Source organism: Candidatus Oscillochloris fontis, from assembly GCF_004138135.1.
Taxonomy (GTDB): domain Bacteria; phylum Chloroflexota; class Chloroflexia; order Chloroflexales; family Chloroflexaceae; genus Oscillochloris; species Oscillochloris fontis.
The window spans coordinates 1-57,671 of record NZ_RYFD01000003.1; the positions used below are offsets into that span (position 1 = coordinate 1).

47 protein-coding genes and 3 tRNA genes (1 of these 50 running past the window's edge) are annotated in these 57,671 nt (G+C 58.2%); 31 read left to right on the forward strand and 19 right to left on the reverse strand.

What is annotated here, in order from left to right; all coding sequences use genetic code 11:
- Positions 1–166 precede the first annotated feature (166 nt).
- Together EKD03_RS02060 and EKD03_RS02065 are read left to right on the forward strand one after the other, a co-directional pair.
- On the forward strand, positions 167–1,579 hold the full coding sequence (locus EKD03_RS02060; RefSeq protein WP_238613334.1) for a PPC domain-containing protein: 1,413 nt from the start codon (positions 167–169) through the stop codon (positions 1,577–1,579).
- Positions 1,580–1,597: 18 nt separating this feature from the next.
- Positions 1,598–2,776 (forward strand): hypothetical protein, encoded by a 1,179-nt coding sequence (locus tag EKD03_RS02065; protein ID WP_129626805.1) that lies wholly within the window; start codon positions 1,598–1,600, stop codon positions 2,774–2,776.
- On the opposite strand, the gene EKD03_RS02070 is transcribed toward EKD03_RS02065, so the two are convergent.
- On the reverse strand, positions 2,676–4,196 hold the full coding sequence (locus tag EKD03_RS02070) for a YifB family Mg chelatase-like AAA ATPase (RefSeq protein ID WP_129626807.1): 1,521 nt from the start codon (positions 4,194–4,196) through the stop codon (positions 2,676–2,678). The genes EKD03_RS02065 and EKD03_RS02070 overlap by 101 nt on opposite strands.
- A gap of 219 nt (positions 4,197–4,415) precedes the next feature.
- On the opposite strand from EKD03_RS02070, the gene EKD03_RS02075 reads away from it, so the two are divergent.
- Entirely contained in the window at positions 4,416–4,646 is a 231-nt protein-coding gene (locus tag EKD03_RS02075) for an NAD(P)H-dependent oxidoreductase subunit E (protein WP_129626809.1), read from the forward strand.
- On the opposite strand, the gene EKD03_RS02080 is transcribed toward EKD03_RS02075, so the two are convergent.
- On the reverse strand, positions 4,647–5,495 hold the full coding sequence (locus EKD03_RS02080) for a hypothetical protein (RefSeq protein ID WP_238613336.1): 849 nt from the start codon (positions 5,493–5,495) through the stop codon (positions 4,647–4,649).
- Positions 5,496–5,730: 235 nt separating this feature from the next.
- On the opposite strand from EKD03_RS02080, the gene EKD03_RS02085 reads away from it, so the two are divergent.
- Genes EKD03_RS02085 through EKD03_RS02095 form a run of 3 tightly spaced genes read left to right on the forward strand, consistent with a single transcriptional unit; the run spans position 5,731 to position 9,299 of the window.
- On the forward strand, positions 5,731–7,005 hold the full coding sequence (locus EKD03_RS02085) for a glycosyl hydrolase family 18 protein (protein WP_129626811.1): 1,275 nt from the start codon (positions 5,731–5,733) through the stop codon (positions 7,003–7,005).
- Between the two features lie 4 nt (positions 7,006–7,009).
- The gene (locus tag EKD03_RS02090; protein ID WP_129626813.1) at positions 7,010–8,026 is read left to right on the forward strand and encodes a hypothetical protein; all 1,017 of its coding nucleotides are present in this window, start codon (positions 7,010–7,012) and stop codon (positions 8,024–8,026) included.
- A gap of 28 nt (positions 8,027–8,054) precedes the next feature.
- Positions 8,055–9,299 (forward strand): hypothetical protein, encoded by a 1,245-nt coding sequence (locus EKD03_RS02095; RefSeq protein WP_129626815.1) that lies wholly within the window; start codon positions 8,055–8,057, stop codon positions 9,297–9,299.
- A gap of 45 nt (positions 9,300–9,344) precedes the next feature.
- Here EKD03_RS02095 and EKD03_RS02100 read toward each other — a convergent pair.
- A tRNA-Gln gene (locus EKD03_RS02100) sits at positions 9,345–9,418 on the reverse strand.
- A gap of 26 nt (positions 9,419–9,444) precedes the next feature.
- Positions 9,445–9,531 (reverse strand) — tRNA-Leu (locus EKD03_RS02105).
- Between the two features lie 254 nt (positions 9,532–9,785).
- Between EKD03_RS02105 and EKD03_RS02110 the strand changes: the two genes are divergently transcribed.
- The 10 genes from EKD03_RS02110 (at position 9,786) to EKD03_RS02155 (ending at position 23,145) form a co-directional block, all read left to right on the forward strand.
- Positions 9,786–9,862 (forward strand) — tRNA-Pro (locus EKD03_RS02110).
- Between the two features lie 124 nt (positions 9,863–9,986).
- Positions 9,987–10,682: a response regulator transcription factor gene (locus EKD03_RS02115; RefSeq protein ID WP_129626817.1), complete on the forward strand. Its 696-nt coding sequence runs from the start codon at positions 9,987–9,989 to the stop codon at positions 10,680–10,682.
- A 4-nt stretch (positions 10,683–10,686) separates the two neighbouring features.
- Complete coding sequence (locus tag EKD03_RS02120; protein ID WP_129626819.1) at positions 10,687–11,844, forward strand: sensor histidine kinase; 1,158 nt, start codon at positions 10,687–10,689, stop codon at positions 11,842–11,844.
- Positions 11,845–11,985: 141 nt separating this feature from the next.
- Entirely contained in the window at positions 11,986–13,176 is a 1,191-nt protein-coding gene (locus tag EKD03_RS02125) for a M28 family peptidase (protein WP_129626821.1), read from the forward strand.
- A 60-nt stretch (positions 13,177–13,236) separates the two neighbouring features.
- A complete protein-coding gene (locus EKD03_RS02130) occupies positions 13,237–15,375 on the forward strand; it encodes a CHAT domain-containing protein (protein ID WP_129626823.1) in 2,139 nt (712 codons plus the stop codon).
- Positions 15,372–19,163, forward strand: a complete 3,792-nt coding sequence (locus tag EKD03_RS02135; RefSeq protein WP_129626825.1) for an nSTAND1 domain-containing NTPase — start codon at positions 15,372–15,374, stop codon at positions 19,161–19,163. The genes EKD03_RS02130 and EKD03_RS02135 overlap by 4 nt, the downstream gene beginning before the upstream one ends.
- A 195-nt stretch (positions 19,164–19,358) precedes the next feature.
- Positions 19,359–20,543 (forward strand): M20 metallopeptidase family protein, encoded by a 1,185-nt coding sequence (locus EKD03_RS02140; protein WP_129626827.1) that lies wholly within the window; start codon positions 19,359–19,361, stop codon positions 20,541–20,543.
- A 21-nt stretch (positions 20,544–20,564) separates the two neighbouring features.
- Entirely contained in the window at positions 20,565–21,044 is a 480-nt protein-coding gene (locus tag EKD03_RS02145) for a low molecular weight protein-tyrosine-phosphatase (protein ID WP_129626829.1), read from the forward strand.
- Positions 21,044–21,925 (forward strand): fructosamine kinase family protein, encoded by an 882-nt coding sequence (locus EKD03_RS02150; RefSeq protein ID WP_129626831.1) that lies wholly within the window; start codon positions 21,044–21,046, stop codon positions 21,923–21,925. The genes EKD03_RS02145 and EKD03_RS02150 overlap by 1 nt, the downstream gene beginning before the upstream one ends.
- Before the next feature lie 50 nt (positions 21,926–21,975).
- Positions 21,976–23,145 carry a methyltransferase gene (locus EKD03_RS02155; protein ID WP_161569160.1) on the forward strand — a complete coding sequence of 390 codons (1,170 nt, stop codon included), beginning with the start codon at positions 21,976–21,978 and terminating at the stop codon, positions 23,143–23,145.
- Positions 23,146–23,223: 78 nt separating this feature from the next.
- Here the strand turns inward: EKD03_RS02155 and EKD03_RS02160 are convergent, their stop codons facing one another.
- Entirely contained in the window at positions 23,224–23,664 is a 441-nt protein-coding gene (locus tag EKD03_RS02160; protein WP_129626835.1) for a GNAT family N-acetyltransferase, read from the reverse strand.
- Between the two features lie 64 nt (positions 23,665–23,728).
- Between EKD03_RS02160 and EKD03_RS02165 the strand changes: the two genes are divergently transcribed.
- Entirely contained in the window at positions 23,729–25,294 is a 1,566-nt protein-coding gene (locus EKD03_RS02165; RefSeq protein WP_129626837.1) for a CCA tRNA nucleotidyltransferase, read from the forward strand.
- Between the two features lie 45 nt (positions 25,295–25,339).
- On the opposite strand, the gene EKD03_RS02170 is transcribed toward EKD03_RS02165, so the two are convergent.
- The 8 genes from EKD03_RS02170 to EKD03_RS02205 form a co-directional block, all read right to left on the reverse strand.
- On the reverse strand, positions 25,340–25,723 hold the full coding sequence (locus EKD03_RS02170) for a response regulator (RefSeq protein ID WP_006560973.1): 384 nt from the start codon (positions 25,721–25,723) through the stop codon (positions 25,340–25,342).
- A 367-nt stretch (positions 25,724–26,090) separates the two neighbouring features.
- Entirely contained in the window at positions 26,091–26,696 is a 606-nt protein-coding gene (locus EKD03_RS02175; protein WP_129626838.1) for a hypothetical protein, read from the reverse strand.
- 56 nt (positions 26,697–26,752) lie between these two features.
- The gene (locus tag EKD03_RS02180) at positions 26,753–27,712 is read right to left on the reverse strand and encodes an ABC transporter ATP-binding protein (RefSeq protein ID WP_129626841.1); all 960 of its coding nucleotides are present in this window, start codon (positions 27,710–27,712) and stop codon (positions 26,753–26,755) included.
- A 10-nt stretch (positions 27,713–27,722) separates the two neighbouring features.
- Positions 27,723–29,639, reverse strand: a complete 1,917-nt coding sequence (locus EKD03_RS02185; protein ID WP_129626843.1) for a COG1361 family protein — start codon at positions 29,637–29,639, stop codon at positions 27,723–27,725.
- 9 nt (positions 29,640–29,648) lie between these two features.
- Complete coding sequence (locus tag EKD03_RS02190; RefSeq protein WP_129626845.1) at positions 29,649–31,169, reverse strand: PH domain-containing protein; 1,521 nt, start codon at positions 31,167–31,169, stop codon at positions 29,649–29,651.
- 48 nt (positions 31,170–31,217) lie between these two features.
- Complete coding sequence (gene cmk, locus EKD03_RS02195) at positions 31,218–31,886, reverse strand: (d)CMP kinase (protein ID WP_129626848.1); 669 nt, start codon at positions 31,884–31,886, stop codon at positions 31,218–31,220.
- Between the two features lie 313 nt (positions 31,887–32,199).
- The gene (locus tag EKD03_RS02200; protein ID WP_129626851.1) at positions 32,200–32,871 is read right to left on the reverse strand and encodes a DUF4388 domain-containing protein; all 672 of its coding nucleotides are present in this window, start codon (positions 32,869–32,871) and stop codon (positions 32,200–32,202) included.
- Between the two features lie 183 nt (positions 32,872–33,054).
- Positions 33,055–33,786, reverse strand: a complete 732-nt coding sequence (locus EKD03_RS02205) for a metalloregulator ArsR/SmtB family transcription factor (protein WP_129626854.1) — start codon at positions 33,784–33,786, stop codon at positions 33,055–33,057.
- Between the two features lie 167 nt (positions 33,787–33,953).
- Here EKD03_RS02205 and EKD03_RS02210 point away from each other — a divergent pair, with 167 nt between their 5' ends.
- Both EKD03_RS02210 and arsJ read left to right on the forward strand, forming a co-directional pair.
- Positions 33,954–34,961, forward strand: a complete 1,008-nt coding sequence (locus EKD03_RS02210; RefSeq protein ID WP_129626857.1) for an ArsJ-associated glyceraldehyde-3-phosphate dehydrogenase — start codon at positions 33,954–33,956, stop codon at positions 34,959–34,961.
- Entirely contained in the window at positions 34,958–36,223 is a 1,266-nt protein-coding gene (arsJ, locus tag EKD03_RS02215) for an organoarsenical effux MFS transporter ArsJ (protein ID WP_129626859.1), read from the forward strand. Before EKD03_RS02210 ends, arsJ begins: the two co-directional genes overlap by 4 nt.
- Before the next feature lie 123 nt (positions 36,224–36,346).
- Here the strand turns inward: arsJ and EKD03_RS02220 are convergent, their stop codons facing one another.
- The 4 genes from EKD03_RS02220 to greA form a co-directional block, all read right to left on the reverse strand.
- The gene (locus EKD03_RS02220; RefSeq protein WP_129626861.1) at positions 36,347–37,642 is read right to left on the reverse strand and encodes a lysophospholipid acyltransferase family protein; all 1,296 of its coding nucleotides are present in this window, start codon (positions 37,640–37,642) and stop codon (positions 36,347–36,349) included.
- Between the two features lie 3 nt (positions 37,643–37,645).
- Positions 37,646–38,635 (reverse strand): NAD-dependent epimerase/dehydratase family protein, encoded by a 990-nt coding sequence (locus EKD03_RS02225; protein ID WP_129626863.1) that lies wholly within the window; start codon positions 38,633–38,635, stop codon positions 37,646–37,648.
- Positions 38,636–38,693: 58 nt separating this feature from the next.
- Entirely contained in the window at positions 38,694–40,163 is a 1,470-nt protein-coding gene (gene lysS / locus EKD03_RS02230) for a lysine--tRNA ligase (protein ID WP_129626865.1), read from the reverse strand.
- Positions 40,164–40,415: 252 nt separating this feature from the next.
- Entirely contained in the window at positions 40,416–40,889 is a 474-nt protein-coding gene (gene greA / locus EKD03_RS02235) for a transcription elongation factor GreA (RefSeq protein WP_129626867.1), read from the reverse strand.
- 315 nt (positions 40,890–41,204) lie between these two features.
- Here greA and EKD03_RS02245 point away from each other — a divergent pair, with 315 nt between their 5' ends.
- The 3 genes from EKD03_RS02245 to EKD03_RS02255 all read left to right on the forward strand — a co-directional run bounded on the left by EKD03_RS02245 (position 41,205) and on the right by EKD03_RS02255 (position 46,354).
- Positions 41,205–43,109 (forward strand): VanW family protein, encoded by a 1,905-nt coding sequence (locus EKD03_RS02245; protein ID WP_174842794.1) that lies wholly within the window; start codon positions 41,205–41,207, stop codon positions 43,107–43,109.
- 8 nt (positions 43,110–43,117) lie between these two features.
- Positions 43,118–45,631, forward strand: coding sequence for a WD40 repeat domain-containing serine/threonine-protein kinase (locus EKD03_RS02250; RefSeq protein ID WP_129626869.1), 2,514 nt, complete (start codon positions 43,118–43,120; stop codon positions 45,629–45,631).
- Positions 45,632–45,859: 228 nt separating this feature from the next.
- Positions 45,860–46,354: a hypothetical protein gene (locus EKD03_RS02255; protein ID WP_129626871.1), complete on the forward strand. Its 495-nt coding sequence runs from the start codon at positions 45,860–45,862 to the stop codon at positions 46,352–46,354.
- On the opposite strand, the gene EKD03_RS02260 is transcribed toward EKD03_RS02255, so the two are convergent.
- A complete protein-coding gene (locus EKD03_RS02260) occupies positions 46,351–46,845 on the reverse strand; it encodes a MarR family winged helix-turn-helix transcriptional regulator (protein WP_129626873.1) in 495 nt (164 codons plus the stop codon). The two genes, EKD03_RS02255 and EKD03_RS02260, sit on opposite strands and share 4 nt — an antisense overlap.
- A 159-nt stretch (positions 46,846–47,004) precedes the next feature.
- Here EKD03_RS02260 and EKD03_RS02265 point away from each other — a divergent pair, with 159 nt between their 5' ends.
- The 9 genes from EKD03_RS02265 to EKD03_RS02305 all read left to right on the forward strand — a co-directional run bounded on the left by EKD03_RS02265 (position 47,005) and on the right by EKD03_RS02305 (position 56,931).
- On the forward strand, positions 47,005–47,862 hold the full coding sequence (locus EKD03_RS02265) for a DUF5656 family protein (protein ID WP_129626875.1): 858 nt from the start codon (positions 47,005–47,007) through the stop codon (positions 47,860–47,862).
- 89 nt (positions 47,863–47,951) lie between these two features.
- On the forward strand, positions 47,952–49,073 hold the full coding sequence (locus EKD03_RS02270; protein WP_129626877.1) for a sensor histidine kinase: 1,122 nt from the start codon (positions 47,952–47,954) through the stop codon (positions 49,071–49,073).
- 50 nt (positions 49,074–49,123) lie between these two features.
- Positions 49,124–49,390 carry a hypothetical protein gene (locus tag EKD03_RS02275; protein WP_129626879.1) on the forward strand — a complete coding sequence of 89 codons (267 nt, stop codon included), beginning with the start codon at positions 49,124–49,126 and terminating at the stop codon, positions 49,388–49,390.
- On the forward strand, positions 49,377–50,030 hold the full coding sequence (locus tag EKD03_RS02280) for a hypothetical protein (RefSeq protein WP_129626881.1): 654 nt from the start codon (positions 49,377–49,379) through the stop codon (positions 50,028–50,030). Before EKD03_RS02275 ends, EKD03_RS02280 begins: the two co-directional genes overlap by 14 nt.
- A 123-nt stretch (positions 50,031–50,153) precedes the next feature.
- A complete protein-coding gene (gene ettA, locus EKD03_RS02285; protein WP_174842795.1) occupies positions 50,154–51,845 on the forward strand; it encodes an energy-dependent translational throttle protein EttA in 1,692 nt (563 codons plus the stop codon).
- 197 nt (positions 51,846–52,042) lie between these two features.
- Positions 52,043–52,978: a TIGR01777 family oxidoreductase gene (locus tag EKD03_RS02290; protein ID WP_129626883.1), complete on the forward strand. Its 936-nt coding sequence runs from the start codon at positions 52,043–52,045 to the stop codon at positions 52,976–52,978.
- Between the two features lie 76 nt (positions 52,979–53,054).
- A complete protein-coding gene (locus EKD03_RS02295) occupies positions 53,055–53,411 on the forward strand; it encodes an ArsR/SmtB family transcription factor (protein WP_129626885.1) in 357 nt (118 codons plus the stop codon).
- 210 nt (positions 53,412–53,621) lie between these two features.
- Positions 53,622–55,766, forward strand: coding sequence for an EAL domain-containing response regulator (locus EKD03_RS02300; RefSeq protein ID WP_129626887.1), 2,145 nt, complete (start codon positions 53,622–53,624; stop codon positions 55,764–55,766).
- 100 nt (positions 55,767–55,866) lie between these two features.
- On the forward strand, positions 55,867–56,931 hold the full coding sequence (locus tag EKD03_RS02305; protein WP_129626889.1) for a 3-deoxy-7-phosphoheptulonate synthase: 1,065 nt from the start codon (positions 55,867–55,869) through the stop codon (positions 56,929–56,931).
- A gap of 28 nt (positions 56,932–56,959) precedes the next feature.
- Here EKD03_RS02305 and EKD03_RS02310 read toward each other — a convergent pair whose 3' ends face one another.
- Positions 56,960–57,671 carry the 3' portion of a sulfite exporter TauE/SafE family protein gene (locus tag EKD03_RS02310; RefSeq protein ID WP_129626891.1) on the reverse strand. The gene runs 14 nt beyond the window's last position, so only the last 712 of its 726 coding nucleotides appear in the window; its start codon lies beyond the right edge, outside the window; it ends in the stop codon at positions 56,960–56,962.

A 57,671-nucleotide genomic window follows, 5' to 3' on the forward strand; every position in this document is an offset into this window, starting at 1 on the left:
CGCTACGGGCGACGCAAGGAGCATGATCTGGCACGAAAGACCGTCTTTATCCGTACATACGTACTGCGTAAGGTGAGTTAGTAGCTCTATTCTTGACCTGAGCCTAGCCCAAAGCTATAATGCGGCTAAACCCTGTTTACAGTCCTATGAGGAGCATGGTATCGCCATGAAACAATCATTGCATATTCGTAATGTGAGCATCGCAGCCTTGCTCACACTCGTGCTCTTCATCGGCGCACAGTTCTGGAGTGCGACCCCAGTTCAGGCGCAGACGGCCAACCTCCAAGTGCTCAACTCGCCCCAAATAGTTATGCCAGGAACCACCGGACGTTTCAACTTCAACCTCAACAATACGGGTGTACAACAGACCTTTACGCTCACCACAGCCACCTCCGGCGGAGTGATTGCGACCTTTCCCACCGGGAACCAGGTTGTGGTTGGTGTCCCAATCACGGATGTCGCATTTAATGTTGATGTCTTCGTGCCTGCGACAGCGGTTCCTGGAACCCAACTCGTTCAGACAATCAATGCCGCTTCGGGAACCCTCATCGTCTCCACCTTCTTCACGGTTACGGTTGGTGGTGCGACCCCAACCCCTAGCGCCACACTGACACCGACGGCGGTTAGTTCGACCACCCCGACCAAGGGGGTGGTGTGTGTGGATGGTTTCGAACCCGACAACAATCCGGCATCTTCCAAGGTCATTGATGTTAATACGGTTCAGCAACATACGATCTGCCCCGTTGATGACGAGGACTGGCTGATCTTCGGCGGTGTGGCGGGTAAGGTCTATACAATTGATGTCTCGCGCCAAGATCCGGGGATCGATCTGACCCTCGAACTCTTTGATGCCAACCTGACGAGCATCGCCTTCAACGATGACTTCTATAATCGTGTGCCGACAAACCCCAATCCGGGCGATACCAAACCGCGTATCACCATCCGCATCCCTGCCGATGGGGTCTACTACGTTAAGGTGCGCGACGCGGCTGGACGGGGTGGGGTCAACTATATTTACGATATTGCCCTGATTGATGAGAGTTATGGCCCGACACCGACCATGGTGCGTGCGATCTGCCAGGATCTCTTCGAGCCAGATGGCTTGCCTGAACAAGCGCGCCTGATCACCTCCAATGAGATGCACGAGTCGCACCGGCTCTGCCCCGAAGGCGATGCGGATTGGGTGATGTTCTTCGCCAAGGCGAGTAAGCGCTATATCATCTTCACCGATACGCGGCGCTATGCGTCGCCCTCAGTCAATGGCGAGACCCAAGCCGGGGCCGATACGGTGATGATCCTCACCGACCGCGATGGGGTCAGTGTGATTGACATGAATGACGACATCGCCGGTGGCAGTTCGCTCGACTCCCAGATCGAGTTTGTGCCTGAGGTGGATGGATTCTACTTTGTACAGGTAAAGAATGTGGGCGATATTGGCAACCAGTTCATTCGCTACGATCTGACCCTTGTCCTCTGTACCCCTGGGCAGACGAACTGTGGACGGGGGAATGTGAACACGACGCAGCCGGTCAATCCGATCACACCTTTGCCAACCGGAACCCCCGATGATGGGGTGTAGTAGCGAGTCTCATGGATCGTGAGTAATCATCTCCGCACCGAGGCTCGATTAATCATCCGCCATCTGAGTGAGATTGGCCCTCGCTTGGCTGGTTCGCCCCAAGAGGCGACGGTGGCGGCGTTCGTCAATGCGCGTCTGCGCCATACTGGTATGGGGGTGAGCACCAACCCGCTCCGGCTCACGCCCCGCCACCAGCGGACGTATGCACTGGCGGCGGCGGCGGGGTTGGTGGCGGCACTGACTGCGCTGGTGCTACCCATACCCGCGCTCATATTGGCATTGCTGGGCCTCCTCCTCTTGATCGTTAATCAGATCGTTGGCCCCCTTGTCCATATGGGCAAGCAACTTCTCAGCCAGACGATTGTCGGTAACCGGGCGATCTTCTGCGCTCATAGTTCTGCGCTTGGCCCCCCACCTCCACGCTGGCGAGTGGTACTCCTCGCCCCACTCGATACCACCATGGCCCCACCATCCCGTTGGGATCTCGTTGGCCGCGTGGTGGCCCTGTTCGTCGTGGTGCTGGCCGCCCTGCTCGATCTGCTCCTGCCTGCACGCGGCTGGGTGTTGCTCAGTATCCCCGCCAGCCTGCTACTGGTCATCCAGATCCTCGCTTTACTGCGCGAACCCCAACCCGCCCCCGGTGATGCCGATACCGGCGCCCTCGCCACCCTGCTTCTCAGCACCCAACACCTACGCGATATGCAACGGGTTGAGGTGTGGGCAATTGCCGTCGGAGCTAGTGCGCTCGATCCCGCCGGGATCGAAGAGGTGCTGCGTATCTATCCCTTTGATCCCAACCATACCCTGCTGATCAGCCTTGAACATGTGGGAAGTGGCACCCTGCACTACGCGCTCAGTCAGTCCGCCACCAGCCACCCCCTACTCACCCGTGCCACCACGTTTCTCCACCACCATTCCCAACTAGCTCCGTTGCCCCAAAGTGTATTTCGTCACCATCTCGACAAGCAACGTCTGCCCCATCTCACCCTCTTCAGTACCATCCCCGACCGCCCCGATCCCGATCTGTCTCTCCATGTCGCCGAGATGGTAGCGGGGATCATCGCGCAGATCGAGCAGGAAGAACTGCCCTCATCCGCTACTCGACCCGTCGTGGACGGTACTGCACCGCCTCCGCCAGATGGGCTGCACCGATCTGTTCCACCCCGGCCAGATCGGCAATCGAACGGGCCAGTTTGAGTACCCGGTGGTAGCCACGTGCCGAGAGGTTGAGTTGGCGCACCGCCGCCTTCATCAGGCTCTGACCGGCCCCATCAAGGCGACAATACTCGCGGATCTCGCCCGCCCCCATGTCGGCATTGGTCAGGCAGCGCGAATGGCTGCGAAAGCGCTGGGTTTGGCGTTCGCGGGCGGCCAGCACGCGGCTACGAATGTGGCTACTTGGTTCACCCAAACGCTCACTACTCAGCTTCTCGTAGTTCACCCGTGGCACATCAACATGAATATCAATCCGGTCGAGTAGCGGGCCACTGATGCGCTTCTGGTAGCGGTTGACGAGCGCCGGAGAACACGTACATGCCCGTTCAGCATCGCCATGCCAACCGCACGGACAGGGATTCATCGCCCCGATCAGCATAAAATTGGCCGGGAAGGTGACACTACCCACCGCCCGGCTCAGCGTCACCACGCGATCCTCGATGGGCTGGCGGAGTACCTCCAACTTCGATCCAAACTCCGGCAACTCGTCGAGGAAGAGCACCCCCCGATGCGCCATCGAGACCATCCCCGGCTTGACCCGACCACCCCCACCGCCGACCAAGCCCGGCTGTGAGGTGGTGTGGTGGGGCGCGCAGAAGGGTCGCTGGCGCACGAGTGGCGTATCGCGGGGGAGTTGGCCACTCACACTATAGATTTTGGTCACCTCCAGCGCCTCTTCAAGGCCCAGTGGAGGCAGAATAGAGAGCAACGCCCGTGCCATCATTGTCTTGCCCGAACCGGGTGTGCCATTCATCAGGAGATTATGACCACCGGCAGCAGCAACCTCTAAGGAGCGCTTGACATGCTCTTGGCCGCGCACATCCTGAAAATCTATCGGGAAGCGGATCTCGCCATCTTCAAAGCGAGTTTGGGCTAGGTAGGGCGGAATCGGCGTCTGAGCGCTCAGATGATCAATCAGTTCGCTCAAGGTATGCACCGGAATAATCGTTGGCCCAGCGATCAGCGCCGCCTCGGCGGCATCTTCAGCCGGAAGAAAGATCGTCTTTATCCCGTGGCTACGCGCCACAGCGGCCATCGAGAGCACCCCATCCGTATGGCGTAGGCGTCCATCAAGGCCGAGTTCGCCCAAAAAGACCGCCGCATCTACCGGAGCCTCGATCTGCTGATCTGCCAGGAGCAACCCAACTGCCATCGGGAGATCGTAGGATGGCCCCGCCTTACGCAGATCAGCGGGAGCCAGATTGACCGTGAGCCGCTTGAGCGGAAAGCGCAGCCCTGAATTACGGATGGCCGAACGAACCCGTTCGCGGCTCTCTTGGACGGCGGCATCACCTAGGCCAACTACCGTAAAGGCGGGCATCCCGCCCGCAATATCTACTTCAACTTCGACTAAGACCCCCTCAAGACCAACTAACGCACAACTATAGACCCGTGCGAGCATGATCGCCCCCAGTTCTAGGTGGTGAAGAGTGCAACGTACCTATGTACCGTAAGAACAGGGCAGAAAGATGCGTTGGATTAAAGCTGTGCAAAATATTTGCAAAACCATTGCAAACTTGTGAAGAAAGGTGTATAATACCCGCATCGTCTTATGGGAGCCGACGCAGGCCCCACAAACAAGCAACAGAATGACATTACAGCACCTGGAAAGGGGCCACCAATGCCACTCCAGCTCACCTTATGCCGTCTATGCGCACGCAGCCGCCCCGATTTCTTGCAGATGGTCAATCAACTCGCCGCCGAGTACCCTGGCAAGATCGAGATCATCGAACTCGACTGTATGGCCGCCTGCGACGACGCCCCATCGGTGATGGTAGCGACCAAATATTATGCCCATGTGGCACCGCAACAACTCTCTGCTATGGTGCATGAGAAGATGGAGGAGGAGTAACTAGATCGGCTGTAAGGCTAAGGCATGGATGGATTTCTGCCGCAAAAATGCCTGGGCGGATGGCAAATAGGCTGCTGCTCGGCGCAAATAGTCAGACGAGGTTGGATTGGCCCGCGCCGCCTGCGGGCAGACGATCCCCTGATTGTGCCACGCAGCCAAGGTGCGCCAACTTACCGGCGCACCTTCTGCCGCCGCCCGATAGAGACCGCGTTCCAGATTGGCAGCCAGATACTCAATCGCCAGATCATCACGGCTAATCTCGTTGGTGATCGCCGCCAAAAGCGCCTCTGGGGTCGCATAGTCCGCCAGATCGATCTGACTACCCACCACATGTATCGGCACATAGGCGACCTGTCCATCGGCAAGTGGAAGTTCGCCGCGCAAGATCTCTATGGCCACCGAGGGGCGCAGGTTGGTCGGCCAGACACTAAAGTCGCCCCCAACCCCACTGGCATTCACCCGTCGTTGGAGATCCTGATAGAGTGGCGTCACCACCCGCAAAGGCGCAAGATCCTCCTCAAACCAGCCAAAATGTTCGTTATAGAGGATCGTCACCATCACCAGCGCAAACTGCCGGTCGCTCATCCCCGATAGCTCTTGGCGGTTATGCCGACTCGCCGCCGCCAGAATGGTCGGGCGAAGGTGAACCATACGTTGGGCCATCTCTGGGCGAATATATGGCTCGATACTCAGCCCCGGTGTGCGTGCCAAATTGGGGCGACTCCCATGATTCCGGCTTGAAACGGGAGTGAGTTCGGTCTCAATCGCAAACGCAACCCGCTGCCCAAAGAGATAGATGATTGCTAACGCGAGTGCAACGACCCAGCGTTGAGATATACCAATGCGCATAACTGCCCCTCATAGAACCTGTGCGTGGGTTGGTGGTGCAGCATCGCACAATGCACAACGCCGTCGTTTGTGCCTAACAAACGTAGAATCTACCATAAGCTAGGACTGCTGTACATCCGCCGCTTGATGGAATGATTCTTCCACCCTTGACACCCTAAAGCGCCCACCCGTATAATGAAGACGCTCATCTAAGGCGTTTGGTTGCGTGCGCCAAAGGGCCAGAAGACGTGTATTGATGAAACTAGGTCGCTCACTCTCCTTTAGTACGATCCTCCTCAGTGTGATCTATATCGTCGCCATCCTGGTTGCCGGTGCCCTGATCGCGCAGACCTTGATCATGGCACGATCTATTCCACTGGTGCAGGCAGCCAGTACCCCTGAGGTATTGGTGGCCACCCCAACCCCGTTAACCACGGCTGCGCCACTGATTATTCTCCCTACCCCGGTTCCGCCCACGCCGCTGCCCACCATCACCGACCTTGAAACGGCTCCGGTTAACTACCATCCCAAGAGTGGGCGCTATATTGTGGTCTGGTTACCTTACAACATGAGCGAGGGTGCCCGCGCTTCTTTCGAGGCCAATAAGGATATTATTGATGATATTAGTCCCTTCTGGTACTCGACCGATTCGAGCGGACGGATCTATGGAACCCGGAATGATGAACTTGTTCAGTTGGCCCACGCCAATAATGTGCGGATCATTCCCTCGGTACATAATGTAACTGCAAACCCCGATGCGGTTGTGCCGGTGTTGCGCGATCCGCAACGCCGTGCGCTCCATATCCAGAATATTGTGGATGAGGTGCTGGCGCGAAACTATGATGGAATTGATATTGATTATGAAGCGTTGAGTAGTTCGCTCCGTGACGACTTCTCGATTTTTATCCGCGATCTCGGTGCCGCGCTCCACGCCCATGGCAAGTTGCTCACAATTGCCGTTCATGCCAAAGATAGTGACTACGGTGGTATGGGTGGCTTTCAAGATTGGGCCGAGATTGGGCAGCATGTTGATCAGTTGCGCATTATGACCTACGACTACCACTGGCGAGGTGGTTCGCCGGGGCCGGTCGCGCCCGCCTACTGGATCGAGTCGGTCACGGCCTATGCACGTAGTGTGGTTGATCCATCGAAAGTGTTGTTGGGGGTGCATTTCTATGGCTACGACTGGCCACCCGATGGGCCAGCAACCCCCCGTAGTTGGAGTATCATTCAGGATATCATTAACGAGCAGGGTGCAACCGTCAATTTTATGGAGAGCAATGCCAATGGCCGGGTTGAGGAGAGTTATTTCTCCTACCGCAGTGCTCAGGGTACTCGCCAAGTCTGGTTTATGACGCAGACCGGCTTGGCCTCAAAGATCCAGACGGTGCAGGATCTCGATCTGGCTGGAATTGCGATCTGGCAGTTGGGCTATGAGAAGCCGGAATATTGGGAGACGGTGCGCCAAAATATGGTCGAAGATCCGACCTTGATTCAACGTTCGCTCAATCCGTTGATTCCAGATCACTAGAACTATGACCTCAGAACCCGCAATCAAGGCGAATAGTAGCGAGGCGCATCAGTTCTATCAGCGCGGGCTTGCGGCTGCCCGGGGTGGCCAGAAGCGGGTTGCCGAGGGGTTGCTCATCCGTGCGGTTCGGCTCGATCCGCAGCATGAGCGCGCCTGGCTCTGGTTAAGTGCAGTTGTGGAAGATCCACAGCAGCAAGCCTTCTGCCTTGAAGCGGTGTTGGGTATTAATCCTAACAACGAACCGGCGCAACGTGGACTGCGCACGTTGAAGGAACAGAAGTTGCTTGTCGGTGCTGCTAAACCTATCACTGGCCTCAGCCAACCGCCTGCGGATGGTGCGAAACCTCTGCATAATGATCATCAGGAGTCTTGGTGGATCACTTGGCGCCGCCGCCGCCGTGACATCAGCCGCGCACGATTGTTGATCTGGCTCTTCCCACTGATGCTGGTGGGCCTGGCGATGGGCCTGAACAGCATGGTGGCGATTGCGATCACCCCCACTGCGGCACCTGCTACGGTCATCGCGGAACCAGTGGCCGCGCTGAGTGCCCCGCCAACGCCCACAATGGTCTCGATTCTGGAAGCCGAACCGATCTCGGTCATTGAGGGCTTGACGATCTCGTACCTAGAGGCCATCGCTCCGCTCCGTACAACCCTGCGCGATGCAACACTGGCCTATCGCAATGCCACCAGCCAACCGGGAGGATCGGTGGGCTATGTGGTCTCGACTCAGCACCTCTATGCGGTAGTACAACGTGCGATCAGCGACCTCGATAAGCTACGGCCACCGCGTACGCTCCAACAGGCCCACAACGATTACCGGCGCGGCCTTGAATTGGAACTTGAGGGGCTTGGTGCGGTGCTGGAGTTCTACAGCGGCTATGATGTGGCGAATGCGAACCATGCTGCGCAGCGCTTCCAAGAAGCGCGGGCCTATATTGAGCGTGCGACAATCACCTTCAATGCCCATAGCCAGCACATGGCTCAGTTGAGTAGTATTGGCCCCAATACTGCACGCTAGATCGTCAATAATTCCAAGGGGGTATCGTATGACCCGTGTTCTCTTCATCCACGGCACGATGACCCGTTACGATGCTGATTATCTGCGCGGGTTTGCCACGATCCGTGATCGCCTTCAGTCCTGGAATCCGAGGGTTCAAGTAGATAAGTTCCCATGGGGTGAATACTGGGGCGCGGAGATGAATCCGCGCTTTCTCAGTATCCCCGGTGTAGAAGAGCGTGCGGCCCCGCTGGTGTTGGGGGCGACCTCCGATGCGTTGGACGATGCACCCGACCCGACGGTGGCGGTGTGGGGGATGCTCTATGCCGAGCCATATGCTGAATTGGTTTTACTAAATGCCTCTCCGCCACCGGAATCCAGATCGGGAAGCAACCTGCTGCCTGCTATCCAGCAGCTTGCTGCAGATCCAGTGCCTGAGGATCTGGCCGATCTGCTACACCAAGGTGGGATCGCAGCGACCTTCCCGCGCGCACTCCAGCGTATGCTGTCAGCTACAGAGTTCTACTCCCTCCTTAGCAATGTTCCACCCGCCCACACCGATGACTACCGCAGTGCGCTGGTGCGGGCGCTGCTCGCCGATGCGATGCGCCTCGCGCTTGATGATGGAGCCTACCCGCTGCTCTTCAGCGCTGCACGGCTGCGCGACTCCATCGCTGAACGGCTGGCCCAGATCCTTGATCCTGGGGTGCCGGTGCTGGGTGGTATGCGCGATTGGCTCACCTTCCTGCCCGCCACCGCGCTGACGGAGATGCTTTTGCAGCCCTTCCGCGTTGAGTTGACCAAGGCGATCCTGGCGTTCCTCGGCGATATTCTGACCTATCAACTCCGCCGCCAAGCTATTCAACAGGCGATTGCGGCCCAGATTGGCACAACGCCAACGGTGTTGCTCGCGCATAGTCTGGGTGGGATTGCCTGTATTGATCTGCTGCTGAGCCACCCGACAATACGCCGATATGTCCCGCTGATGATTACTGCCGGTTCGCAGGTGGGGGTCATGCACGAGATTGGTGCGCTTGGCAGTTTGGGGGTGGCGCGAGCCGAACCGACCCACCTGCCCACCGGGTTCCCACCCTGGCTCAATTTCTACGACCGCAGCGATATGCTGGGCTTCCAGGCCACCACTGTCTTTGGCGGGACGATCCGCGATGTGGCGTTGAAGAGTGGCCAACCCTTCCCGCATGCCCATAACGCCTATTGGTCGAATGACCAACTCTGGGAGCATGTCGGCAGCGCCATTGAGCGCCCTGATCATATCACCATCCAGTGGCGCTAAAAAACAACGGCTCGGTGCTTTAAACAAGCACCGAGCCGTATTGTTTGGCTGGGGGACAGGGATTCGAACCCCAACTACCTGAGCCAGAATCAGGTGTTCTACCCTTAAACTATCCCCCACCGATGGGCAGATAGTTCGTGCCCAATGGTGCCGAAAGCGGGACTCGAACCCGCACGGGGTCACCCCCACTACGCCCTGAACGTAGCGCGTCTGCCAATTCCGCCACTTCGGCAAGTGGTTTGTTCAACGTTCGGTATGATACTATGGGACGCAGGTTTTGTCAAACTCGCTGAGCTTCGTAACTATTCACACTTGGGGTAAAAGAAATCTCGTATTGACGCAAAGGCGCAAGGACGCAAAGGTTTTGTTGCAGGCTTTGCGCCTCTGCGTCTTTGCCTCAAAAACTGGAAGCTAGGAGAAGTGTGAACAGTTACACCGTTCTAGCCGTTTGACATTCGGGCCGGTTGCTGCTACCCTATAGAGCAACGGGGCGTGGCTCAGTCTGGTAGAGCACCGCGTTTGGGACGCGGGGGCCGGGGGTTCGAATCCCTCCGCCCCGACCATACATCAGCGAGATCTTCGCGGGCGATTGACGCCGGTCATCTGCGCATGGGCGCCGGTGGCCGGCGTTTATCATTCAGATAGCCAAGGAGTGTGCGCGGTGGCCCAGCCCGCACAGCCATATGTATGCCCACTATCTTGATTGTTGAGGATGAACGCACCCTCGCCGAGACCCTGCGCTATAACCTGGAGCGTGAGGGCTATACGGTTGTGCTGGCGAGTGATGGGGTGCAGGGTTTAGAGTATGCCCGTCGTACACCGCCCGATCTGATTGTGTTGGATATTATGCTCCCGCGCCTAGATGGTTTTTCGGTTTGCCGCATCTTGCGCCAAGAGAGCGATGTGCCGATCATTATGCTTACGGCGCGTCAGGACGAGGTAGATCGCATCGCGGGGCTTGAACTCGGGGCCGATGATTACATTAGCAAGCCGTTCAGCCTGGGTGAGTTCCTGGCCCGTATCCGCGCCATCATGCGCCGCTCCGAACGGCAACCGCGTGCCAGTGAGCGCGAGGTGCTCTCGGCTGGGGCACTGCGCGTGGATACCGGTAGTCGTCGGGCGTGGCGTGAACAACAGGAGTTGACGCTACCCCAAAAGGAGTTCGATCTGCTCACCTGCTTGGTGCGCAACCGGGGCATCGCACTCTCTCGCGATCTGCTGCTCGAACGGGTCTGGGGGCCAGATTTTATTGGCGATAGCCGCACCGTGGATGTGCATATCCGCTGGCTGCGCGAGAAGATTGAACCCAACCCGGCGCAACCCTGCTACATACAGACCGTGCGCGGGGTGGGGTATCGCTTTGAGCCGCCGAGTGATGCATGATGCGATGATAAGCCTACTCGACATCATCCTGACTCTTGCTCTACTGGCTAGTCTCGGCGGGCTCTTCTGGTGTCTGCGCCGTCCTCTATCCCGCCCCGCCCCCCAGTTGCTGCAACCGACCGATAGCCTCGATCCCGCTGAACAGCCGCTCTTCTTCGCCGTCGCGGCAGCAGTTGATGTGGGGATGATTGTCGTGGATCAACACCGGCAACTGCGCTTTGTGAGCCAAGCGGCTATGCAGATGCTGGGGGTTCATGAGCCGATCCTCTATCTGGGCCTGATTACGATTCTGCGCGATCACCAAGCGGATGCGCTGGTGGGGGACGTGCTGACTGATGGTGAACCGCGTGAGATGACGATGCGCCCGATTTCGAGTGGGCGCACCTTGCGGCTGAACGCCTCGGCCCTCAATGGCGCGGGGGCGTTGCTGATTATCCGCGATGTCACCCAATTGAGTATGCTCGAACGCTCACGTCGCGATCTGGTGGCCAATGTAAGCCACGAGTTGCGCACGCCGCTGGCTTCGCTCAAACTGCTCGTGGAGACGGTGCAATCTGACCCACCGCCCGACGTGGCGCACCGCATGCTCGAACAGATGGCCCAGGAGATCGATTCGGTCACGCAGTTGGTGGATGAACTACATGATCTGGCCCAGATCGAGTCGGGGCGGGTCTCACTCAAACTAGCGCCGCTCCCGATTGGCCCGGTGATCGAGCGCGCCCTGGAGCGCATCCGCCCCCAAGCCGACCGCAAGGGGCTGACGTTGGGGGCCGAGATACCTCATATCGAGCAAGCGGTATTGATGGACCCCAACCGGGTGGGTCAGGTCTTGCTCAACCTGTTACATAACGCGGTCAAGTTTACTGCTGAGGGTGGAAATGTTCAGATTCGGGTGCGCCTCATCGGTGAAGATGCCGGTCAGGTCGGACCATGGTTATTAGTAAGTGTCTGTGATAGCGGCGTGGGCATCCCGGCATCGGATCTGCCGCGCATCTTTGAGCGCTTCTACAAGGTAGATCGCGCCCGTACCCGCCATGCTGGCGGAACCGGGCTAGGTCTGGCTATTGCCAAGCATCTGATCGAGGGCCACGGCGGGCGGCTCTGGGCCGAGAGTGTGGAAGGGCGTGGCAGTACCTTCTCGTTTACTCTGCCGGTGGCATAGAGGAACATTCCACTTGACCCATTGGAAATTTGATCAATACTAAGGCTATCCATCATTCCCTTCATTGTATTTGCCAAATTGTACAGAATCCCGATAATGATTGGGCACTCGTGCCACAACCCAGACTGAGGAGGCTCCGAAATGATCGACGTCCGTGACAATGCTGTGCCGATGGTTGATCCGCTTACTGGCACGGCCCTACTCGAATATGCTTCTGCGCTCGCCTACAACATCGGCCCGCGCCCAGCAGGCCACGAGCCGGAGAACCGTGCTCGTACCTACATCCGTAAGACCCTACAGGCCATGGGGATCGAGGAGATAAAAGCGCAGCCCTTCCAGACCCCTGACACCTGGGGCTATGCGATGAGCACTCCCTTGGCCCTCTCGTTGGGGGGGTTGCTGATCAGCCGCCTGGGTTGGCCGGGGCGTTTCGTGGCCAGTTTGCTCGGTGGTACGGCGGCCTACCTCACCTGGCGCGCCGCAAGTGGCCTACGCCAACCGCTCGCCCAGTATGCACCCCAGAAGACTTCGGCCAACCTGATTGTGCGCATCCCTAGTGCAGGTCGCCCCAAGCATAAGGTGGTGTTGCTGGGCCATACCGATACGAACCGCCACCGTGATAGCTTCAGCACCGAGCGCAAGGGGATGTTGCCCCAGATGACGACCGCGCTGATGGGCTTCCAGGCCGCTGGGGCGGTGGCCCAAGTGATCGGCAACCCCTGGCTGACGCGCGCGATTGGTGTGGCACAACTTGCGGGTCTGGGGGCTATTCTGGCCGATGAGCGCGGGCCATATGTTGATGGTGCCAACGATAACGCCAGCGCGGTCGCATGTCTGCTTGGTCTGGCCAACCTCCTCAACGCCAAGCCACTTGAGCACACCGATGTCTGGATCGTCTTCACGGGCGCCGAAGAGCCGGGCTTGGTGGGTGTCCATACGTTACTTGATGAGTATGGCGACCAGTTGATGGGCGCATACTTTGTTGACCTAGAGATGGTTGGGCGCGGTCAACTAGTCTATGTGGCCGAACACAGCGGCTTCTCGACCCTGAGCAGCTACACGCCCGACCCCGAGTCGGTGGCACTGGTGGAGCGCACCGCGATTGCGCATCCGTCGTCGCGGGTCAGTGGTAAGAAACTGATGATACTTGAAGAGATCGCCGCCGTGCGTCGCCGGGGCTACAAGGGTATCTGCCTCGTGGGCCTCGATTCGGATGGCTGGCCGGCTAACTGGCACCGTGACACCGATGCGATTGGCAACATCCATCCCGAAGCGCTGGAGCGCGCCGCACGCTTCACGTTCTCCATGCTTCAGACCCTGGACGCCGATTAGGACGTGTGAGGGTAACGCTGTTGAAGAGACGGCCCATCGGGCCGTCTCTTGGTATTGCCTTTGTTCTTCTTCTCGGCTATCATTCTTTCTGAAAACTTACATAGTACCTACAGATTACCACCCCATACTATGAAATATGCCGAGCTAGAATTAACTCTGCGCAGCGTAGGCGAAAGTTATACAGCCAACCTACGTTTCTTTGCATCTGAGAATACTTCCGGTACAGATATTGCCAAAGATGTGCAGATCAAATTTGATACGTCGACTCTGCTTGGATTGCATAATAACTGGGTTGGTTATGGACGCGAACTGACTGGACAACTCTTCGCCAACGCAAAGATGCGGGAGGCATGGGCTGAAATTCGGGGTTTTATCGCACACGATGACACACTACTGCGTCTGCGTTTACATATTGAACCGAGTGCTGATGCGTTGCATTCACTCTACTGGGAGTTGCTTCAGGATCCCAAAACATACAAGTCTCTCTGCCGCAGTGAACGCGTACTCTTGACACGCTACTTGGCGTCACACGAATTATTAGCGCCAATCACACCTCCGGATCGTAATACTCTTCGTGCTTTGGTGCTCGTCGCTAATCCCAGTGATCCAGAGCGCTATAACTTAACCCCGCTAGATGTGGATGGCGAGATCAGCCGTGTCCGCACAGCCTTAGACCCCATCCCCACAACGGTATTGGCGCGTGTACCGCATGGTCAGGGAGCTACACTTGAGGCACTGATTCGTACCCTGCGCATAGGTTACCCGCTCCTAAGCCTAACCTGCCATGGAAGAATGGTTGATGGCGAACCGCTTCTCTATTTCGAACATGCCGCTGGCCATACTGACACGATCTCAGGCACAAAGCTGGTTCAACGTATCGCCGATCTTCCATCTGCGCAGCGTCCATTGTTGATCATCTTGGCCGCATGTCAGACCGCCGGAAGAGGGCAACAGTATGAGACAGAATTTCTGGCTGCGCTTGCTCCGCAGTTGGCCCGTGCTGGAGTAGGCGCGGTGATCGGGATGCAAGGCAACGCTCCGGTAACATTGGTTGAGGCTCTTCTTCCGCAACTCCTAAGCGAACTACGCGAGAATAGCCAGATTGACCGTGCATTAGCACTGGCCCGCACCACGCTTGCCGATGATCAACCCTGGTGGATGCCGGTGCTCTTTATGCACATGCGCGATGGGCGTTTGTGGACTGAGAGTCCAACCGTTCCGCCTAATCCCGTACCGCAGGTCGCTGCGGGTCTCAATGCTCTCGTGGATCTGATCCAGAATCCAAACATTCGCACCGCCTCGACCGAATTCCGCAAGGACTTTGCTACCTCTCGTGCCCAAGTCGCTAAGGTGATCGCATTTAAGGATATTCACGATCTACTACACATCATCCAATTTCAGTGTTATATCCCATTGGAACATGAAGCGCACCATTTTCCCGATGAGGATGTAGCATGTGATAGTATCGCTGAGTATGCCTTGTCTCTTCGCCAAAAAATAAATGATATTCAAGAAGCCTTCACCCGTGCACCAGAGATTCTGGGCAAGGGGACATGGATTGCCGAATTGCGTAGTGCCGATGCGAATATACACCAAGCCTTAGCACAGCGCGATCCGGACATGTTGAAAAAAGCAATCCAGCAGATTGATCGTGTTCTAGGTCGACATGCCTCCTTCATCAATACCAACCTAACCGCCAATGCCCGTAATCTACGGTTGCAAGACCTAGTTAAGGTTATGAACCAGATCCAGGCACATCTGCACCTTGCCAGCACTGACCATCAACGTCTGGCGCGTTTTATGGCCGGGGTTGACGCACTAAGCATACTACATCAGCAGATCGAACAAATGATTGATGATCACGATGACTGGCAGGAAATTGACCGCCAGGTGCGCCAGATCAGCGCAATCCTGCCCCATAATACTGATGAACTGAAATTCTCCTGGCCCTATCTGCGCGAATGCCTTAGCCGTCTGTTATTGATTGAGGCAACCTGGGTTCAGCCGTTCCAACAAGTAATGTCAGAACTCGATATGGCTCTAGAGAATCTTAGCGAGCGTTCAAAAGCGATATTTCATAGATGTAGCCGACTCATCAACGAGCGTTTCTTCAAAGTAGATGTCGATCTCAAACGACTCTGTAACCAATTACGTGAACTCGATGATCCACTCGCCGAATTGGAGAGGATGCTCACATGAGTGCCAAACCAAGCACCACCGAGCCTTTCACCTCACTAACGGCACTGCGCACCGCCCATGTCGATCTGCTCAAACGCCATCGGGCCAACGGAGAGACACCTGAACTGCTAACAGCAGTTGGGGAGTTCTTGGAACGCAGTCGTTCGACCGGGGCCATCTTGGCCGAGGATGAGGAACGTTGGACGGCTCAGAGTCTGATTGATTACTGGACCACGAGCCTCTATCGCGCTGGTAACCCAACCCCAAATTATGTTCTGGTCGAGTTCGATCCCGACCAAGCACCGGCGCTTCCCGACTCGGTGTGTCCCTACATGGGCTTAGATGCCTTCGAAAAAGATCATGCCCCCCTCTTCTTTGGGCGACATCGGGTTATAGCTGATCTGGTCGAAAAGTTGCGTGAACAGCGGCTGGTCGCGATTGTTGGGCCTTCGGGTAGTGGGAAATCATCGCTGGTACGCGCAGGGTTACTGCCGAAGCTCCTTGAAGATGCCATACCAGGGAGTGCCAATTGGCAGATTCTGCCGCCGATGGTACCTGGCTCCGATCCCAAGGCTGCGCTTGATCGCACATTGGCGCTCTCTGTGGATGCCGATACGCCATTACTCCTAGTGATCGATCAGTTTGAGGAGATCTTTACCCTCTGCACCAATGAGGATGACCGACAGATATTTCTGAATCATTTGCTGACACTGTCTACCCAGACAACTCCCCCACACCGAGTTGTGCTGACCATGCGCAGCGATTTTGAGAACTCAATTACCCGCGCCGCAACACTTGAAGCCCTCTACCAGGATGGCAAGGTGGTACTCCCACCCATGACCGCCAGTGATCTACGCGAGGCGATTGAGCGACCAGCCGAGCAGGTGGGCTTGAAGTTTGAGGCGGGACTCGTGGATGCCCTGCTCGGTGATATCCTTGGTGAACCCGCTGCACTGCCCTTGCTTCAATACAGCCTACTCAAACTCTGGGAAGCACGTGAACGCAATCGAGTCACACTGAATGCCTACAAACATGTGGGCGGCGGACGACTGGCTTTGGCGCGAGGTGCCGATGCGGTCTACAATAGTCTCATCCCTGAAGATCAAGTAGCAGCCAAGCGGATTCTGCTACGCCTAGTGCGCCTCGGAGAGGGCTTAGAGGTAACTAGTAATCGTATCCAGCGCACAGATCTTGATCGTGGTGGTGAAGATCCTGGGCGTATTGAACGGGTTGTGCAGAAGTTGGTCGCCGCCCGCCTATTGCGCCTAAGCGCTGGTGAAAACCCCGAAGATACGCAGATCGAGATCGCCCATGAAGCGTTAGTGCGCAACTGGGCAACCTTCATCGAGTGGCTGGAGGATGAACGCCACGATCTCCGCCAGCGCCAGCGTTTGCGAAGTGCGGCTGAACAGTGGCACCACATGGGCCAAGATGCAAGTGCCCTGCTGTCTGGTCGGCTATTGGAGCAAGCCCAGCACTATACCGATCTCAACCCACAGGAATGCGCATTTGTGGATGCAGGCGTTGCCGCCGAGGAGGCCAAAGTACGCCGCGAGGCCCGCACAAACCGGTTGATTCGCATCTTGTTAGTGGTAACCAGCATAGCCAGCGTGATAGCAATCATGTTTGCGGTGCAAGTAAACTTGGCACGTGCAGATGTCGAGCAGCAGCGCAAAATTGTAGATATCCAGCGCCTCGCCTTTGCTGCCCAGATCCAATCCCGCGAGAACCCGGAGGTTGGTGTCCTGCTCGCTTATGAGGCAAATGTCGGTAATGATAATCCCATCACGAACCAGGCTCTCCGTGAGGCTATCAGTGCGATATCCTGGCAACCCACACCCCTTTTGGGCCACACAAATTGGGTCAATAGCGCGGTCTTCAGCCCCGATGGAAGTCGTATCCTCACCACTTCTTGGGATAACACCGCACGGCTCTGGGATCATAGCGGACAACTCCTTGTTACCTTCTCCGGCCATACAGAGGGAGTGAATTATGCCGTCTTTAGCCCTGACGGAAAACATATTCTCACTGCCTCGGTGGATGGGACTGCGCGCTTGTGGGATGTTAGCGGTCAACACCTAGTCACCCTTTCTGGACATACAGATAGTGTCACGCACGCCATCTTCAGCCCTGACGGGACACGCATTCTGACCGCTTCTTTGGATACTACCGCCCGTCTATGGGATCTTAATGGCGAACTTCTGGCCACCCTCTCCGAACATACAGAACTTGTCAGCAGCATCGCTTTCAGCCCCGATGGTACTCGCATCCTCACCGCTTCGTGGGACGATACTGCGCGGTTGTGGGATACTAATGGGCAACACCTCGCCACCCTCTCTGGGCATCGCATTGGGGTTATGAGTGCAGTCTTCAGCCCCGATGGTACTCGCATCCTCACCGCTTCTTGGGACGGTACTGCACGGTTATGGGATACCAATGGGCAACATCTTGTCACCCTCTCTGGGCATACCAATCCACTTAGCAGCGCAGTCTTCAGCCCTGATGGCACCCGCATCCTCACTGCCTCGGAGGATGGCACCGCCCGGCTTTGGGATACAGATGGTCAACTCATCACTATCCTCTCAGGCCATACTGATAGCGTTACAAGCACCACCTTTAGCCCTGACGGTAGGCATATTCTGACCGCATCTAGGGACACTACCGCTCGACTCTGGAATGAGACGGATCAGCCTCTTGCTACCCTCACAGGCCATACCGGAGCCGTCAATGACGCCATATATAGCCCAGATGGCCAGTCCATATTCACGGTCTCAAATGATACAACTGCCCGGTTGTGGGATGCTCATGGGATCCCTCTTGTTCTACTCAAGCATGAAGGTGCAGTATATAAACCAATCTTCAACGCGGATGGTACCCGTATCCTCACCGCCTCGTTTGACAAAACCGCCCGCCTGTGGGATACCAACGGACAACTTCTCGCCACGCTCTCTGGCCATACCGATATTGTCAAACAGGCGGTCTTTAGTCCAGATGAGACGAGAATTCTCACCGCTTCGGAGGATGGAACCGCACGGCTGTGGGATATTGATGGCCAACTCCTCATTACTCTTGCAGAACACACTGCTACTGTCACCAGCGCCGTCTTTAGCCCCGATGGGACACGTATTCTGACAGCATCAAGAGATCAGACAGCTCGCCTGTGGGACGCCAACGGGCAAACCATCGCCACTCTCGCTGATCATACAGACGATGTTACTAGCGCAGTGTTTAGTCCTAATGGCAGCCGCATTCTCACCGCCTCGTTTGATAACACTGCCCGCCTGTGGGACGCCAACGGAAAACTAATTGCCATCCTCGCTGATCATACGGGTTGGGTCACCAGCGCAATCTTCAGCCCCGATGGGACGCATATCCTCACTGCCTCAGATGATAACACCGCCCGCCTCTGGGATAGTAATGGAGAGTTAATCACCATCCTCTCTGGACATACAAGCGATGTTACCAGCGCAGTCTTCAGCCCCGATGGGACGCATATCCTGACGGCATCAAGAGATCTGACAGCACGCCTGTGGGATGCCAACGGGCAACCGCTTACCACGTTCACTGGCCATACAGGCCCTATCTGGAGCGCAGTCTTTAGTCCCGATGGTTCACGCATCCTCACCGCCTCAGCGGACGGGACGGCACGGCAATACCTAGTAACAAGTGAAGATCTGCGGCGTGCCGCAGCGTGTCGGGTGGGTCGCGGGTTGACCGAGGAGGAGATCGTGCTCTTCCAAGTGCCTACGCCACTGGCTTTCGACTTTGCGCAGCGCGAGTGCCCACCAGTCTACTCGTGGCAGCGGTAGTGGCATCTTTCTGGATACTGCTATCGCATTGTGTAGCGGCAGATGGCCTTACCCCTTAGACAATTCGTATGGTATTATCTCTGCACATATCACCAACGTAGGGGCGAAGCAGCGCCCTCCAACCTAGTTTGTGTTCCCCTGCTATGATAGAGGGCGCTACTTCGCCCCTACAGGGTTCCGTAGAAGGATCTTCCTATGCTCCAAGCTGCTCACCTCCTCCAGCATGAACTGATCCGCCTACGGCGCGATATTCATGCCCACCCCGAACTGAGTTTTACTGAGACCCGTACTGCGGCACTCGTCGCCGAGACGCTGTTGGAGATCGGAGGCTTACGGGTGCGCACGGGTGTCGGGCGCACCGGGGTGGTGGCGGATCTGGGTGATGATGCGGGGCCAACGATTGCCATCCGCGCCGATATGGACGCGCTGCCGATCCTGGAGGCGGTGGAGCAGCCCTATGCCTCGACCATCCCTGGGGTGATGCACGCCTGCGGCCATGACGCGCATACCGCCATCCTGCTCGGTACCGCCCACCTGCTGCGTGAACGCTTTGCCGTGGAGGGGCTGCGCGGGCGGGTGCGCTTCCTCTTTCAGCCCTCCGAGGAGGCGTGGGATGCCGAAGGGAAGAGCGGTGCCCCGCGTATGATTGACGATGGCGCACTCGAAGGGGTTGATGCGGTCATTGCGCTGCATGTGGATTCGATGCTCCCACTGGGCCAGGTGACGATCCGTTCGGGTTGGAATACCGCCGCCGTGGATGACTTTGCGGGAGTGTTGGTAGGAACGGGTGGCCATGGTGCCGCCCCCCACGAGGGTAACGATACGGTACAGATGTTGGCGGCGGTGATCAATGCGCTCTACTGTATCAAGTCACGTCGCATTGACCCGGTACAGCCAGGGGTCTTGAGTATCGGAATGGTTCACGGCGGCAATGCCACCAACGTCATCCCGGCGGAGATGGCGCTTGCCGGGACGTTGCGTAGCTACAGTGAGGATGTGCGCAACCGGCTGGCAGCCGAGGTGGAACGCGCCTTCGGGGTTGCCCGCGCTTTGGGCGGCGAGTATCGCCTGACGATTACCCGTGGTTATCCGGCAGGTTGGAACGACCCCAAGGTCGCCGGGTGGATCGAAGCGGTCTGCCGTGATATGCTGGGCGAAGCGGCGTTTGATCGCTCACCCGCCGGGCTAGGTGCCGAGGACTTCGCCTATATGTGCCAGCAAGCCCCTGGTGCGATGTTCATGCTGGGGGCCGCGATCAATGATGGGGTGGCACGTGCCCATCATACCCCGATCTTTGATGTTGATGAGCGTTGCTTGCCGCTAGGTGCCGCGCTGCTTGCTGAGACTGCGTTGCGTTTTCTGCGTGGCGATCTGAAGTAGACATGACACACGGGAGGATGAATGTCTGCGCCTACTCCTATTACGGTGCTCTTTGTCTGTATGGGCAATATTTGTCGCTCCCCCATGGCCGAGGCGGTCTTTCGGCATCTGGTGCAGGAAGCGGGCTTAACCGAACAGATCGTGATCGATTCGGCGGGGACGGGTGGCTGGCACGCGGGCGAACCTCCCCACCAGGGCACACTGGCGGTTCTGCAACGCCATGGGATTAGTGCCGATGGTCAGGTGGCGCGCCAGATCACCAAGGCCGATTTTGGCAACTTCACCTATATTGTGGCCATGGATGCCGATAATCTGCGCGACCTGCGGATGCATGATCCCAGAGGCTGTCGGACGCGCCTGTTGCTCGATTATGCGCCGACGACTCGTACCCGCGAAGTTCCCGACCCCTACTACAATGGGCGTTTCGATGAGGTGTATGCGCTGGTCACTGCGGGGTGCCAGGGATTGTTGGCCGAAATACGCCGGGAGCATGGACTCTGATGGGGCTGCCAGTTACCCTGCGCAGCCAGATCGAGGCCATCCTGGCGTGTCCAATAAGCGAGATTGAACCCCTTGGCCAGAGTTTCGGCTCGCGCTTGATGCGCCTGAGCACCCCCCAGGGTCGCTTTGCGCTCAAGTGGGCCAGCCACCCGCTGCCCAATGCGATGTCCGCCGAAGCTCAAGGGCTGCGCACGTTGGCTCAAGCGGCGGCACTGGCCATTCCTGACGTGATCTGTGTGGTTGATCCGGCCCCACCCGATGGCTATGCCTTCCTGCTCACACGTTGGCTTGATAGCGCTGGTGCGCGTGTGGACATGGCCGCGTTGGGTGAGCAGTTGGCGCTGCTTCATCGCACCAGTGCCCGCGCCTATGGCCTTGATCACGATAACTATATTGGTGGTAATCCCCAATATAACGCTTGGATGGATGCATGGCCGCGTTTTTTTGTTGAACGCCGACTCCAGCCCCAAATCGAACTCGCTGCTCAACAGGGCTACCTCCCCATGAGCCGCCACCACAAGCTGGATCGTCTTCTGGCTCGGATTGAGGATCTGCTCACCGATGTTGACCGTCAACCCGCGCTCCTGCACGGCGATCTGTGGGGTGGCAATGTCATCCCGGCAGATCCGCAGGGCCGCCCCGGCCTCATCGATCCGGCGGTTTATTATGGCGACCGCGAAGCCGAATTGGCCTTCACCGAACTCTTTGGTGGCTTTGGCCCTGTCTTCTACCAAGCCTACCAGCGCACATGGCCTTTGCCATCTGGCTATGCTGAACGCCGTGACCTCTACAACCTCTACCACCTTCTCAATCACCTCAACCTCTTTGGCACTGGCTATGCCTTTCAGGTCGATCAGATTATCCAGCGCTATGCCGGGTAGTACCAGGAGATAGGATGCTACCATCGGACTTCGCGACTGAAAGAGCACCCATGAGACTATCGGATAACCATGAGCGCATGACCCGGCTGCGGATGGGGCGTACCGACCTGCTCTTTGCAAGCCCACCCGGTCTACCCGAACTCCCGGCGGGAAATGAGGTGATGGCGCTGTGTGCAGGGTTACTTGCCCCCGCTGCCGATGAGCGAATCCTGCTGCTCGGCTGTAACCACGGTGCGTTGGGGGTTGTATTGGCTCGATCTGCCTGTCATGGCCAGGTCATTCTGAGTGACCCCAACCTGATCGCGCTTCAGGCGGCCCAACGCACGCTTGAGATCAACCACATCCCCAATGCGGCGGTCAATGTGGAAACCAGCCTGTTGCCGAGCTTGGCTGGGCAGTTAGATCGGGTGATTATTCTGGCTCCACAGAGCCGCGCCCTTGCCCGCCGCTGGTTGGTTGAGACGTTGGCTCTTTTACGCCCCGGCGGAACCCTGAATATTGCCGGAGCCAACCGGGGCGGTATCCAGAGCCAAATGAATGATGCGAGTAGCCTGTTTGGCCCGCTTATTCCCTTGGGGATCGGTAAAGGTTGTCGGGTATGTCAGGCGCAACGCCCCGCCCAACCGCCGCCGCCTCCCGACTGGGCGCACCAGGAGGGTATTGCGGTGGGAACCTGGCATACCTTCGTGGCGAACCTTCCTACTGGTCTACGAACACTCCATAGCCTGCCTGGGGTCTTTAGTTACGAACACCTTGATCCCGGCACCGATCTCCTCTTGCGTAGCCTACCGCTGCCACCCGGAGGCCGCGTGCTGGATGTCGGCTGTGGCTATGGGCCAATCGGGTTAGCCGCCGCTGCGGCCGGGGCCGCATGGGTGGATATGATTGATGTCAATATGCTCGCCGTCGCTGCGGCGCGCTTCAATGCCCAACGCTACAAGCTCAAAGGGGCGGTCTTCGCTGCTGATGGTCTGGATGTTGTGGCTGAACGTACCTACGATTTAATCCTCAGCAATCCCCCCTTCCATAGCGGAAGTAAGATTGATACTAGCGCCACTGCGGCGATGATGGCGCATAGCCGGAGCCTCTTACAGCCCAATAGACGTTTGGCGCTGGTAGCGAATCGCTTTCTGCCCTATGAGCATATGCTGGAAAACTCCTTCTCACGGGTGACGCGGCTGGCAGAGGATCGCAGCTATCAGGTATTTGTCTGTCAGTAGGGGCAAAGCATCGCCTCGCAGTCCAGCTAGATGCTTCGCCCCTACAAGATGAATGGATCGTTGTCACCCAAGACCCATTCATGCCTCACGCCAAAAAATATAGTGCGGCCCGGTGCCGGGAGACATAAACTCTTCCCCATAGACCGCAAAGCCCTGAGCGGTGTAAAATGACATGGCGGAACTGCGCCCATTGCACCAAATCACCTCACCACCATGCTGGTGTACGTGGGCCACACAGGCCGCAACTAAGGCCGCTCCATACCCTTGGCGCTGTACTTCGCGCAGCGTGGCCATACCCCGTAAACGCCATCCAGGCCGTTGCGGAGCTGCTGGACATGCCTCCGGGCTGATGCTGGCAATCCCTACTAGCCGATCATCCTGAAAGGCTCCCACATGCAACGCCAGCGGATGATCGTCACCCGGATAGACCAACTCCGCAAGGCGCATAAAGGGTCGCAAGACCCGCTGACGCAACGGGCGTGTCTGGGCCGCACTGATCGGGCGAATGTCGTGCTGCATACTCCTCCGGGTGGTGCTACCGCTTCGCTCTCTCACTATTATTATAGATCATTGAGATATACATATGATACCTCCAACCCTATTGCCCGTCCTCACCTATCTGGCCGATTTCTTTGCCCATCACCACGTACCGGTCTGGATGATTGGGGGCACGAGCCGTGATCTGATACGCGGCGTGGTTCCTACCGACGTCGATCTGGTGGTTGATGGGGATGGTATGGCACTTGCACGCACCCTCGCCGACCGGCTCGATGGCAGTTTTGTGCCCCTCGATGGCGAACACTGCACCGGGCGCACGGTCTTGCCCGCTCGTGCGAACACGCCGACTCTCTACCTCGACATTGCCCGTCTGCGTGCCCCTAGTATTGATGGTGATCTGCGGCTGCGTGACTTCAGCATCAATGCGATGGCGCTGCCACTCACCCCACACCTACTTGCTCTGTGGGCCGAACCTGACGGAGCCAACCAACTCCATACGGCCTTGCTCGATCCAACTGGTGGTTTGGCCGATCTGTATGCTGGGACCCTGCGCGCTACTGGCCCGGCCAGCATGGCCGATGACCCGTTGCGCACGCTGCGTGCCCCGCGCTTTGCCGCGACGCTCAACCTTAGCCCCGCCCCAGAATTGGCCGCGCAGATCCGCGCTGCTGCGCCGGGGTTGGCGCGCATAGCTGGCGAACGCCTGCGCGATGAACTGTTCAAGCTGCTTGAGACACCGAGTAGCGCAGTCTGGATCGAGTACCTTGATGCATGTGGTGCGCTCACCATCCTCTTTCCCGAACTTGAAGCCGCTCGCACCTGTACGCAGCCCCGCATTCACTTCTTGCCTGTGCTGGCCCATATGCTCGAAACAGTTACCAGTTTGGAGTGGATCATCCAGGGCTTACCGCTCGCCTCCAACCTGCGCCCTCCCTTTGCCCCACGCCTGCCGGTGGCCGTGCAGACCTACCCGCACCTCAGCCGCGCCATGCCCTACGCCGATGAGTATGCGCGCCTGCTCGGTGAGATGCGCAGCAATGGGCGGCGGCGTCTGGCCCTGCTCAAACTCGCCACCCTCATCCACGATAACGCCAAACCGCAGACCAAGCAGGTCAACCCCGACGGCAAGGTGAGTTTCTACGGGCATCAGGAGCTTGGGGCTGAGGTTGCCACCCAGATCGCCAAACGGCTGCGCATGAGCCGCCAGGATAGTGCCTACATCAGTCTGATCGTGCGCGAACACATGCGTCCCGGCCAGTTACGCGCCGGTGAGGTTTTGACCCCACGCGCCGTGGTGCGTTTCTTCCGCGACACCGGCGATGCGGGGCCGGATGTTCTATTGCACGAACTTGCTGACCATATGGCGACGCGGGGGCCAAACCTGCAACCGGAGCATTGGGAGATCCATCGCACGTGGATCAGGGAGCTTTTGGATGTCCACTGGGGTGTTCCTGTGGAGCACCGCCAACCACTAGTGCGTGGGGACGATCTGATCCGCGAGTTGAAGATTGCCCCTGGCCCAGAGATTGGGCGGTTGCTACGGGGTATTGGGGAGGCGCAGGCCAGTGGAGAGATCAGCAGCTATGCCGAGGCGATTGCACTTGCCCAGCGTATGCTGAATGAACCAGAAGAATCGACAAAGCCCGCCTAGGCGGGCTTTGTACCATCGAGGCAGGTGCTTCAGCCCTACGGCGTGCTACCGCAATACATCACGCACAATCTGTTCGAGGCGATCTAGGGGAAAGGGCTTGGGGAGGTAGTAATCAACGCGCTGCTCACGCGCCCGCTTCTCAAGCTCCGGCGTTGCATAGGCGGTAATCATCACCACACGGGTATCAGGTGACGTCTCTTTAATTGCCGCTGCGAGTTGAAGGCCATTCATGCCCGGCATATTATAGTCCGTGATCACCAGTGGAACCGGGCGCAGGGCGATTTGGGCAAGTGCCTCGGCACCACCATTCACCGTGACAATATCGTAACCGCCCGTCAGATCACGCATCAGACGATGCAGGATTATCAGGATGTCCGGCTCGTCTTCCACCAGAACAATGGCCGGATTGCGTCCAGAAACATCGGGCATAGGATTGCTCCTCGATCCCCTTTACCAAAATGGGTAACGGAACAACTGGCGGAAACACCATCCCCTTAAAAAGGGGTAGTTCTATAAACGTCAGATTGTTATCCGATTGACACATAGTAGGAAGACTACTTGCCGTGTCGCGGAATACCCGTGACGGCAATTGTAACATACAGCGATGTGAGGAGCAAGAAGATCTTTTTTGGTGCCAGGGCATGTGCAAAGTCACCTCCGGTGGGGGTGCAGGGGCGGCTGTGCAGCCCCAAGGACTTTGCACATGCCCTGTTTTTGGTGCTGTTTGGCGGCTGCGCCGCCAAACAGCACCAAAAACAGGGGTTTGGGGCGCGGACGATACTTCACCCCTACGTTCCTACCGAAACCAGCCTAGATAGAGCCCGGCACCAATCAGCAGCAGCGGCCCCCAGATCATGCCAGCACCAAGCAGCGCCGGGAGGTTCGCGATAGCCACCAGCACGCCCACGGCAAAGAGCGGCACGGCTGGATAGATCGGCCATTGGCTGCGCTTGCCAAAGAGCGACCGCCCCAGGGCGAAGATGCCTAAGAAGCCCAACGCTAACCCCCACAGCACCGAGACACCGTCGGTCAAGTCAGCAAAGGTGACGCCAACACTCAGGCCACTCAGAATACAGGCCGGGATGATCAGTCCATAGCTGCGCTTCCATAAGCCGAAGAAGAAGAAACATGAGGCAATGGTCAGCAACACCATGCCACCGCTCAGATCAAGCGGCAGGGTCGCCCCGCGTGCGAAGAGCAGCACAATCCCCAGGCCAATCAGGGCAACGGCAAGCGGATGCTTGCGCTGATCGGGCAACGCAAGACTGCCCTGGCCCGCCGGTGTGGGCGAATAGCTCATGTCGGGTGGGAGTTGGAGTTGCTGGGTCGGCAAGCCCGCCGAAGAACGCTCGGCCTGACGTACACGCGCACTGTCTTGTTCGGTATATTCGGTCTGCATCATCTTCCTCCTTCATTATTGCCGCTGTTAAGACGACACCTTGAGGAGGAAGGTTGCAGCTAATTAGTCCCGCCGTAGGCACTGCCTTCGGTGACACGCATAAAGATGTCTTCCAGATTGCTCACTTGGCCAGCAAAGTGGCTTACCTGGGCACCGGACTGAACGAGATGGGTGAGCAGTGCGCTGACCATCTGGTCATCACCTTCCACATCAATCTCGATCTGGGGTGGGGTAGCATCGGGCAAGGCGCGTACCTCCAACACATGCGACAATCCGCGTACCATCTCCGCCGCCACTGTCGGGTCACTGAGGAGGTGTACGGTATAGGTACGGTGGGGCTGGAGCGAGCGCATGATCGTCTCGACATCGCCCGATGCGAGCAACTTACCGCGCTCAATGATCCCGATATGGGTACACATCTCGGCCAACTCGGTGAGGATGTGCGAGCTGATCATGATCGTCTTGCCCATGCTGCGTAGCTCCTTGAGCAGCTCGCGCAGTTCCACCCGCGCACGCGGATCGAGGCCACTGGCTGGCTCATCCAGAATGAGCAAAGCTGGATCGTGCAGCATGGTGCGAGCTAGGCTGAGCCGCTGCTTCATACCACGTGACAGCCCCATCACATCGGCATCGCGCTTGTGGCTGAGATCGACCAGCGCCAGCAGATCGTCAATCAGTTTGGGGCGGCGGGCGGCGGGGATCTCATACGCAGCGGCAAAAAAATCCAGGTATTCCCACGACTTCATCGCGTCGTAGACCCCAAAGAAGTCGGGCATGAAGCCTACCGAACGCCGCACCGCCAAGCGATCCTTGACCACCGCGTGGCCGGCGACCCACGCCTCACCCGCGCTCGGCAGGAGCAGGGTAGTCAGAATCCGCATCGTGGTGGTCTTGCCAGCGCCATTCGGCCCAATAAAGCCATACACCGCCCCCTGTGGGATCTGAAGATTCAGATGATCCAGGGCGATGTTATTGCCGTAGCGCCGGGTGAGATCTTTGGTCTCAACAATGATGGTCATAGTATAGTGTTCACCCACCAAGCCGAATCAGATGCAGGGTCATCCCCTGTTGAATATTCGGGTCGCCATCAACCGCCACCTCTAGGGCCGGAGCCATACTCCACGCCAAGAGATAGACCGCATCTGGATCGGGGATACCCTGCGCCCCGCTCCAACTTGGCCCACCGAGCGCAAAGCGATCATAGTTGAACATGGTGTACAAGACCAGATCGCGATTAAAGAGTCCTTCAGAATCATTGGTGTCATAGTTATAATCGGGGAAGTTCTGCATATTCAGTGGCAATGTCACCTCGGCCATTTGCCCAGGTGCGAGATCGCCTAGTTCTTCCGCCATTGTTCCGCGCACAATCTGGGCATCATAGAGCGTCTCATCACTTAGATTGGTGATGGTTCCGCGCACTTGGCTGGCAACACGTTCGATCTGACTGGCAACAGCGGGAGTCTGCGCTACATGCTGTTCAACCAACAGGGTGCGTAACGAAGAGACATCCACGAGCAAATCGGGGACATACACCCCTTCTTCGCCCACCGTCACCGGCACGTGCTTGAAGGTGTAGTTCTCGAAGCTTCCTGGCGAGACAAGCGCTTCGGCGGCAACATTGATGTTGTAGCTCCGGCGTTGGGGCGAAAAAACACCGACGAAGGCCGTCGCTTGCCCGCCGGGTATTCCCTCTTGACTCTGCACCAGCGCCAACTGGACGACTTGGGGCTGGATACCGCGCAGTACAAAACTGATCGCATACGAGCCAACCAGGAAGAGCGCCACCAAGGCTGGCGTCGTAATCCATGCCAGATCAATCCGCCGCATCCGCCGCAACACCAAGAAGTTGATCGGCCCGATCACCAGAATATAGCCAGTAATCAGCAAGAAGAGAATCAGTGGTGAGGGCAGGTTGAGGGCTTCGAGTTGTAGCGACTGGCGTAGCAGATTTTCACTTTGCGAACGGAACATATAGCCGATCTGCATGCGCTGATTGGGGGCCAGAATACGCTCCCAGAGTTGCACTTCACCCGACCATACCCGCAACACACTCAGGTCGAAGGCGCAGAAGATCACCCGGCCAGTGCCGCGTTCAATACTGGTTATCAGGTTTTGCGCATCCAGATTGACCGCCTGGGGGCGCAATGTCACCTGATGCGCGGTAAGCCCGGCCAGCGCCGAACTCAGGCCACGCATCCCGGCGAGGCGTTCGAGACCATCAACCGGAACCGCACTCTGTATATCATTACTCAGCGTAACTGGTAGTAGCGGATCGAACGCATCGTTGATCGGGCGCGCATCGGTACCACCACTCACCAGCAGCGTGCCACCAAGCTGCACCCAATGCTCCAAGGCAGCCCGTTGGCGCTCATTCAACGTGGCAACCAGATCATGGATGACGATCACATCCAAACCACCGAGCACCATCGGATCATCCGGCATAAGTTCGGGCGACAAGTGGCTCAAATAGGTCGGGTATCCGGGTACGAACTCGGCACTACTCAGGCTATTGAGCAGCGTCAGATCGCTACTCAACACACCCACCAGCACCGCACTGGTATCAATCGGGGTGAGGCGCACCGTCTGACTGAGCCGGGATTGCCCATCCACCATCAGATGCACCTCGGCCACTCGTTGGTGGTTGTTGGTGACAACCGGGAGCAACACCTCCTTGCGTGCCCCGCGTGGCAGATCGATCAGATAGCGGAAAGATGGCTCTTGCTCACCAGTAAACGTCCACTCCAAACTCCCGCGCAGATCGCCGCCATCATTGGCAACCACCATCCGTACCGGGAACCAGTGGCTCACATGGTACTGGCCCAATCCATCATACCCAACCTGAATAGCGAGGGTAAGGGCCGGATTCGTCTGCGCCGCCAGTGACCCGACGGGCAGCAGGACGAAGAGCGTGAGCAAAAAGAGTAGGATACGCGGCAGTCTGAGCACAAGATCCCCTTACGACGCCGCAGGCGGCACATTCAGTTCTTGATGGCGCTGCTGTGCGTCATGGTAATATTTCAGTAGCGTGAGCGTATCATTGAACGCCCGCTCCTTCTCATTCCGCTTAAAAGCCACCTGATAGTCATTGATCTTCTGTACCACATCACGTGGGCGCGGCACACGGTCAAAGGTAAACTTGCCACCACCACCAGCCGTCTCAAGCACCACATTCCCATAGCCGAGCAGGTTACTAATGAAGGAGGTCTCGAACGAGACATTCGTCACCGCGCCCAAACTCGCCTGCCGCCGATCTTCCGGGCCAAAGGGCTTCTTCTCAATATCAATCACATTGGTCTGGTTAAGAATGTAGAGATCATTGCGATAATCTTCGATCTCCCACGCGCCCCAGGCGACAAAGAAGATGATCAAGACGACCGAGAGCACCGTCGAGAGCAGCGCACTCATCAGCAAGAAATTGGCCGCAATGGCAATACTCAACATCCCACCAAAAAGCAACAGCACCGGGCCGATCTGTGCTTTGAGGCCAAAGATCCAGTGGGCGCGCCACGTAATCGTGCCGTTATCTTCGTTGATCTCCGGGTTTTCGGGGAAGAACCATTGCAGAAAGCGTACCCCGTTCGAGATCTTAATGTCCTTCTTGAAGACCCGCTTTTCAGGCTTAGCATTATAGACCCGCGTCTCGATCATGCGGTTGAAGTCCTCTTCGCTGCGTTGTTTGCGATAGGAATTCACCTCATCCATGATCTTTTTCTGCATAGTCCGGGGATTGGAAGCCGAATCAAAGGCGATCTGGCCACCAATACGCGCCGATTTGACAATGATCGTCCCAAATCCGAGCCAATGCTGGCTGTAGCTCTTGGTGGCTGCAACCACATCCTGAATATCCTCAATGAAGATCTGTTCTTGGGAGCGACGCTCAATCAGCTTAGGGATAAAAACCTGATCGTTATCATAGACCACACGCTTATTGGTCAGAATAAGTTCATCATTGAGCCAGTCATAGGTGGTGAAGAAGGTGAACAAGAGGCTCAGACCGGTGAAAATATAGAGAACAATATTGATGAAATCAAACGTTTGGCGCACAAACATGGCCGAATCGACATAGAAGAGGCGTCCGCCATTATAGCGATAATAGATCAAGAGCAGTAAAACGCCTCCCGCACCAAGAATGATATTCCGGGTACGCAGATCCTCTTTTTTAGCCTTAGCATTACCCGAAGTCCGCACCCAGAGTGTCGTCCAGAGCAACAGGAGCAGGGCTTCAATGCTAATCAGGAGCCAATTAAAGAAATCGAGGCCGACCGGCTCACCGGCATCAGTGACGAGAAAGCCCCCGCCGATACTACGATAGAAGGCGAGGCCCGCAAAAAATGCAATTCCAAGCACAGGGCCAATCAAACGGCTCAGCAGAACAATCCAGTGGCGTCCGGTGACATGGAGGATATGTTCACCCTCGCCCAGATCGAGTGCTTCGGAGGCATCCTCAAGCAGCAGATCCTTCAGGAAGTGCAGCATACATCGGCTCCTCAACTAGCTCTTCGCCTAGCTTCCCGGAAGATCAGATCAGCCATGGCGGGTGATATAGTCCATGATCCACGCCACCTCAGCCTCAGGCGAAAGGCCATCATTCTGCAACAGAACCGCATCAGCAGCGGGGCGCAGGACGTGGGCATCAAGGTCATCACGACGGGCGATAGCGGAGCGTACAAGATCGAGGGGCTGAGCAGCACCCCCGGAGTGTTCCTGGGTACGACGGCGGGCGCGCTCATCAAGCGAGGCTTCCAGGTAGATCTTGAGTGGCGCATCGGGCATCACCACCGTACCAGCATCGCGCCCGACCATCACCACATGGCCGCGCTGGCCGATCTGCTGTTGCTGGCGGATCAGTTCGCGGCGCACGCCTGGGTAGCGTGCCACCAGCGAGACACCACGTTCCACCTCTGGGCTACGGATGTCCCACGTCACATCCTGGCCATCGGTGAGCACCGTATACTGGCGCCCATCGGCCTGAGTTGGTGGCACGACCTCGATCTCCACCTGCTGGGCCAGCGCCTCAACAGGTTCAGCCTGGGCCAGATCGAGGCCGACGCGCAACGCCACCAGAGTGAGTGCCCGATACATGACACCGGTATCAAAGTAGAGATAGCCGAGGCGCTCGGCCAAGAGCGCACCCAGGGTACTCTTTCCGGCTCCAGCCGGGCCATCAATGGTGATTACCAGCGGTTGCGACATAGGGGTTCAATGGAGTTCACAGAGCATACGACGATAACACGCCGTATTGTAGCATGCGGCGCGTATAGGTGACAAGATCCGCGATCATCTCGTTAGGTAGGGCATGTGCCGGTGGGGGTCGGGGGTGGCTGCGCCACCCCCGCAGAATTTTTTTATGGTGTTTTGGCGGCTTCGCCGCCAAAACACCATAAAAAATGGGGCTTGGGGTGCAGCCCCAAGGACTCTGCACATGCCCGATCATTCCGCAGGGACAAAGTATCGCCCTCCAAGGAGCAGGGGAACCCGAACGCGGTTGGCGGGCGATGCTTCGCCCCTACCCCCCCACCGCGTGCATGATCAACTCCTCGGTTGAAACCCGCCCCGGCTGGGTCGTGTCACCGGAACGAGGCAACAAGCGACCAAAGAGGCTCCCGCGTGGCCCGGAGGTGGAAGGATGGGTCTCAGTGGCCGGTTCGGTACGTAGCTCCACCAACCGATCCTGGATCATCTGGGCCACCACCTCCGCCACGTCAATCTCAGTCCACCCCAGATCCGCAATGATCTCGGCCAGTGTATGCAGACCATTAATGCGATCCAGTACTTGGTGGTGGAACGGCCCCACCCGCCGCAATGCTGCCTCGAATGAGACCACCAAGACCGGGATCAGTGCTAATGAGGGCACACGCGGGCGAATGTCGTGCCAACGCTGCGCAAGGCTTTGGGCGATACGAATATGCTCATCAACATCCCCCCAGATCGACTCGCTGTTGGAGGTGATATCACTGACAAAACTGAACGTAGCCTGATTGACTTCAAAGAGCTTGATAAGCGCGGGATGACCGATGTTCTCGGCAATATCACAGTGATAGAGGGTTCCATCACGGAAGTAGAGGTGCCCATCCACTGGAGTGGCATAGATGTTGAGTGCCCCAGTGACTGAACTGTACGAGATCATCTCGATCAGTTCATGCAGCGGGATCGTCTCAAGTGTGCCTTCAAGTTTCACGGCTGCGTACTCCCTAACAGTAACAGTACGATCCAGGATCGCAGAGTATTGGAGGATACGGAGACCACGTCAACCTCCTGAGTTACGTAGGAAGTATAACATGCCTTTTAGGCAGAACGAAACAGTACTTTTGGTGTTTTCTACTATGACTATGCGTACAAATTAGTGATAATTGTATAACATTTAACTCTGCGCTATCAGCAGCACGAGGCTTGCGATCCGCTGCCGCAGATCATCGCGGGCGTGGCGGAAGGCCGCAAGCTGCGCCGCACCCGGCGGGGCGACGACGGGATCGGGGATGCTCCAATGCAAGATTCGCACGGCCTCTGGCCAGAACGGGCACTCCTCGCGGGCAATATCACACACCGTTACCACCACATGGGGCTGGAGGTCGGCCACCTGATCGAGTGCCTTGGGTTGCTGGTAGCCAATATCAATCCCGACCTCGGCCATGACCTGAATGGCGAGGGGTTGGATGGGGGCGGGATGGGTTCCGGCACTGCGCACGATCACGCGCCCCGCGCTGAGATGACGCAACCAGCCTTCGGCCATCTGCGAACGGGCGCTGTTGGCACGGCAGAGGAAGAGAACGGTCATGACTGGCAGTTCCAATGGGCTACAGGGTTGCGGCAGCAGCAGATCGGCCCCGATCTGCTGGTAGATGGCCTCTAACTGGCTCAGGTGCAGGCTGTAGTAACTGGCCCGCGCATCGGCGTCGCTGCGATGTTGTTGCACCAACCCTGCCTGACGCATGATCCCCAGGTGGTACGAGACCAGATTCTGGGGTAGCCCGGTCGCGGCGATAATCTCACTCACTTGGCGATCACTCGCTCGTAGGGTCTGTATGATGCGCCAGCGGGTCTCGTCGGCAATCAGTTTGAGGGCGCTCAGGAGTAGTAATTCATCAGTCGCCATTATTGGGTTCCTTCGTTGTTGTGAGGATTGAATATGGTAGCCGGTTGTGGGAGTGATGTCAATATATCAAATTATATTGCTTCAATCAACCAATACAGATGCTTGACAAACCGATAAGTACCGTATAGTATCAACTTAGACTGTTATAATTCAATCAAGGGGAGAATATGAGTATTCGCGTCGGCATCAACGGCTTTGGACGGATCGGGCGTTTGGCGCTGCGGGCCGCCTGGGGATGGCCGGAATTCACCTTCGCCCATATTAACGAGATCGGTGGAGATGCGGCGGTGAGTGCGCATCTGCTCAATTTTGACTCGGTACATGGGCGTTGGCACACGCAAGCCCAGGGTGAAGGGGCACAGTTGGAGATCGCCGGACACACGATTAGCCACAGCAGCATCAAGGATGCCGGGGCTGTCCCCTGGGCGGATGCGGGGGTGGATATGGTGTTGGAGGCAAGTGGTAAGCTGCGCACGCCGGAGCAGTTGGCCGCCTACTTTCAGGCCGGGGTCAAGAAGGTGATTGTCGCGGCTCCGGTGAAGGGCGAGGCACTTAATGTGGTGATGGGAGTCAATGATGATTGGTACGACCCAGAACGGCACCATATCGTCACTGCTGCTTCGTGTACCACCAACTGTCTGGCTCCGGTGGTCAAGGTGATCCACGCGGGGATCGGGATCAAGCACGGGATGATCACGACGATCCACAGTTCGACCAACACCCAGAGTGTGCATGATCAGGCCCACAAGGATCTGCGCCGTGCCCGTGCCTCCTCACTCTCGCTCGTGCCCACGACTACCGGCTCGGCCACCGCGATTGGCATGATCTTCCCCGAACTCCAGGGTAAACTCAATGGCCAAGCGGTGCGCGTGCCGCTGCTGAATGCCTCGCTCACCGATTGTGTCTTTGAGGTCAACCGCCCAACCTCGGTCGAGGAGGTCAATACGCTGCTCCAAAGCGCCGCCGCTGGCCCGCTGCACGGCATTCTGGCCTACGAGACGCTCCCGCTGGTCTCGATGGATTTTCTGACCAACCCGCATTCAGCAATTGTCGACTCGCTCTGCACAATGGTCACCAATGCGACCCAAGTGAAGATCTATGCCTGGTACGACAATGAGTGGGGCTATGCGAACCGCTATGTGGAGTTAGCCCGTAAGGTAGCTGCATCACTATGAGCCAGACTAACCGCCGCAACTATGCGCTCGTCACACTGGCCTATTGGGCCGATACGCTCACTGACGGGGCAATTCGGATGCTGGTACTCTTCTTCTTTTCGCAGTTGGGCTACTCGCCCTTTGCGGTGGCTTCGCTCTTTCTCTTCTATGAGATTTTTGGCATTGTCACCAACCTGTTTGGGGGCTACCTGGGGGCGCGCTTTGGCCTCAAGATGACCCTCTTTCTGGGGCTGGGCACCCAACTGATCGCGCTGGCGTTGTTGGCTTTTGCACCACCCACATGGCTGGTGGTGCCGTATGTGATGCTGGCGCAGGCATTCTCTGGGATCGCCAAAGACTTGACCAAGATGTCCTCGAAGAGTGCGGTGAAGTTGGTGGCCGGGGAGGGCCAGGGCCAGCTCTACCGCTGGGTGAGCCTGCTCACCGGCTCGAAGAATGCGATCAAGGGCGTGGGCTTCTTTGTGGGGGCACTGCTGCTCACCCTGGTCGGCTTCCAGATCGCTCTGCGTATCCTGGCTGGGTTAGTGTTGGTGGCGCTGCTCGTGGCGCTGCTGGGTATGCGCGGCGACCTGGGCACGCCGGATAAGCAGGCCAAGTTCCGCCAGATCTTCTCGCCCAACCGGGCGGTGAATATGTTGGCGGCGGCACGCATCTTCCTCTTTGCGGCGCGTGATGTCTGGTTCGTGGTCGGCTTGCCGGTCTTTTTTGTGAGTGTGCTGGGCTGGGATTTTTGGTTGGCGGGCGGTTTTATGGCGCTCTGGACGATTGGGTATGGGGTGGTGCAGGCAGCCACACCGGCGCTGTTGCGGCGCGGGGTAGCAGGCCAGGGCGAACCGGACGGGCGCACTGCTACCCGGCTGGCCTTTGGCTTGGCGATCTTCCCCTTGGGGATCGCGGTGGCGCTCCAGGCAGGTGTCAGCCCCACCTGGGTGATCGTGCTGGGGTTATTGGCCTTCGGGGCGATCTTTGCGCTCAACTCAGCCGTGCATAGCTACCTGATTTTGGCCTATACCGACAGCAACAAGGTGGCGATGCAGGTCGGATTCTACTACATGGCCAACGCGCTGGGGCGGCTGGTGGGCACGGTCTTGTCGGGGCTGCTCTATCAACTCGGCGTGATGAGCGGGCCATACGGGGGCTTGGTGGCATGTCTGGGGGCATCGCTGCTCTTTGTGCTGCTGGCGGGGCTGATTTCGCGCTGGTTGCCGAGCCAAATGGCCCCGCGTACCCGCCCGATTGTGTTGGGGGATCTGGGGGAGTAATCAAGTGTTAACGCGAATAGGTTCTGGGGGCGAGGGCAAGATGCCCTCGCCCCCAGGTATGGTGTGTTTTGGCGGCTACGCCGCCAAAACACACCAAAAAAGTTCTTCGGGGGCGGAGCGCAATTAGAAGATTGACGTGCGTTCGGCCAAGCGCGTATTGATCGTCTCCTGGATCGTATCGCGCACCCGCTCGGCGAGAGAGAGCACCGTCAGTGGGTCATCGGCACCACGTGGGCCATACTCCTCGGTGGAGATCGGCGGGCAGAAGGTGATGTTCCAGCGCGTCGGCAGCGGAATCGTACCCAGCAGGCCCAGCCAGGGGAAGAAGGGGGTGATCGGGAAGTAGGGGAACCCGAGCATCTTGGCGATCGACTCGGCGTTGTGCAACATCGGGTAGATCTCTTCGGCCCCCACCACCGCCACCGGTACAATCGGGGCACCGGTGCGCAGTGCGACCTGGATGAATCCACCGCGCCCGAAGCGTGCCAGCTTGTAGCGATCCTTGTAGAGCTTGCCCACGCCCTTAATGCCTTCGGGGAAGACACACACCAACTCGTCATTTTCGAGCAGGCGCACCGCATTCTCTGGCAGGCCGGGCACCTGGCCGGTAGCAGCCAGCGCGGGGGCAATGAAGGGGAGGGTGGTAAACCAGTGCAGGTGCAGGCTGCGCACCACCCGCCCCACCCGTTCCGGGTGTTCACTGGCGACTGCCGAGGCAATCATGGCCCCATCCCAGGGCAACACGCCGCTATGGTTAGCCACCAGCAGCGCACGCCCCTCCGCCGGGACATGCTCAAGCCCCTGGGCCTGCACCCGCCACCACGTATGGTACATAAACGAGACAAACGGGCGCACAATCTCGATAATGTCAGGATCAAGCCCGTAGGGGTCAATCGTATACTCCCCCCGCGCCCGGCGCTTGATGAATTCCACCTGCTCCTGCACCTGATACTGGAGCACCATCCCGACGCCCTTCCAGAAATCTGGATCAAGGTAATCGCGTAGGTCGGTGCCGCCCAGCATCTCATTCACCTTATTGACCTGCTCTTCAGTCATGCGGCGCATGTTCTCGCCAACCAGACTAAGCAGACCAGCGGCAATATCGGCTGTAGAAGAGGCATGCGGATCGGCCTGTGCGCCACGGTTACGCACCTCCAACTCGACCTCGAAGAGATCCTCGCTGGGTTGGGTACTCCACGCCGAAGCCGGGTTGGGTAGCGGTGGTGGAGGCGGCGCGGCTGGCTCCTCGACATGTGGTGGTTCCACAGCCTCGCTACTCGTCTGTTTACGACTACGCCGCTTGTTGGGCACCGCAGGCTTCGACTCCTCTGCCGCAGGTGCATTGCTCACGTCAATCTCAACGGACTCCGGCGGAGTTGGCGAAGAACCGGCCACCTCAATCTCAATCGGCTCTGACACAGACTACCTCTTTCGGCTAAGGAATGCACGCAGGGCCGCCTCAGAAGCTTCGCGATCCAGCGGAGCATGCCCTTTCTGGTGCGTCGCACTGATCGAGTCGGCGACACCATCCTGAGGTGCCCAACCCATCTCTTGTTTGGCCCGGTGGGTATCAACCACACATGGATGGCGCAAGAAGTTGACATCAACCGGCCAGGGGTGGGTTTGATCGCGGCTGACATCACGCTTCGAGCGCACAATCATGGACTCGATGGTCGGCGAGGGTAACTGGCCAGAGAGGCGGATGGCCTGCGAAATACAGACCGCATCATCAGCGGCGAGGTTATACGGGCCAGCGCACGGGTTGAGGGCAAAGTGGGCTAGCGCCTCCACCGCATCATTGATACTGAGCAACTGAATGACCGGATCGAACCCGATCAGCATGCGCGGCCACGGCTGGGAGAAGTAGTCCATGAGCGGCGACCAGCCACCCACCAACGGGGCCATGCGGAGCGAAGCCACCCGTATCTCGTGGTGCTGCTCGGCAAACTCGGCCATAAAGATCTCAACCTCAGCCAGATCGCGCAAAAAGCCGCGCAGACCGCTATGGGCGACGGGGCGGCGTTCATCAATCATCATGGGGTTAAGCGGGCTCGCCCCATAGACCCAACTGTGGCTACGCACCACCACCTGCTGCACCCCCGCCCGCAAGCAGGCACCCAACAGATCCATCGTCCCGATCACATTCTGCTGGACAGCCGCCTCGCGACTCGTGACAGGAGCCTCAGTACCAGCAAAATCTATCTGGACAACCGTATCAATCTGCTCGGCCTCTAGCAACTCAACCAGTTGCAAGCCGTTCAGGTGGGCCAACAACCATTCAGTTCGACCCAGCGAAGCCACCGGCTCATAGCGGGTCAGACCGATGACGGCAATATCATCATACTCGCACAGACGGCGGGCTACCCGTGCGCCGAGTACCCCACCAACCCCATTGATCAGCACTCTTCTCATGCTCTGGCCTCTACATGGTCGCGGTCGGGCATCGGCACGGACGGACAATCCAGCGCGACTAATCGCGCTGGCGCATATGGGGGAAGAGGAGTACCTCACGGATAGATGGCTGGTCGGTGAGTACCATCACCAGCCGATCAATCCCAATCCCCAGGCCACCCGTGGGCGGCATACCATACATCAACGCATTGATATAATCGGCATCCATTTGGTGCGCCTCATCATCACCAGCGGCAAAGTCCTTCAACTGATCCAAGAAGCGCTGCTCCTGGTCGAAGGGATCATTCAGCTCGCTAAAGGCGTTGCCGATCTCCATACCCACAATAAACGCCTCGAAGCGCTCGGTGAAGGCGGGCTGTTCGGGCTTCCGCTTGGCGAGTGGCGACAACTCCACCGGATAATCAATAATAAAGGTCGGTTGAATGAGCAGGGGCTGGACATACGCACTAAAGATCTCATCCACCTGCTTGGCCCAGGTTCCCTTGCGCTCCACCTTCAGGTTCGCGGCAGACATCGCGGCATGCAGCGCATCAATCGTATGGATCTGAGCAATATCAATCCCCGTCTGCTCAAGGATCGCCTGCGCCATCGAGATACGCGGCCAGGGCTGGCCAAAATCAAGCTGGTGGCCCTGGTAGGGTACGAGCGTGCCACCCGTGACAGCCGTCGCAATCTCGCGCAACATCTCCTCAACCAGATCCATGACATCGCGGTAATCGGCAAATGCCTGATAGCACTCCATCATGGTGAATTCAGGATTATGGCTGCGATCCACGCCCTCGTTGCGGAAGTTCTTACTGATCTCGTAGACACCGGGAAAGCCACCCACAATCAGGCGTTTGAGATAGAGTTCGGTGGCGATGCGCAGGTAGAGATTCTGGCCAAGCTGGTTATGGTAGGTCGTGAAGGGCCGCGCCGCCGCCCCGCCATAGATCGGCTGGAGGACTGGCGTCTCCACCTCCACAAAGCCACGCGCATCAAGGACGGCTCGCATCGTACTAATCGCACGGGCGCGGGCACGGAAGATCTCGCGGCGCTCGCTATTCACGATCAGATCGAGGTAGCGCTGGCGATGGCGCTCTTCAACATCACTCAAACCGGCCCACTTTTCGGGCGGCGGATTGATCGCCTTCGCCAGAATGGTGATCGAACGCACAAAGATCGAGCGTTCACCCTTCTGAGTCAGGCGCAAAAGACCAGCGACCTCAATAATATCGAAGGTATCGAGCTCATCACGGAAGCGCAGGAAAGACTCATCGCCCACTTCAGCGCGACTGATCCAGAGCTGGATCGTACCGCTCCCGTCTTCAATATGGGCAAAGGCAATCTTCCCCATCACCCGACGCGCCCCAACAATGCGGCCAGCCAGCGTCAGCGGGGACTCAGACGCAGCCAGCGCATCAAAATCAGCGAGGGCAGCAGCGACAGAATGGGTGCGGGTGCTTCGCGTCGGATACGGGTTCAGACCGGCGGCACGCAGACGTTCAAGCTTCGCCTGGCGCTGGGCCTGTAAATCATTCAGCTCCATGGTGACCCTATAGTGCGCGGCGTTACGGGCCGCATGCGGCTCTATTGGTCTATTATACCATTGAAGGAACATGTAGGGGCGCGACACGCCCCTATAGGGAGGGGGTTCGGGGGAGGCTTCGCCTCCCCCGAAGATCTTTATTTTGTTGTGTTTTGGCGGCTGCGCCGCCAAAACACAACAAAAAACTAGGATTTGGGGCGTAGCCCCAAGGACTTTGCGCATGCCCTGGGAGCGGCGCAACTGCGCCGCCCCCTACTTCACCTTAATAATAGTGAGCTTCATGACGCCTGATGGAGTCTGCACCGTCACCTTATTGCGGGCACGCTTACCAAGCAACGCGGCCCCAATCGGCGACTCATTGGAGATACGGCCCTGACGCGGGTTTGCCTCGGCACTACCCACAATCGTCCACGTCTCTTCTTCGTTATCATCCTCAAGGCGCACCGTCACTGAAGAACCAACGCGAACTTCACCATTACCATGGTATTCTTCGTCAATCAGTTCAGCGCGCGAGAGAATATGCTTCACCTCACGAATACGGCCTTCGAGGAGCGCCTGAGCCTTCTTCGCGTCCTCGTATTCGCCACTTTCGGAAATATCGCCTAGCTCTTTAGCTGCCGCAATCCGTTCGGCAATATGCTTACGCTCAACCGTAGTTAATTCTTCCAACTCGGCTTCAAGCTTTGCACGGCCCTCACGAGTCAGGTATGTTGGCTTGTCTGTCATCGTCGTCAATGCCTTCTGCTGTGGGTCGCCAAGGGGAGCTACAGCGTGGGAGAGCCGGGTGGCCCTGCTCCCAGGGCGATAGAAAAAAGAAGAACTGAGAGCGAGACTCTCAGTTAGGGCGTGGGTCTCAGACTACATCGCCTGCATAACATAGACCCCCGTCGGGGGCGATTATACGAGAGAATGGCTGGTTTGTAAAGCTCCCCCAAACAAACTTGTGCGCCCCTACAGAATTGGGTACAATGTCTAGCAGAAGAACCGCCGCGCCGCCGAGTACCCACGCGGCGGTGGTACGTCCCAGCAGACAGCCTCGTTATGCCGGATTATTATCAGGAGTATGGGCCGATCCGCCGTCGCCGCACGCATTACCCGCCTCGTCCCGATGACGACGACGAGCCACCACCCGATCCACCCCGCCAGCCCCGTCGTCCTCCACGACGGGTGACTCGCCGCCGTCGTCCGGCGTGGCTCAATGTGGTGGGCGCTCTTTTCGGCGTGGCCCTCGTTCTGCTCTCCATCCCCTATCTGATCGCGCTGCTCTATCGCGGGGTGGCCTTTCCGGGGGTCTCGGTGCAGGGCGAGTCGGTGGCGGGGCAGTCGGTGGCGGCGTTGAGTGCCGATCTGAGCCAGCGCTATGCCGGGTTCCTCAATCAGCCGGTGACACTGGCGTATGCCGGGGCGGTGTGGCGTCCGACGTTGGCCGAACTTGGGCTGGGGTTCGATCCGGCGCTCTTGGCGGATCAGGCAGTGGGGGTCGGGCGGCGCGGTGATCCGATAACGCGCATGCGCGAGTTGTGGCAGATCTTCCGCACTGGGGTGGATCTTACGCCGCGTATTTTGGTGGATCAGCGCCAGCTCCAGACCTATGTGTTGCAAGTGGCCAGTGAGGTGGAACGCGCACCCCAGGATGCGGCGCTCAGTATCGCTGGGGCCAAGGTGGTGGGTATTCCCAGTACCCCCGGTATCCAGGTCTTGGTTGATGCGACCGCCAATGATGTCCTGCTCGCCGCCCAGTCGCTCGCGCCCCAAGAGGTGATCATCCGTACCCGCAATCTCAATCCGATTGTGGGGGATGCGGCGCTGGTGCGTGTGCAGGCGCAGGTGGTAGATCTGCTGCAAAGCCCGCTCGAACTGGTACGCGGTGAGCAACGTTGGGTCTGGCCTGCTGAGAAACTGGCCGAGTTACTGCGCGTTGAGGCCCACGGTGCGGATCTGATTGTGCGTGTGGATGCCGATCTGCTGGCCCATGCGGTGGAGGGCTTGGCGCAGGTGGTGGATACGGGCACCGCCGAGCCACGCCTGCGTTTTAGTGGTGGCCAGGTGCGGATTGTGCAGGAGGGTATACCGGGTTGGCGACTACGCCAGGAAGAAGCGTCCGAGGCGATTGGGGCGCTGCTCATGCAGGCATCGCCGGTGACGCGCACGCTCGATCTGCCCGTGGATGAACTGATGCCCCAGATCACAACGGCAACCCTGGATAATCTGGGGATTGTCGAGTTGGTAAGCGAGGGCCGCAGTAGTTTTAGTGGCTCGGCGGAGTATCGTATCACCAACATTCGGGCTGGTGCGGCCCGTATGGATGGAGTGCTGATCGCACCCGATGAGGAGTTCTCCTTCAACCGCCAACTAGGTGAGGTGAATGCTGAGAATGGTTTTGTTGAAGGCTATGCGATCATCGGCAACCGTACCCAGCTTGAATGGGGTGGTGGTGTGTGCCAGGATTCGACCACCGTCTTCCGTGCGGCCTTCTGGGCGGGCTTACCGATTACCGAGCGCCATGCCCACGCCTTCTATATTAGTTGGTATGATGCCTTTGGACTCGGTGCGCAAGGGAATGGCCAGGGGATGGACGCCGCGATCTATACCGGGGTCAACGACCTGAAATTTGTGAATGATACTGGCCACTGGCTCCTCATGCAGACCGAAGTGGACGAGGGCAATCAGATCTTGACGGTGCGCCTCTATGGAACCCGGCCTGAGCGCGAGGTGCGCCTTGAAGGCCCGTTCATTACGAATGAGGAGCGTGCGCCAAGTGCGCCGGTCTATATTGATGATCCGAGTCTGCCATCGGGGACGATCCGCCAGAGTGATACGGCGCGGGGTGGGCGTGACATTAGCGTCGAGCGGGTGATTATTGAGGATGGGGTGGAGGTGCGGCGCGACACCTTCTTCACCCGTTTTCGAGCCTGGCCGAATATCTTTTTGCGCGGAACCGGCTAATAACCATTATGATCACCTGCCCAGCGTGTGGACATCACAATCCACCCGGATCGCGCTTCTGCAACGCCTGTGGCTCACGGGTGGTACCGGCTGATGCCCTGGGTCTGCCCGCATTGCCCGCGCTCCCCGCAGTGCGCCCGGCAGCCCTGGCACCCGCACCCGATGCGGAACTCTTGCCCGGTGCGCGGATTGGGCCGGGGGGGCGCTATCTGGTTGAGCGTGCGGTGGGGCGGGGTGGGTTTGGCCAAGCCTATCTGGTGCGGGATCAGCAACTGGGGCGCTTCTGTGTGGCTAAACGCCAGGTGCCCAATCCGGCTTGGAGTGCGCGTATTCGTGAACAAGCCTATAGCAACTTCCGCCGCGAGGCGCAGTTGTTGAGTACCCTCAATACCCCCGGCCATCCTAATATCCCGGAGATCTTCGAGTACCTGCCCGAACTGCACTGTCTGGTGATGAAGTATGTCGAGGGCCGCGATCTGGGTTGGGTGCTGAATGGGCGCGGTGGCAAGTTGCCACTCGATGAGGGCTTGGCGATCATCCGCGAGGTCTGTTCGGCGTTGGCCTACATGCATAGTCGTAGCCCGGAGCCGGTGCTGCACCGCGATATTAAGCCCTCTAATATTCTGATTGATAGCGAGGGGCGGGTGTGGGTGATTGATTTTGGGCTTTCAAAGGCGACCCCGGTGGAGAGTAGCCTGATCAATACCGAAGAGAGCCAAATGGCGGGCACCTTTGGCTTTACCCCGCCCGAACAGTGGCGTGGTGAGGCAGTGCCGCGCTCCGACATCTATGCGCTCTGTGCAACCCTCCACATGACCATCAGCGGCTTTCAGCCCACCATGAACCGCGATGACATGGACAATTTTTTGGCCGGTACGTATGCCCCCTTCCCACCAGTGCGCAGCCTTGATCCTAGTATCCCGCCCCTGGTTGAGGCGATCATCCGCAAGGGCATGGCCTTCGACCCCAACCAGCGCCCAACCGCCGCGCAGCTCCTCGGTGCCCTCGACACGATCCTGAACCCCAAAGCCCGCGCCGACCTCCAATCGCCCGATGGGGCTGCACTGGCCGATGAACCCGCCCTGGCTCAATGGGCCGAGGAGCATTGGGATGCCGCCGCGCTCTGGTTGTATGGCAGCCTAGCCGATCAGGTGACGCGGCTCTGGGGTAAGAATCGCCTCGCTGCGGATATACGAGACATCACCGAGCGCAATGCAACAGATCAGCATGCTGGGTTAGATGAACTGCTCGCGCTGCTCGATCCTGAAGGTTTTGGCGCAACACCACCACAACTCATTGCGGATCGGCAAAGTATTGACTTCGGCCAACTGGGGCCGGAGGATCGACGCGAGTTGGTGTTGCACCTAACAAACAACGGGCGGCGCTATGTGCGGGTTGAAATACTTGTGCCACGCTGGGTGCTCTCTAGCAGTTTGACGGTATCGCTCCCGCCAGGACGCCAACAACGTATCCGCATCACCGCCGATATGCGCCGGACTAATGATGCCGGTCGCCTGCGCGATACGTTGATCATGCGGGATCGTTCGGGAACTGCCTTCCAGATTGAACTTGAAGCACGGCTCTCACGCTGGGGCGCGGTGTTGCAGATGATCAGCAGAACCCGGCGGGTCAACTGGGAGAGTGGTGAGGTACGCCAGATCCGTCAGATTGTCGCCCACCGCAGCGGGGTTTGGGCACTCGATGTTAGCCCCGATGGCCGCCAGATCGCATCGGGGGGGTGGGATCAGCGGGTGCGCCTGTGGCGTAGCGCCGACGGAATGGCCGAGGATGTACTGGAAGACCACGGCGGCAATGTGCTCTCGGTCGCCTATAGCCACGATGGGCGCTTCTTACTGGCAGGTGGCAACTCAGACCAGATCAAGCTCTGGGCGGTGCGTAACCGGCGCGTCATCCAGACGATCAATAGTAAGCAGGGCTACCAAGAGAGCGTCTTTTTTAGTAGTGATGGCCAACTCTTGATCGCCCATGGCGGCGATGGCAGTATTGGCGTATGGCGGCTGCGCGATGGCTCTTTGGTGCAGCACTTCCAACCCAACGTGGGCGGCCAGACGATCAGCCTGCATCGTGATGGGCGGAGTGTGGCGATCGGCTGTGCCGATAGTAGCGTGCGCCTGTGGACAATTGGCGAGAACAAACCATCAGACACCCTCTCTGGTCAGCGCGGGGGAATTAACTGCGTCGTCTATAGCAATAGCGGGGGGCTGCTGGTTGCCGGTGATGGTTCCGGGGTGGTGCGGATCTGGGACATGGACAGCCACCGTGTACGCCAGGAGTTGCGCGGGCATCAGAACGCGGTACGCTCGGTGGCCATTCACCCTGATGGGCAGACCGTGGCATCGGCGGGGGTAGACAGCACGATTCGGATCTGGCGGGTCAGTGATGGGGCCACACTCCAGGTATTGAGTGGGCATATCGGGAGTATCCTACGGGTCAACTTCAGCCACGATGGCGATTTCCTGATCTCGGGTGGGGTAGATGGAACGATCCGCATGTGGCAGTGATTTTGCATTTTCAATGCTGGCTTGGTACACTACCCACAACGCCCCTTGGGGCTACGCCCCAAACCCCAATTTTTGTGGTGTTTTGGCGGCTTCGCCGCCAAAACACCACAAAAAAAGATCTTCGGGGGCGGCGAAGCTGCCCCCGCCTCCCACCGGAGGTGACTTTGCACATGCCCTGTAAGAGAAAAAAGCGGGTTTGGGACGCAGCCCCAAGCAAGGATAGAAGCCATGGACGATGACGAATTGCCGATCCCAGAAGAAGAATCCACGAACGTCGAACTGGCTCGGCTCGCCCGTGAAGCCATCGCGGCCCAAGCGGGTGAGATTGACATGCAAGCGGCACGCCAGCGCTGTCAGCGGGTGATCGATCTCTACAGTGCTGGGCAGATCGTCAATGGGGCCGATTACTTCCATGCAGCATGGGTCATGCTCTGTGGCGAGACACAAGGCCACTACCATATGGCACGGGTATTAGCACGGCAAGCAACCGAGCAAGGGGAAGAGCGCGCATGGAGTCTGCGGGCGATGGCCTGGGATCGCTGGTTGGTGGCGAGTGGCAAGCCACAACGCTTCGGCACACAGATCATCAAGCAGGGCGGGCGCTGGTCGTTAGGGCCGGTTGACCCCGACATGAGTGATCTGGAGCGCGCAATGTATGGAGTACCACCGCTGTATGTACAGCATCAGAATGCTGAGCAGTTACAGCGGCGCGAAGAGGGCTAATGCTGATCGTCGCTCGGTTCGGCTACGGGTTGATCGAGCAGCCCATCAAAGAGGGTCTGGAGTAGATGACGTAGTTGCGCAACTTCATGAGGGGCGAGAGTGCGCATGCGGCGGCTCACCCCGGCGTGGTGACGTGGCTTAATGCGACGGAGCTTCTCGGCACCCGCAGCAGTCAGACAGATCAGGCTCACCCGCCGATCTTGGGGGTCGGGACGGCGTTCGACATAGCCCTTACTCGCCAACCGCTCAACGATCCCGGTCAGGTTACTGTTATCACACAACATACGGCTACTAATCGTACTTAGGGGCATCCCTTCAGGGGTTGCATAATTGAGGATCATAAACTGGGGTACGGTCAGATCCTCGCGCCGCAGGTCGTAGCGGTTGTAGGTGTCCATCATCAGATTAACTTGGCGCAGGAGTGTGTAAGCCTCAAGCTCAGGCTCGGCAGCCATAACATCTGAACTAGAGATGTCAGGTAGGATACTCATAACCGATCCTTATGATGAACGGACAAGAACAACACGGAATCACTAAATATAGATGGCGATATAATTCCCACCACAAAAACTATAGCATGGCCACTACATGATGTCAACCGCGTGTCTTAGTCATGCACAGGAAAACTGTGCATTTTACGGTCAATACACATGACACCCACTGCACAACCGCGTTATGATCGCATCGTCTCGCTGATCTTTGTCATCCTGATCGGGCTCGCCGTCATCTTTTTGGTAGACGGCAACCCCAACACGTTACGGATCGTATTGGGCGGAGATCTTCCGACCATCACGCTCTCGTGGTTTTTGGTAGCCTCGTTGGTAGTGATCACCAGTGCGGGAGCCGATCTCTTAGCACGTTCGCACCCGCAGATGCAAAACCGCCGCTTACCGACGATCACGTTAGGGAGGCTACGGCTAGAGGTCGCACCGACCTTCTGGATTCTGCCCTCGTTCAGTGTGATCGCCTCATTTGCGTTCTTCCGCCTGTTTAGCGGAGCGCTGCAAGGAGCCGCCTTTGCGCTCGCGATCTTAGCCGCAGGTGGATCGCTGATCACGGTACTGCTGGCGCAACACTACGCGCTGGATCGTCGCCCAGAGGTGAGCCAGCGTGCCCAGATGGTGATCAATGGGATTGGCTACCTACTTGCCTTTGGCTGCTTCAGCGCCGTCGCCTACACCCGCTATCGTACCCTCTACTCCGCCAGCCTGATCGGGATCAGTGCAACGCTAATCGCCTACGCCCTGCTGGCGTGGCTACCCCGTCCTGGTTCGCTACTCACCTCGGCCCTGGTCGGGTTCACCGTCGCGGAAGCGATCTGGCCCCTCAATTACTGGGCCACCACCTTCTTGATCGCCGGGACACTCTTGTTGGTGATCTTCTATGTGACGGTAAGCCTGCTCCAGCACTATGCCCTAGAGCGCCTTCAGCGCCGCTTGGTGCTCGAATATAGCCTCTTAGGCGGCGGTCTCTTCTGTGCCATTGTGTATGCAACGCTACGCTTATAGGGTTGCCGCACCCCTGTTTTTTTGCTACACTGATTGCAAGATAATGTTGATCTCGCGTGCCGTTGGTCTCCACCCGAAAGGGAGCATCAGTGAATATCCCATCCGATACGTGGCACACCAGATCACAGAATGACACCCTCTTCTGGGTGTATCGCTGGTTGGCCTGGGTCATCGCGGGATTAACGCTCACCCTACCTGCCGAGCCACTGCTCAGATTGCCACGTGATGCCGGATTGTGGGGGTTATTGGGGGTGCTAACCATTGGGGTCACGGCGTTCGCACATGTGTATGTGCGACTGATGCAAGAGCGTCCGATCACCCTTGTGCTGGACTTTTTGCTAGGGTTCTCCTTTATTTGGCTGAGTGAGGGAAACATCTTACCCTTCTTGCCCTATGCGCTGGGGGTGATCGTCCTACCGGCGCTGCTGTGGGGATGGCGCGGCGCACTAGGGACGGCGGCCAGTTTTGTTGTCATCGATCTGCTCGGAATGCAGATCTTGGGTCTCCTCGGTACCTACGGATGGTTTGAGTTGGCCCTGCGGGCCAGCATCCCAGTGGCCTTTGCCTTGATCTGGTTGATGGTAGGGCAGCGCCGCAGCAAACATGACGATCTCCCACAAGGTAGCGACTGGGACTCGGCGTTGTACCCCACCCCGGCCTTCCTTAGTTTCCAAATGAATCAGATCCCGCCGATCACCCCACTCATCGCTCCAAGCGACCCGACCATGATTTCGCCACCTCCAGTCCGTCCAGCGAGTATCCAAACCCCGCATGAGTCGGTGAGCCGTTCTGGTATGTTCACAGCCACGGTTGGCGAGCATATCGCCTTCCCGACCGCAATTGAGCACCTCGTGCTGGGAACCAACCGTCAGAGTGAGGTTGATCTCCAACTCACCACCTTGGGCCACATTCGTCCACTCACCAACGCCCAACAGAGTGTGATGCTGCGGGTCGCCCAAGAGGCGTTGTTGAATATTCAGCACCATGCCCATGCCCAACATGCGACGCTCACACTTGAATATGAACCGCAGACGCTCACGCTGATGGTGCAGGATGATGGGGTGGGCCTCCTCGATGGCACCTACGAGCGTCCGGGGATGCACGCCCTACGCGCCCTGCGCTACCGCTTGGCCGAGCTTGATGGTCAGTTGCTGGTGACAGAACAGAGCAGCGGCGGGGTGGTGTTAGAGGCACGGATTCCGTTGGAGTAGGGGGTAACCTCTAAAATCATCGTCATGGAGCGCATACAAGGAGTTGGCCTATGTCGGCGGATTTTTCGGATTGCTCCCCAGCTACGACGGCCCTGCTGATCGCGCACTGGCGTGCGGCCCCGACATGGCAGAAGCTGAACTACATCAACGAACTGAACGAGTCGCTCAAGCTGCTGGCGCTGAGCGACCTCCGCCGACGCCACCCGACTGAGTCGGATGCGCAGCTCCAGCGCCGTCTGGCGACGCGCTGGCTGGGCGCCGATCTGGCCGATCAGGTGTACGGATCTATCGGCGAGGACAGTGATGCAGCCCACTGATGTGCTGCTCCTGGTCACCGACGCGCTGGAGACACTTGGGGTGACGTACTGTGTTGGCGGCTCGTTTGCCAGTTCGACCTATGGCGAGCCGCGAGCCACCCGCGATGTGGACATCCTCGCTTCGTTGCCAGCGGCCAAGGCCGGGCTCTTTACCGCCCGGATCGCACCAGAGTTCTTCGTACAGATCAGCGATCTCCGTGATGCCATCGCGCTGGCCCCGACACTCCACGATGATCCCTTGCATCGAGCCTCGTGTAACCTCGTGCATCGCACCAGCTTCTTCCGGGTCGATCTGTTCATTGCGTCAGGTCGTCCGTATGAGCTCGCGCAATTCGCGCGGCGCGTTCCCCAGACGGTCGCGCTCAACCCGGAGCGTCGCGCGTACTTTGTGAGCCCGGAAGATATTATCCTGATCAAGCTGGACTGGTATCGTATGGCGCAGGGTGCCTTGGAACGCCAGTGGATCGATGTGCAGTCGGTGCTCACCACCCAGGGGAGCACCCTCGACATCGCGTACCTGCGCCACTGGGCCGCGCAACTGGCGCTCGCCGACCTCCTCGACGCCGCCCTGCGCAGGGCACCGCCCCCACGGCTGACGCCACCAGACGATGATTCATCGCAGATGCGGCTGGATATCTGAAGGTTCACTTTGCACATGCCATGGCGGGGCATGTGCAAAGTCCTTGGGTTGCACCCCGCCCCCCCACCGCTTGAAGCCAGCCCGCAGTATGCTACACTGTGGACTCAGGAATGAGCCTCAGATATGCAGGGGAATGTGCTCGTGAGCGACACCAAAGTTATCTATTCAATGATCCGGGTGAGTAAGATTCACCCGCCCAACAAACAGGTGCTTAAGGATATTAGTCTCTCCTACTTCTATGGGGCCAAGATCGGGGTGATCGGGGCCAATGGGTCGGGGAAGAGTTCGCTGCTGCGCATCCTCGCCGGGGTAGATACCGATTTTATTGGTGAGACGGTGATCTCGCCGGGGTTTACGGTTGGTTTCTTGGAGCAGGAACCGCAGCTTGACCCTAACAAGACGGTGCGCGAGATTGTTGAGGAGGGGGCAGCGGAAGTTGTCGAGTTGCATCGGCGCTATGAGGCGATTAACGAGAAGTTTGCCGAACCCGACGCTGATTATGATGTGCTGTTGGCCGAACAGGCCGAGGTGCAGGAGAAGCTCGACCATCTCGATGGCTGGGATATTGATAGTAAGCTCGATCTGGCGATGGATGCGCTGCGCTGCCCGCCTAGTGATGCTGCTATCGCCATCCTCTCCGGCGGTGAACGCCGCCGTGTCGCCCTCTGTCGCCTCTTGCTCCAGGCTCCCGACATTCTGCTGTTAGATGAGCCAACCAACCACCTCGATGCTGAGTCGGTGGCGTGGTTGGAACGCCATTTGCAGGAGTATAAGGGTACGGTGATTGCCGTTACCCACGACCGCCACTTCTTGAATAATGTGGCCGGCTGGATCTTGGAACTAGAGCGCGGAGTCGGTATTCCCTGGCGCGGCAACTATTCAAGCTGGTTGGAGCAGAAGAAGCAGCGCCTCGCCAGCGATGAGAAGAGTGAGAGCCAGCGCCAAAAGGCGTTGCAGCGCGAGATGGAGTGGATCAGTATGGCCCCCAAGGGCCGCCACGCCAAGAGTAAGGCGCGGATCAGTGCCTATGAGCGCTTGCTCAATGCCAGCCAGGATGCCCAAGAGCGTGAGTTGGAGATCTTTGTTCCGCCCGGCCCGCGCCTAGGTGATATTGTTATCCGCGCTGAGGGGGTGGCCAAAGCCTTTGGCGAGCGCCTGCTCTACGATAACCTGACCTTCGAGTTGCCCCCCGGTGGGATCGTAGGCATTATTGGCCCCAACGGGGCTGGTAAGACGACGCTCTTCCGCATGGTGGTGGGCCAGGATACGCCCGATGCGGGAGTCCTTCAGGTTGGTTCGACTGTGACCTTGGGCTATGTGGATCAGAGCCGCGATGATCTCGACGCCCAGAAGACGGTGTGGGAGGAGATTTCGGGCGGCCACGACATTATCATGTTGGGCAATCGGCAGGTCAACTCACGCGCCTATGTCTCACGCTTCAACTTTGCCGGTTCGGATCAGCAGAAGTTGGTGGGCACGCTTTCGGGTGGTGAACGCAACCGCGTCCATCTGGCCAAGATCCTCAAGTCGGGGGCGAATGTGTTGCTGCTCGACGAGCCGACCAACGACCTGGATGTGCATACGTTACGTGCCTTGGAGGAGGGTCTGGAGAACTTCGCCGGGTGTGCGGTGATCATCTCGCACGACCGCTGGTTCCTGGATCGCGTCGCGACCCACATCCTGGCCTTTGAGGGCGACAGCCAAGCCTTCTGGTTCCCCGGCAGTTACTCGGAGTATGTGGCCGACTACCGGCGGCGCAAAGGGGTGGATGCCGAGCGACCGCATCGGATCACCTATAAGAAGTTGGTGCGCTAACGTAACTATTCACACTTGGGGTAAAGGAAGCTTCTGATTGACGCTAAGGCGCAAAGGCGCAAAGGCGCGAAGGTTTTATTGAAGGCTTTGCGCCTCTGCGTCTTTGCGTCAAAACCGGAATGCTAGGAGAACTGTGAACAGTTACGAAGCGAGGAGAAGTGTGAACAGTTACGCACTAACGGGATGAGAGAACAAGAATGAGTGAGACAAAACGGGTCATCCTCACCGGCGCGACCGGGGTGATCGGACGGCGGCTCTTTATGGCCCTGGTGATGAAGGGCTATGAGGTGGTAATCTTCTCGCGCAGCCCGCAGAAGGCACGCGAACAGTTACCGGGCGCAGCGGACTATGTACGTTGGGCACCGACCACCACGGGGGCGTGGGCAGCGAGCATCAACGGGGCGTATGGGGTGATCCACCTCGCGGGTGCGCCGATTGCCGAGGGCATTTTGGGGCAGCGTTGGGTGCCTTCGATCAAGGCGAATATCTACGACAGCCGCATTATCGGCACGCGGGGGATTGTCGAGGCGATCAGCACGGCCAGCAACCGGCCCCAGGTGCTGCTCTCGGCTTCCGGGGTGGGCTACTACGGCTTCCGCGACTCGACCGCGCTGGATGAGCAGGCCAGCCCCGGTAGCGACTTCTTGGCCAAGGTGTGTGTGGACTGGGAACGCGAGGCGCTGCGGGCGCAGGAGTTTGGGGTACGGGTGGCATGTATGCGTACCGGCCTCGTGCTTGATCCAGACAATGGCGTGTTGCCGCAGATCATGCAGCCCTTCAAACTGCGGGTAGGCGGGCCAGTCCTACCGGGAACCCAATACTACTCGTGGATCCACCCGGATGATCTGGTGGGTATCTACCTGTTGGCGTTGGAACATGAAGGCGCGAGTGGGCCGATCAATGCGGTGGCCCCATCGCCCCAGACCAACCGCAGCTTCAGTTCGACCCTCGGCAAAGTGATGGGGTCGCCCTCATGGATGCCGGTACCGGAGTTCAGCCTGCGGGTGCTGCTCGGTGAGATGGCCGATCTGGTGGTGCATGGGCAGCGCGCCCTGCCCAAGAAGGCCCAGGCACTTGGGTACCATTTTCGCTACCCACAGTTGGAACCGGCGTTGCGCAACCTGATTGGATGATGGGAAGGTACTTTCTGTGGGTCGTTTTGGTGGTTGCGCCGCTAAAACGACCCACAGAAAGCTATGAGGAGAAATGATGCCCCCCGATCACGACCCGGAGCGCCCCAATGGCTGCTGCAACCCTGGGATGGCCCCGCGCATCAGTGCCGAGTTGGCCCAACATCTGAGTGCCGACTTGTGTATCCTGGGGCACCCAATTCGGCTCCAGATTCTCGATATGCTCGCCCAACGCTCTGGGCATGTCTGTGTGTGTGATCTTGAGGCCGCGCTGCCCGTCAAACAACCGACGATCTCCCACCACCTCAAGTTGCTGCGCGAAGCAGGGCTGATTGATGTGGAGCGGCGTGGATTGTGGGCGTATTATTTTGTGCGTAGTGAAGCGCTCGATAGCCTCCGTGAACGCTTGGTATACCACCTCAGCCAGTTACGGTAGTAGCCCTTACATCCCCCGCATCACCTTCCGTAACATCATACAGGTATAATTTAACGTCTAGCCTGAAATATAGACATGGCCTCAGGCTAGTTTATAATTTGTAATAAGGAGCGGGGGGCTTCTTCGCTCATTCTTGCCTCCTACCTCAAGGCTTCCTAACACGCATTCCAACATACCCACCTGCAACCCTCTGCTAAGGGAGCTAATCGCATGGATTCCGGACGCATTCTCGTCGTTGATGACCACGAACCGATCCGCAACATGATTAGCCGTCAGCTCACTCAGCAGGGCCATAATATTACCTGCGTTGCAGACGGCAAAGAGGCGTTGGCACTATTGCGCATCCAAAGCTTCGACCTCGTGTTACTCGATATGGTGATGCCTGAAGTTGATGGTGCAACGGTCTTGCGGGTGATTAAGCATGATCCCCACCTGAATGACTTACCGGTCGTGATCATCTCTGGCGATACCAATATTGATCATGTAGTTGAATGCATCCAGATGGGGGCCGAAGACTACCTCTTTAAACCATTCAACCCGCTCTTGCTACAAACCAAAGTGAGTGTTAGCTTGGCCAAAAAACGGCTCCACGATCAGGAGCATCAGCAACGGGCCGAGTTGGAGCGCCAGATTGCCGAGCGGGCGGTGGAGTTGGAACGTTCTGAGGAGCGCTACGCGCTGGCAGCACGCGGTGCCAATGATGGGTTATGGGACTGGGATGTGCCGAATAACCATCTCTTCCTCTCGACACGTTGGAAGAGTATGCTGGGCTATCGTGAGGAGGAGATTGGCAACAACCCAAACGAGTGGATGCACCTCATCCATCCCGATGATCAGGAACTCTTTAAGGTACGGTTGGCCGCCCACTTCCGCCGTCTGCTCGATTCGTTTGAACATGAGTACCGCATCCGTAACCGTGACGGTAGCTACCGTTGGGTGCTCTGTCGTGGCTTGGCGGTGTGGGATACGAATGATCAAGTGTTACGCATTGCGGGTTCGCAGACCGATATTAGTATGCGGCGGGCTGTTGAACAGCAACTTCAGCACGATGCGCTCCACGATCTGCTCACCGGCATGCCCAACCGGGGTCTCTTTCTTGATCGGCTGGAGCGGGCGATTACGGTGAGCCACCGCCACCCCGAACGACGTTTCGCGGTCTTCTTCATTGACCTCGATCGCTTTAAGACGATCAATGATAGCCTCGGTCATGCCGCCGGTGACCAACTCCTGATCTCGGTCGCCCAACGCATCCAAGCCTGTCTACGCCCTAGCGATACGGTGGCACGGATCGGGGGCGACGAGTTTACGATTCTGATCGAGGATATTACCGATTTCCAGATGATCCAGGCGATTATCGAGCGCATCCAGGCTAGTATCGCTGAGCCAATTCTGCTCAGTGGCCATCGGGCGATTAGTACTGCCAGTATTGGTGTCACCACCAGTGATCTGCAATACACGAGTGCTGCCGAGATGATCCGCGATGCGGATACCGCTATGTACCACGCGAAAATGGGCGGTAAGGCGCGCCATGTCATCTTTACCCCAGCCATGCACGCTCAGGCGATGGAGAAGTTGCAACTTGAGAGCGATCTGCGTGGGGCGTTGGGTGCTGGTGAGTTACGCATGCACTATCAACCGATTATGTCACTTGAGAGTGGCAAGGTGATTGGGTTTGAGGCGCTTATCCGCTGGCAACACCCCGAACGCGGCCTGCTCTACCCCGGTTCATTCCTCGATATTGCCGAAGAGACAGGGCTGATTGTGCCGATCAGTTGGTGGGTGCTGCGTACCTCCTGTCTGGAGGCGAGTAGTTGGCAGCGCGAGTTCCCCAGCGATTCGCCACTTTCGGTGAATGTGAATCTCTCGGCGCGCCTCTTTGCCGAGCCAAGTATTGTTGACCAGATCGCCGATGTGCTGGCCGAGAGTGGTATTCCCCCTTCAAGCCTGAAACTCGAACTGATCGAGCATAGCCTGATGACCCTGAGTACCCAAACCAGCGATGTGCTGCGCCGCATCCGTGATCTGGGAGTGCAGCTCTGTATTGATGATTTCGGGACTGGTTATTCGTCACTCAGTTATTTGCATAACTTCCCGGTTAGTACGCTCAAAATTGATCGCTCCTTCATCAATCGGATGGGGCCACTCGGTGAGCAGGGTGAGATCGTGCAGACGATCATCGGCCTAGCCCGTACCCTCAACCTTGATGTGGTCGCGGAAGGGATTGAGACCGAGCAACAGTACCAGCAACTGCGCGACTTGCAGTGTGGCTTGGGTCAAGGGTTGCTCTTCGCTCCCGGTTTAGATAGCAAAGATGTGCGCATTTTATTGACGAATGCGCGTCAAAGTACGCCATAATCTGATTCTCGGCTATACTTGGCGCGGTAGATGGCCGGAACTGCTCGTCATCCACATCTATCCACATACTATCCACAATTGAGAGGTTATAGGCATCCGCATGACCAACGATTCTCGCCAGGTCGCGAACCTGCATGTCCGCGATCTGACGCCCTTTCAAGCTCCGCGCCAACTGAAAGAACTGCTACCCCTCAACGATGCGGTGGCCAAGACGGTGGCGGAGGCGCGCACAACCATCCGACGTATTCTGCATGGTGAGGACTCGCGCCTGATCGTCGTGGTTGGCCCCTGTTCGATCCACGACACCCACGCGGCGCTCGATTATGCGCAGCGGCTGGTGAAACTCCAAGCCGATCTGAGCGACCAACTCTTCCTGGTGATGCGTACCTACCTGGAGAAACCGCGCACGACCGTGGGCTGGCGCGGGCTGATCAACGATCCCCATCTGGATGGCAGCTTCGATATGGCAACTGGGTTGACTATCGCCCGCCGCCTGTTGTTGGAAATTAACGCCATGGGGATGCCGGTGGCGACCGAGATGCTCGATACGATTAGCCCGCAGTATATTGATGACCAGATTAGTCTGGGGACTATCGGGGCGCGCACGACCGAGGCGCAGACGCACCGTGCGCTGGCCAGTGGGGTTTCGATGCCGGTGGGCTTCAAGAACGGCACCGACGGGGGCATTCAGGTGGCGGTGAATGCGTGTGTCTCAGCGGCAGGCCAGCACAGTTTCTTGGGTATTGATGATCACGGCCAGGGGTCGGTGGTGCGCACCACCGGCAACCCCGACAGCTTCGTTATCCTGCGTGGTGGGCGTGCGGAGCCGAATTACCACGAGGAGTATGTGGTGCAGGCCGCCCGGCTCATGCGCGAGGCGCATCGTACCCCGGCGGTGATGGTTGATTGTAGCCACGCCAATGCCAGTGGCGATTTCCGCCGCCAAGAGGCGGTGTTGCATACGGTGGTGGATCAGGTGTTGCGCCGGGTTGGCCCGATTGTTGGCGTGATGTTGGAGAGTAATCTGGTTGAGGGCAAGCAGACGCTCACGGCGGATCGTTCCGCGTTGCGCTATGGGGTCTCGCTCACCGATGGTTGTGTCGGGTGGGAGACGACCGAGCGCTTGCTGCACGAGGCGCACCTAGCGCTGGCCGGGCGGAGATGATCATGACGGGGCGCGTCGCGACGCGCCCCTACGCCGTGATGATCGCCAGCAGACCGGCGCAGAAGGCCACCCCCAGCGCCACGCGGCGGAAGAAGAGATCGGGGAGCCAGGTGCCCAGATGAACACCGACCATATTGCCGATGATGGCGATGGGGAGCCAGATCATGCCACGCGGGATGAGGGCTGCCTCGAAAGGCGCACCTTGGGTGGCCAACACGGTCAGGGTGATGGTGTTGGCGAGGATGAAGAAGAGTGCGAGGCTGGCCTGAAACCGCTTGGGCGAAACGCGGTCGCGGGTGAGTAGCAGCACCGCCGGAATACCGTTCAGCGAGGTTGTCACCCCCATGAAGCCGCCCAGGAACCCGGCTAGGCCGGTGGCTCCAGGGATGGGCGCTGGGGGTGGACGATTCATGCTGCGGATGAGGAGGACTACCGCGATCAGCACCACCACCCCGGCGACGATCTTGATCGGGCGTGGCTCAATGCGCCCCAGAACCCATGCGCCCAGTAAGATGCCGGGAATGCTGCTTAGAACGAGCCAGAAGACGCGCTGGAGATCAATATGGCGGCGCAGCCGGTAGGCCACGACAATCCGGGTTGTGGTGGCTAAGCAGAGGTTGATGATCACGATGATCGGCAGTGGTAAGCCGAGGATGAGCAGCAGGGGTGTTGAGACGAGGGCAAAGCCAAAGCCGGTGATCCCACCGAGCAGCGCGGCTCCGAGGATAACTAGCCCGCCG

What these genes read in the sequence shown, in the direction of transcription:
- EKD03_RS02175 (WP_129626838.1), bottom strand. Translation starts at nt 26,696, where the DNA reads ATGATGCAGACCGAATATACCGAACAAGACAGTGCGCGTGTACGTCAG.
- EKD03_RS02075 (WP_129626809.1), top strand. Translation starts at nt 4,416, where the DNA reads ATGCCACTCCAGCTCACCTTATGCCGTCTATGCGCACGCAGCCGCCCC.
- EKD03_RS02245 (WP_174842794.1), top strand. Translation starts at nt 41,205, where the DNA reads ATGCCGGATTATTATCAGGAGTATGGGCCGATCCGCCGTCGCCGCACG.
- EKD03_RS02295 (WP_129626885.1), top strand. Translation starts at nt 53,055, where the DNA reads ATGCCCCCCGATCACGACCCGGAGCGCCCCAATGGCTGCTGCAACCCT.
- EKD03_RS02305 (WP_129626889.1), top strand. Translation starts at nt 55,867, where the DNA reads ATGACCAACGATTCTCGCCAGGTCGCGAACCTGCATGTCCGCGATCTG.
- EKD03_RS02155 (WP_161569160.1), top strand. Translation starts at nt 21,976, where the DNA reads ATGAGACTATCGGATAACCATGAGCGCATGACCCGGCTGCGGATGGGG.
- EKD03_RS02140 (WP_129626827.1), top strand. Translation starts at nt 19,359, where the DNA reads ATGCTCCAAGCTGCTCACCTCCTCCAGCATGAACTGATCCGCCTACGG.
- EKD03_RS02085 (WP_129626811.1), top strand. Translation starts at nt 5,731, where the DNA reads ATGAAACTAGGTCGCTCACTCTCCTTTAGTACGATCCTCCTCAGTGTG.
- EKD03_RS02225 (WP_129626863.1), bottom strand. Translation starts at nt 38,635, where the DNA reads ATGAGAAGAGTGCTGATCAATGGGGTTGGTGGGGTACTCGGCGCACGG.
- EKD03_RS02090 (WP_129626813.1), top strand. Translation starts at nt 7,010, where the DNA reads ATGACCTCAGAACCCGCAATCAAGGCGAATAGTAGCGAGGCGCATCAG.
- EKD03_RS02255 (WP_129626871.1), top strand. Translation starts at nt 45,860, where the DNA reads ATGGACGATGACGAATTGCCGATCCCAGAAGAAGAATCCACGAACGTC.
- EKD03_RS02095 (WP_129626815.1), top strand. Translation starts at nt 8,055, where the DNA reads ATGACCCGTGTTCTCTTCATCCACGGCACGATGACCCGTTACGATGCT.
- EKD03_RS02150 (WP_129626831.1), top strand. Translation starts at nt 21,044, where the DNA reads ATGGGGCTGCCAGTTACCCTGCGCAGCCAGATCGAGGCCATCCTGGCG.
- EKD03_RS02165 (WP_129626837.1), top strand. Translation starts at nt 23,729, where the DNA reads ATGATACCTCCAACCCTATTGCCCGTCCTCACCTATCTGGCCGATTTC.
- cmk (WP_129626848.1), bottom strand. Translation starts at nt 31,886, where the DNA reads ATGTCGCAACCGCTGGTAATCACCATTGATGGCCCGGCTGGAGCCGGA.
- EKD03_RS02070 (WP_129626807.1), bottom strand. Translation starts at nt 4,196, where the DNA reads ATGCTCGCACGGGTCTATAGTTGTGCGTTAGTTGGTCTTGAGGGGGTC.
- EKD03_RS02210 (WP_129626857.1), top strand. Translation starts at nt 33,954, where the DNA reads ATGAGTATTCGCGTCGGCATCAACGGCTTTGGACGGATCGGGCGTTTG.
- EKD03_RS02205 (WP_129626854.1), bottom strand. Translation starts at nt 33,786, where the DNA reads ATGGCGACTGATGAATTACTACTCCTGAGCGCCCTCAAACTGATTGCC.
- EKD03_RS02280 (WP_129626881.1), top strand. Translation starts at nt 49,377, where the DNA reads ATGCAGCCCACTGATGTGCTGCTCCTGGTCACCGACGCGCTGGAGACA.
- EKD03_RS02265 (WP_129626875.1), top strand. Translation starts at nt 47,005, where the DNA reads ATGACACCCACTGCACAACCGCGTTATGATCGCATCGTCTCGCTGATC.
- lysS (WP_129626865.1), bottom strand. Translation starts at nt 40,163, where the DNA reads ATGGAGCTGAATGATTTACAGGCCCAGCGCCAGGCGAAGCTTGAACGT.
- ettA (WP_174842795.1), top strand. Translation starts at nt 50,154, where the DNA reads ATGCAGGGGAATGTGCTCGTGAGCGACACCAAAGTTATCTATTCAATG.
- EKD03_RS02125 (WP_129626821.1), top strand. Translation starts at nt 11,986, where the DNA reads ATGATCGACGTCCGTGACAATGCTGTGCCGATGGTTGATCCGCTTACT.
- EKD03_RS02115 (WP_129626817.1), top strand. Translation starts at nt 9,987, where the DNA reads ATGCCCACTATCTTGATTGTTGAGGATGAACGCACCCTCGCCGAGACC.
- EKD03_RS02190 (WP_129626845.1), bottom strand. Translation starts at nt 31,169, where the DNA reads ATGCTGCACTTCCTGAAGGATCTGCTGCTTGAGGATGCCTCCGAAGCA.
- greA (WP_129626867.1), bottom strand. Translation starts at nt 40,889, where the DNA reads ATGACAGACAAGCCAACATACCTGACTCGTGAGGGCCGTGCAAAGCTT.
- EKD03_RS02250 (WP_129626869.1), top strand. Translation starts at nt 43,118, where the DNA reads ATGATCACCTGCCCAGCGTGTGGACATCACAATCCACCCGGATCGCGC.
- EKD03_RS02180 (WP_129626841.1), bottom strand. Translation starts at nt 27,712, where the DNA reads ATGACCATCATTGTTGAGACCAAAGATCTCACCCGGCGCTACGGCAAT.
- EKD03_RS02145 (WP_129626829.1), top strand. Translation starts at nt 20,565, where the DNA reads ATGTCTGCGCCTACTCCTATTACGGTGCTCTTTGTCTGTATGGGCAAT.
- arsJ (WP_129626859.1), top strand. Translation starts at nt 34,958, where the DNA reads ATGAGCCAGACTAACCGCCGCAACTATGCGCTCGTCACACTGGCCTAT.
- EKD03_RS02080 (WP_238613336.1), bottom strand. Translation starts at nt 5,495, where the DNA reads ATGCGCATTGGTATATCTCAACGCTGGGTCGTTGCACTCGCGTTAGCA.
- EKD03_RS02160 (WP_129626835.1), bottom strand. Translation starts at nt 23,664, where the DNA reads ATGCAGCACGACATTCGCCCGATCAGTGCGGCCCAGACACGCCCGTTG.
- EKD03_RS02060 (WP_238613334.1), top strand. Translation starts at nt 167, where the DNA reads ATGAAACAATCATTGCATATTCGTAATGTGAGCATCGCAGCCTTGCTC.
- EKD03_RS02135 (WP_129626825.1), top strand. Translation starts at nt 15,372, where the DNA reads ATGAGTGCCAAACCAAGCACCACCGAGCCTTTCACCTCACTAACGGCA.
- EKD03_RS02300 (WP_129626887.1), top strand. Translation starts at nt 53,622, where the DNA reads ATGGATTCCGGACGCATTCTCGTCGTTGATGACCACGAACCGATCCGC.
- EKD03_RS02290 (WP_129626883.1), top strand. Translation starts at nt 52,043, where the DNA reads ATGAGTGAGACAAAACGGGTCATCCTCACCGGCGCGACCGGGGTGATC.
- EKD03_RS02120 (WP_129626819.1), top strand. Translation starts at nt 10,687, where the DNA reads ATGATAAGCCTACTCGACATCATCCTGACTCTTGCTCTACTGGCTAGT.
- EKD03_RS02170 (WP_006560973.1), bottom strand. Translation starts at nt 25,723, where the DNA reads ATGCCCGATGTTTCTGGACGCAATCCGGCCATTGTTCTGGTGGAAGAC.
- EKD03_RS02260 (WP_129626873.1), bottom strand. Translation starts at nt 46,845, where the DNA reads ATGAGTATCCTACCTGACATCTCTAGTTCAGATGTTATGGCTGCCGAG.
- EKD03_RS02275 (WP_129626879.1), top strand. Translation starts at nt 49,124, where the DNA reads ATGTCGGCGGATTTTTCGGATTGCTCCCCAGCTACGACGGCCCTGCTG.